Below are 57,671 nucleotides of genomic sequence, written 5' to 3' on the forward strand. Positions count from 1 at the left end.
CTATATGCTGCTGGCAATTTGTGGCTTTGCTTCCGGCTTTATTGCAATCCCGCTGGTGCATAACGTGGTGGTAGTGGTTTTACTCTTTGCCCTGATCAACTGTGCCTACTCCGTCTTCGCCACGGTGCTGAAGGCCTGGTTTGCCGATAATCTGTCTGCCACCAACAAGACTAAAATTTTCTCGCTTAACTATACCGTGCTGAATATTGGCTGGACCGTTGGTCCACCGCTGGGCACTCTACTGGTGATGCAAAGCATTAACCTGCCATTCTGGCTGGCTGCCGCCTGTTCAGCATTGCCACTGGTGTTTATCCAGACCTGGGTAAAACGTTCGACAGCACCATCAGAAGGTTTAAACGCCGCGGTGTGGTCCCCTTCGGTACTCCTGCGCGACCGGGCATTATTTTGGTTTACGTTATCGGCCTTTCTGGCATCGTTTGTTGGCGGTGCTTTTGCGTCCTGTATTTCGCAATACGTTATGGTGGTCGCCGATGGCGATTTTGCCGAGAAAGTGGTAGCAGTCGTCCTGCCCGTTAACGCCGCCATCGTAGTATCACTGCAATACGCACTTGGCCGCAGGCTCACCGCCACGAATATCCGCCCGTTGATGACAGTGGGTACAGTCTTCTTTGTCGTTGGCCTGGTCGGTTTCGCTTTCTCCGGCAACAGTCTGTTGTTATGGGGAATTTCTGCTGCCTTTTTCACTATCGGCGAAGTCATTTACGCGCCGGGTGAATACATGCTTATCGACAACATCGCGCCAGCAGGCATGAAAGCCAGCTATTTTTCCGCCCAGTCGTTGGGCTGGCTTGGCGCAGCGGTTAACCCATTAGTCAGCGGCGTCATTTTAACCACATTGCCGCCATGGTCGCTGTTTGTCGCGCTGATAGTGGCGATCGTTCTTGCCTGGGCGCTCATGATAAAAGGCATGCGCGCCAAGCCCTGGGGGCAGACGGTGGTCTGTTGATGAGTATAGCGACAGAGCCGAAGCCGCTCTGTCGCATACCTCAGATTGCAACCAGTCCCCGAACGCCCTCGGCCTCCATATTTTTACCATCACCGCTTTGAATAATGCTGCCCCGCGACATGAGCAGGTATTTGTCGGCCAGCTGCTGCGCAAAATCGTAGAACTGCTCCACCAGCAAAATAGCCATATCCCCCCGGTGCGCCAGTTGAGAAATCACCTGACCAATCTCTTTAATCACCGACGGCTGGATCCCTTCCGTTGGCTCATCAAGAATCAACAACTGTGGGCGACTTGCCAGCGCTCGTCCAATGGCCAGTTGCTGCTGTTGCCCGCCGGACAAATCTCCGCCACGCCGATGCTTCATCTCCTGTAAAACCGGAAAGAGCGCGTAAATATCATCCGGCACATGCCGGGCCTCCGGTGCTGAAAAACGGGAAAGACCGAGCAGCAGATTCTCTTCGACCGTCAAACGCGGAAAAATATCACGCCCCTGTGGGACATACGCCACACCGGCCCTGACCCGCTGATGCGGCTTCCAGTGAGTGACATTTTTATCCTGCCAGAGCACGCTTCCGCTACGGGCCGGAATAAGTCCCATCAGACACTTTAGTAGTGTTGTTTTCCCCACGCCGTTACGCCCCAGCAGGCATGTCACCTCACCGATACGCGCTTCAAAGCTCACCCCGCGCAGAATATGGCTGCCACCATAATATTGATTCAGTTCTTTCACCTGCAGCATATAAACTCCTTAACGCCCGAGATAGACTTCAATAACCTGCTCGTTGGCCTGCACATCGCGAAGACTCCCCTGAGCGAGGACACGTCCCTGATGTAATACTGTGACGCGATCGGCAATGGTTTCAACAAATCCCATATCGTGCTCAACAACCATCAGAGAGTGCTTTCCGGCAAGCTGGCGAAACAGCTCCGCCGTGTATTCCGTTTCCGCATCCGTCATCCCCGCCGCGGGTTCATCCAGTAGCAGTAAATGCGGCTCCTGCACCAGCAGCATGCCAATTTCGAGAAACTGTTTTTGCCCATGCGAAAGCAGACCGGCGCGGCGGGCCCGCTCATTACCCAGCCGCAACAGCGCCAGTACTTCATCAATACGATCCCGTTGTTCGCCTGAGAGTCGTGCCCGTAGAGCCCCCCAGACAGATTTATCATTTTTCAGCGCCAGCTCCAGGTTCTCTTCCACCGTTAATGCTTCAAATACCGTGGGCTTTTGAAATTTCCGTCCAATCCCCTGACGCGCGATGGCAATGGGATCCAGCGTTGTTAAATCGGTCGACTGATCGTATATCGCACGACCACTTTGCGGTCTGGTTTTACCGGTTATGACATCCATTAACGTCGTCTTCCCGGCGCCGTTGGGGCCAATAATACAGCGCAGCTCCCCGACGCCAATATTGAGCGAGAGATCCGTTAACGCCTGGAATCCGTCGAAATTAACGTTAATTTTTTCCAGTTGGAGTACCGGGTCCGTTTGTTCGCGAAACCGATCGCCCGGCATCTGGCGAGTAAAAAGTCCTTCATCCGGCTGCATTATTTGTCTCCTTTGCGAAACAGGCCAATCACACCACGAGGTAAAAAAAGCGTAACGCCAATAAAGATCAGGCCAAGAAACAGCTGCCAGTATTCCGGCATAATGACGGTAAACAGGCTTTTAGCACCGTTCACCAGTACAGCGCCAAATACCGGGCCGATCAGGGTTCCACGTCCGCCGAGAGCAACCCAAATCGCCGCTTCAATCGAGTTGGTCGGCGACATTTCGCTGGGGTTGATAATCCCTACCTGCGGGACATAAAGCGCCCCGGCCAGGCCGCACAGTACAGCGGAAAGCGTCCACACCAGTAACTTGAAACCTTTCGGATCGTAACCACAGAACATCAAACGGTTCTCGGCATCGCGCACGGCGGTCAGAATACGACCAAACTTACTGCGGCCCAGCGCAAGTCCCAGCCATATTGCCAGCACCAGCAGCATAACCGTCGCCAGAAACAGCGCGATCCTGGTGGACGTCGCGGTCACCGGAAACCCCAGAATGGTGGTAAAACCGGTAAAACCGTTATTTCCACCAAAGCCGGTTTCATTGCGGAAAAATAGCAGCATTCCGGCGAAAGTCAGGGCCTGGGTCATGATGGAGAAATAGACACCTTTGATTTTTGAACGGAAGGCAAACCAACCAAATACCAGCGCCAGCAGGCCTGGCACCAGAACAACCAGCAGCATTGCCCAGAGAAAATGTTGCGTCCCCCACCAAAACCAGGGCAGCTCGCTCCAAGACAGGAACGACATAAAGGCCGGTAATCCTTCGCCGGAAGCCTGGCGCATCAGGTACATTCCCATCGCATATCCCCCCAGCGCGAAGAAGATACCGTGTCCCAGCGAGAGCATTCCGGCATAGCCCCACACCAGATCCAGCGCAACGGCCACAATGGCATAGCAGAGAATTTTCCCGGCCAGCGTCAACGTCCACACCGATATGGCCAGCGGATGCTCCGCAGGTAACAACGCAAGAAACGGCAGAATAATCAACGCCAGCAGTAAGCCCAGACCCAGCACGCGTGTTGTACGCGGCGCTTTACGCGCCAGCGTTATTGTCATTGGCATCGTCATCAATCAATAACCCTCCCTTTCAGCGCGAAAAGTCCCTGAGGTCGTTTCTGAATAAACAGAATGATCAACACCAGGATCATGATTTTGCCGAGAACCGCCCCCACCTGAGGCTCCAGAATTTTATTGAAGATCCCCAGCCCAAATGCCGCAGCCACGCTCCCGGCAAGCTGTCCAACGCCGCCCAGTACCACCACCAAAAACGAATCGATAATGTAGCTTTGCCCCAGCTCCGGTCCTACGTTACCTAGTTGCGAGAGCGCCACGCCTCCCAGTCCGGCAATTCCTGAACCAAGGCCAAAGGCCAGCATATCGACTCGTCCGGTAGGTACGCCGCAGCAGGCCGCCATATTGCGATTTTGCGTCACGGCACGCACGCGCAGCCCGAGGCGCGTTTTATTCAACAGCAGCCAGGTGAAGAACAGCACCAGCATGGCAAAGCCAAGCACCACTATTCGGTTCCACGGCAATATCAGATTGGCATAAACCTGAATGCCGCCGGAAAGCCATGCGGGATTGGCGACTTCCAGGTTTTGCGCGCCGAAAGCCATACGCACCAGTTGGATGAGCATCAGGCTGATACCCCAGGTCGCCAGCAGCGTTTCGAGCGGGCGGCCGTATAAATGGCGTATCACCCCACGCTCCAGAAGCATTCCTACTGCCGCAGTCAGCAAAAAGGCAACAGGGAGAGCAATAACCGGATACCAGGCCAACCATTGCGGAAAAAACTGGCCCATCAGCTGTTGCACCATCCAGGTACAGTACGCCCCGAGCATTAACATTTCGCCATGCGCCATATTGATGACGCCGAGTAATCCATAGGTTATCGCCAGACCCAATGCCGCCAGCAGCAAAATAGAACCCAGTGACAGTCCCATGAAAGCCTGCCCAAGAAGATCCCCAACCTTCATACGATGCGAGATGGAATTCAGGCTTTCGCCAGCGGCAGCACGCACGCGTGCATCAGGTTCATGTTCAGCTCGGGTGAATGGCTGCAGGCGCGCCTGAGTTTCAGGATCATTTGACGCCCCTAATAGTTCGATTGCCTGAAGCCTGACCTCCGGCGAGGTGCTGCTCAGTTGCAGATTTGCCAGTGCAATAGCGAGTGCGGATTTCACATCACCATCTGACTCCTGAGCCAGTCGTTGTTGTAAAAACGGCAGCATGCCCGGCTGCGCCTCACGCTGTAATGTACGAGCTGCCTTTAGCCTTACCGTGACACTGTCACTTAAAAGCTGATGGACAGCCAACGCTCCGGCTACCAGATTACGCAGGCGGTTAGTCAGGCGAATTTTTTTTAGCTCGCCGTTTGGGGCTGTCGCTGTTCCTAACGGCTGTACGTGCGAGCCGTTCATGATGAAGGCATTTTTCGTGTTATCGGTCAGCAGGTTCTCATCTCGTAGCGCACTGAGCAGCGGGATGCGCTGAACGTCGGGATTCACCGCCCATTGTTCAAGCAAGGCGGCCTGCTGAGCACGGTTGGCGGCGGTAAAGGTATCAGCATCTGCGGCATGGGCTATCCACGGCAAAAACCACATCAGCAACAACACACCACGAATAAAGCGCATAGCTTTCATGAGCGTTCTCCAAAGCATTACCCTCCCGCAGGAGGGCGTTAGATCAGTTGCTGGCGGTTTTCACAGGCTGTTCAGATTTTTTATCATTACCAGCGATGTACGGACTCCACGGCTGGGCGCGGACTGGTTGGTCGGTTTGCCACACCACGTTAAACTGGCCGTTGCCTTCAATCTCGCCAATCATGACGGGTTTATGCAGGTGATGGTTGGTCGCATCCATGGTCAGGGTAAAACCTGATGGCGCAGCGAAGGATTGCCCGGCCATAGCAGCACGAACTTTATCCACATCGGTAGTTCCGGCTTTTTCTACCGCCTGCGCCCACATATGCAGGCCAACATATGTGGCTTCCATTGGGTCGTTCGTCACCACCGAATCAGCATTCGGTAATTTGTGCGCTTTGGCATACGCCCGGTAATCAGCGACAAACTTTTTGTTGGCCGCATTATCGACGGACTCAAAGTAGTTCCAGGCGGCAAGGTTGCCCACCAGCGGTTTGGTATCAATACCGCGTAGCTCCTCCTCACCCACGGAAAAAGCCACCACCGGCACATCGGTGGCTTTCAGCCCCTGATTCGCTAACTCTTTATAGAACGGTACGTTAGAATCCCCATTGATGGTTGATACCACCGCCGTTTTTCCCCCTGCGGCGAATTTTTTAATACTGGCGACAATGGTCTGGTAATCGCTGTGTCCGAATGGGGTGTACACCTCTTCGATGTCTTTATCGGCGACCCCTTTTGAGTGCAAAAAGGCGCGTAAAATTTTGTTGGTCGTGCGCGGATAAACATAATCCGTGCCCAGCAGGAAGAAGCGTTTCGCGCTACCGCCGTCCTCACTCATCAGATACTCAACCGCAGGGATCGCCTGCTGATTGGGAGCTGCGCCGGTATAGAAGACGTTAGGCGACATCTCCTCACCTTCATATTGCACCGGGTAAAACAGCAGACCGTTTAACTCTTCAAATACCGGTAGAACCGATTTACGCGACACCGATGTCCAGCAGCCGAAAACTGCCGCCACCTTGTCCTGACTCAGCAGTTGTCTTGCTTTTTCAGCAAATAACGGCCAGTTCGAGGCCGGGTCAACCACCACCGGTTCCAGCTTTTTACCCAACACACCGCCCTGAGCATTTATTTCATCGATGGTCATCAAGGCCACATCTTTTAGCGGCGTTTCGGATATGGCCATCGTGCCGGATAACGAATGCATGATGCCAACCTTAATGGTGTCGGCTGCCTGAACGCTAAAACTCACGCCCATTGCGACAACAGAGGCAGAAAGTGCAAAAGCTTTTAAAAATGTACGACGCTGCATAGTTTCACTCCTGAAATTAGACTTGCTGAAAGCTCCGGTGCAGCCGGGCAGACAAAACGGTGCAAATTAAGGGTGTTCAGAAGTGATAAGGCAAAAACGATGCCAGATATTAAAACCTCATATAAAATCAATAAATTAGCATCTGACGCACATAAATCAGTATTACATTTCCCCGCCCAAAGGATTAATCAAACGAAAAATTGAACCACCATGAGACAACTCTGCATTATAAACGTGCAACAATCTGTATCAGCAGCACACCGTCATAACAGCGTCTCAGGGTTTAAAAACAGGGTTGTTTGTGCGCAGATAAATGTGTCTCGTCACTATTATTTATTTTATTCGACGTGATCATGTCAAAAATTTACTTTTCAGTCGAAATAATCACACAGTTCAGCCTTTGTTTAAGATTGAATTGCTACTATAGTCATAAGCGAGGTGAACTTAAGGTAAGAGAGGAAACTCACAGATAAAGGAGCATTTACTATGCTGGGTAATATGAATATTTTTATGGCTGTTCTGGGAATTATTTTATTTTCCGGTTTCCTGGCCGCGTATTTTAGCCACAGATGGGATGATTGATGAACGGAGATAGTCCTGCACCGACCCGGCCCCTTGTTGCGTAGCTGCACAAGGGGCCATTTTTTTTACCTGAATCGCACTCGCTGTGCCTTTTTCCTGATTTACAGATAAAAAAAACCGCCGGATAAACCAGCGGTAAATGCTTGCATGGATAGATTTGTGTTTTGCTTTTATACGCTATCTGGCAATTCCCTGCGAAGATAACGGATAGTCAGCTAACCTATCATCGACAACCCCAATGAAAGTTAAACGAAACGCAACTACCTCAAAGCGTTTTTCGAAAACTCACGCACTGAGGGGATACGAGGTTCCGTCATTGGTGTCCACCAACGCAATTTGCTCATTTTCATCCATAAACATGCAGCGATTCCTGCCGGTCAGTTTCCCCTGATACATCGCCCTGTCGGCCCGACCAAGCGCGGTATCCAGCGTTTCACCCTGTTGAACCCGGGTTATGCCTGCCGTCACCGTGATACCGATCTCTCCATCAGAGTAGGGAATTTTTTTCTGACCAATCAGACGACAAAGTCGCAAACCCGCCTGGCATGCCTGCTCGTCCGTTTTTGTTCTGATGATGATAATGAACTCTTCTCCACCGTAACGGTACGCCGCCTCATCATATCGCGTCCATGACAATAAATTTGATGCCAGAGCCCGCAATACCACGTCACCCACCAAATGGCCGTAGGTATCGTTAACGTATTTAAAACGATCGATATCTAACAACAATATATAAAGATTAAGCGGTTCGGCGTCGAGCAACTGCCGGTCAAAAGACTCATCAAGCATTCTTCTGCCAGGTAAACCTGTTAATGCGTCGATATTACTGCGGATACTCAATAAATATATTTTGTAGTCCATTACAGATGAGGTAAATGCCAGCAGCGCATCCTGGAAGCTGTCGAAATGCCATGAATGGCTACGATTCTCCACGATAGCCATTAGCAATTTCTTGCCTGATAAATGCATCTTTTCGTGGGTGGCGCTTATCTTGCTTACGTAACTACAATCATCCTCATTGTACCGTGATTGATTATTAAGCCACTGTCCAAATCGACAAACAAAATGCGAGTTTTCACCCATAATATCCGGCTGTGTAACATCTGAAGACACCACGCAGCGGAACATTGTCACTAACCATTTGTAGTGGGCATCAATGGACTTGTTCAACTCAATCAAAATTGCATCTATTTCCTTCGTATTTCTCATCATCACGTTCTCCCTCCCTGTTCGAGCGTTTCTGATGGAATTATCTTAACGATAAAAAAGAAAATTTATGTAAATTTTTTAATAGTAATTAATAAATCATAATTAACAGGATATTACGCTATACCATCTGTTGTGGCATAGCGTTGTCACTAAAGCGGTCAAACCAATAACGGTTCATTCAGCATTTCATTAAGCCCAATCACCTCTAATTGATCGGATGTGTAGGTTTTGTCGCCTCTGGCATATTGATACGCAGAACCATGGGAAAACCCGGATTCACGCGCTTCTTTATACCGTGCGATGATTTCAGCATTTGAGCGTGAAACATGTGGCGTAAACGGAGTGACGCTGGATTGCACAATTGTACTATCTGCACATCCGGACATAACAAGCACAGCTATTAGAACCCCTATTTTCATTAACAATTACCTGAGAAACCTGCCCGTACATGAACGCTAATCTTATCAAACATTCAAAGGCATCATCATTATTAAACCAGCATTCCTGAATATATTTCATCATCATTTGTTGATAACTATTATTGTCAGCTTTCATATAAAACCATAAAAATTGCCATCTTTTAAAATAATAAAAAACCGGGCATCACGCCCGGCTCAATATTCTGGCTAATAATCTCTTAGACGCTCAAACCTCGATGCTCCAGCATCGGCTCCATTCGGGGATCGCGCCCACTCCACTGGCGGTAAAGTTCAGTTAAATCAGTACTGTTACCGCGGGACAAAATAGCTTCACGGAACTTTTGCCCGTTTTCACGAGTTAATCCGCCCTGCTCTACAAACCACTGATAGCCGTCATCGGCCAGCATTTGCGTCCATAAATAGGCGTAATACCCTGCGGCATAGCCGCCGCCGAAGATATGGGCAAAATAGCTGCTGCGATAACGAGGCGGCACGGCCTTGAGATCCAAATCTTCAACCGCCAGCGCCTGCTGTTCAAATTGATCGACCGAAAGAGATAACGCGCTCTTTTCCAGACTGTGCCAACGCATATCCAGCAATGCGGCACTGAGCAGTTCGGTCATGTCGTAACCTTTGTTGAACAGGCTGGCCCGCTGCATCTTATCCCGCAACGCCTGCGGCATTTGCTCCCCGGTATCAACATGACGAGCAAAATGAGCAAAGACCTGCGGATGACTCGCCCAGTGTTCGTTGATCTGCGAAGGAAATTCAACAAAATCACGCGGAGTGTTGGTCCCTGAAAGCGTGGCATAACGCTGAGTGGCGAACAGGCCGTGCAACGTGTGCCCAAACTCATGAAATAACGTAATAACATCATCCCACAATAACAATGCAGGCTGACCCTTTGCCGGTTTTTGATAATTACACACGTTGTAAATAACCGGCCGGGTTTCATTGAGTTGCGATTGCTCAACAAAATTGCCCATCCAGGCACCACCGCTTTTCGATTCCCGGGCAAAGAAATCGCCGTAAAATAACGCCAGCCCTACGCCATCGTGATCGAATATTTCCCATACCCGAACATCCGGGTGATAAACAGGAATGTCGAACCGTTCTATAAATTTTATGCCAAAGAGTTGATTAGCTGTCCAGAAAACGCCCTCGTTCAGCACCGTATCAAGGGCAAAGTAAGGTTTGAGCTGCGCCTCATCAAGAGCATATTTCTCACGACGAACCTGCTCGGCATAAAATGCCCAGTCCCAGGCCTCGACGTTAAATTTCCCCTGTTCGTGATTGATAACATTCTGGATTTCGGCCTGTTCATCCAATGCCCTGGCTCGCGCAGCGGGAACAATAGCCCGCATGAAATTCAGTGCCACTTCTGGTGTTTTTGCCATCTGATCGGCAATTTTCCATGCAGCGTAATTGGCAAAACCGAGTAGTTTCGCCTGCTGCATCCGGATCTCGACCAGTCGCTGAATAATCGCCCGAGTATCGTTAGCGTCATTGTTTTCTGCTCTCGTCCATGCGCGGTTGAACAGATTCTCACGGGTCTGGCGATCGCGTAACGCCGCAAGCGCCGGTTGCTGAGTCGTATTCAAGAGCGGGATAACCCAACGCGCTTCAAGCCCTTTCTCCTTTGCAGCTTCGGCGGCAACAGCAATTTCCTCTGCGCTAAGTCCGTCCAGGTAACGTGCATCATCCACCACCAGAGCACCGGACTTGTTCGCCGCCAGCAGCCGTTGATTAAACTGGCTGGTCAACGTGGCGGACTCTGTATTGAGCGCTTTAAGGTTCGCTTTATCGACCTCATTCAGACGCGCGCCGGCTAATACAAAACGCTGGTGGATGACCTCCAGCAAGCGTAATGATTCGTTATCCAGCCCCAGCGAACCTCGCTGTTGCCAGACCGCTTCAACGCGCGAAAAAAGCGCGCCATTGAGATAAATATCATTGGCAAGGCTCGCCAGTTCAGCGGAAAATTCTTCGTCAAGGCGCTGTAGTTCATCGTTGGTGTGTGCCGCCGTCATCGCGAAGAAAACGCGGGTTACACGTGTGAGCAGCGTGCCGCTTTGTTCAAGCGCCAGCAACGTATTGGCAAAATCAGGGGCCTGCGGGTTTTGCACAATCGCCTCGATCTCTGCACGTTTTTGCCGCACGCCTTCATCGAACGCTGGGCGATAGTGCTGCACCTCTATCTGATCAAACTGCGGTGCCTGGTACGGCAACGTGCTGTGACGTAAAAAAGGATTCGTTAACGACATCTTTCACTCCTGACAACGATTTGTTTACCAGAGTAGACTTCCCAGGAATCAACCGCAATCGCGTTACGCAGGAATAGCTCTGAACGGAAATGACGTGCTATGGTAGTACGACATAAAAAGCGTTGAGGAACAGTGAGATGATCGTTTTAGTAACCGGAGCAACCGCAGGTTTTGGTGAGTGCATTACGCGTCGTTTTATTGAGAATGGGCATAAAGTTATTGCCACCGGACGCCGCCAGGAGCGCCTGCAGGAACTGAAAGAGGAATTGGGTGACCGCCTCTATACCGCGCAGCTGGACGTACGTAATCGTGCATCGATTGAAGAGATGCTGGATGCCCTGCCTGCTGAATGGCGCAGTATTGATGTTCTGGTCAACAACGCGGGTCTGGCGCTGGGGCTTGAGCCTGCTCACAAGGCCAGCATTGAAGACTGGGAAAATATGATCGACACCAACAACAAGGGGCTGGTTTATATGACCCGTGCCGTTCTGCCAGGCATGGTTGAACGCAACCGCGGTCATATTATCAATATCGGTTCTACAGCGGGCAGTTGGCCATACGCTGGAGGTAACGTCTACGGTGCGACCAAAGCGTTTGTTCGCCAGTTTAGCTTGAATTTACGTACTGATTTACACGGCACTGCAATTCGCGTTACCGACATCGAGCCGGGTCTGGTTGGCGGTACGGAGTTCTCTAATGTCCGTTTTAAAGGTGATGACGCCAAAGCTGAAAAAGCCTACGAAAATACCACGGCGCTGACTCCGCAAGATGTTACAGAAGCGGTATGGTGGGTGGCTTCTTTGCCAGCTCATGTCAATATCAACACCCTTGAAATGATGCCTGTCACACAGTCTTTTGCCGGGCTGAGTATCCACCGGAGCTAATTTCTCTGCCCGGCCTTGCGCCGGGTATAGATAGCCTGAAAGAAGTGATAAAATATCCGGGTTAACTCTCTAAAAAGTAAGAATGAATGACCGTAGAAACGCAGCTCAACCCTACACAGCCAGTAAATCAACAGATTTACCGTATTCTTCGCCGTGATATCGTGCATTGTCTGATTGCACCCGGTACACCGCTGTCGGAGAAAGAGGTTTCCGTACGTTTTAATGTGTCACGCCAGCCGGTACGAGAAGCATTCATCAAACTGGCCGAGAACGGTCTGATTCAGATCCGCCCGCAGCGTGGCAGCTACGTGAATAAAATTTCGCTGTCGCAGGTGCAAAACGGCTGTTTTGTTCGCCAGGCAATTGAATGTGCCGTGGTACGCCGTGCCGCATCGCTGATCAACGATCAACAGTGCTATCAGCTTGAACAGAATTTGCATCAGCAGCGCATCGCAATTGACCGAAAACAGATTAATGATTTCTTCCAGCTTGATGATGAGTTTCATCAGAAACTGGCTTTAATCGCCGAGTGCCAACTCGCCTGGGATACCGTTGAGAATATAAAGGCTACAATTGACCGCGTTCGTTATATGAGCCTGGATCATATTTCCCCGCCTGAAATGCTGCTACGCCAGCATCACGATATCTTTGCCGCCCTTGAGAAGCATGATGGCGATGCGGTCGAGCGCGCAATGATGCTCCATCTTCAGGAAATTGGTGAGTCCGTTCAGCTTATTCGTCAGGAAAATAGCGACTGGTTCAGCGAAGATTAACACTACGCTCACCTCACTCCGGGGTGAGTTTCTCCTGCGTTTTCCCCTCTCCCGCATAACTGCATAAAAAAAGCTGTGATTTTGATCGAAAACAAAAAAAATCATTAACGAGAAGCGTATTTATATTGCGCCCGTTACGTGGGACTAAAAGCCCACGGGCTTTGACGGTAAGTTGGAAAGGAGAAAACACCATGAAAACATACGATCGTAACCGTAACGCAATCACCACTGGCAGCCGCGTCATGATCAGCGACACCGGACTCACAGGCCGCATTACAGCAATAGATACCGATGGTCTGACCGCTGAGCAGATTCGCCGCGGGAAAACAGTGGAAATCGAAGGATGTGAAGGCAAATACGCCCCCCTCGAGCTGATTCGTTTAGGCATGAACTAATTGGTGTGAATGCCAGAAAACACAGCGCCATCTGGCCGTTGCAAGCCAGATGGCGACATAAAGCATAATCTTCGTTACTTCAGTTTTGCTGCATACTTCGCAACCGTCGCCTTCGCCCCTTCAGCCAGTAAAGTAAGATACGCTTGTGTGACCTGACGGTTGAACAGTTCAACCTGTGGCAGTTCACGGCCAAAAATAGCATCGATTGCCAGCAGCGCCTGAACGCGCTCTTCGCCCTCGTTGCTGCTACGCACCGCATTCTGGATCACCGGCAACAGTGGATCGCTAATTTCAATCGCTTGGCCCTGTTCATCCACACCACCGACGTAACGCATCCAACCAGCGACACCCAGTGCCAGCAGCGCAAAGTCACTACCGTGCACAATGTGCCAACGAATGGAATCAAGCATACGCTGCGGCAGTTTTTGACTACCGTCCATGGCGATCTGCCAGGTACGATGACGCAGCGCCGGATTGCTGTAGCGTTCAATTAACAGATCGGCGTAACGCTGTAGGTCAACACCTTTTACTTTCAGCGTAGGTGCTTGTTCCTGCAACATCAGCGCACGTGCAGCAAGACGATAGTTTTCATCGCCCATGCAATCGTTAATGTGTTGATATCCCGCCAGATACCCAAGATACGCAAGGAAAGAGTGGCTGCCGTTGAGCATACGCAGTTTCATCTCTTCAAACGGAATGACATCAGCCACCAGTTCCGCCCCGGCCTTTTCCCATTCAGGACGGCCGGCAACAAAGTTATCTTCAATTACCCACTGGCGGAACGGTTCGCATGCCACGCCTGCCGGGTCGCGTACACCGGTGATATGTTCAATTTTGTCTAGTGTCTCCTGCGTAACCGCCGGGACAATGCGGTCAACCATTGTTGATGGGAAGGTCACATGTTGTTCGATCCACGCGGCCAGTTCCATATCCACCGCTCGGGCATATGCAGTGACAACATTGCGCATCACATGACCGTTTTCTGGCATGTTATCGCAGGACATCACGGTAAAGGCGGCTAAACCCGCAGCTTTGCGACGCGCCAGGGCTTCAACCACCACGCCCGGCGCAGTTTTTGGTTGTTTAGGGTTTTGCAGATCGGCTGCAATCATCGGGTTGTCTAACATCAGTTGGCCGGTCGCCGGAGAATGGCAGTATCCTTTCTCGGTAATGGTCAGGGAAACGATCGCGACCTGCGGTTCACACATCGCTGCCAGTACGCTTTCCAGACCATCAACCTGCGCATGCAATGCATTTTTCACCACGCCCACGACTCTCGCAGTCCAGGCATCAGCAGACATCTCTGCAACGGTATACAGATTATCTTGCTGTTTCAGATCGAAAATCTGCTGCTCGCCGCCAATCAGGTTCACTTCGCAGTAGCCCCAGTCACTGCCGTGATCGGCGGCCAGAATGTCAGCGTAAACACCCTGATGTGCGCGGTGAAACGCGCCAAATCCCAGATGAACAATACGCGGAACCAGTTTTGTACGATCGTAGTCAGGAAGTGCAGCCTTTGCCGCTAACAGCTTGTTTTGCATGGTATGGCCTACTTATAAATGAAATCAGGACTGTTCCAGAGTAACGCCTGTATGGTTGTATGTTTTGATTTGCATTAAGCTTTTTATGATTGGTATGACATCATGTAAAGCTGTGTAATAGCATGGGCAGCGTACGAGTACATCCGCCCATGCTACTGTCTGGTATCAGCTTGTCTGAGTCACCGAGCAACGAACCTTCTCGGCTTTATTCACCTCGGCAGCATCCTCAAGTACGCTCAGGTCGCGATCTTTCACTTCTGGCATCAGCAACGCGGAAATCAGACCAATCAGTGAGTAAGCGATGACCATCACCAGAATTGGCCACCAGGAATTAGTCATGTTGCAGAAAATACCCGCCAGAACCGGACCAAAACCAACAGCAACCAACCCGCCCGCTTCTTTTGAAATCGCCATTCGCGTAAACCGGTTACGCGCACCGAACATTTCCGCCATGGTAATATTTTCGAGAGCAAATAACCCCAATACAGCAAAATTATGAATAACAATCAGTGCCGTCATGATGACACCCGGGCTATACGTTTTATCCACTACAATTGACAGCATCGGGTAAGCCAAAATAATTGCCGAGATATTCAGGATAATATAAGGCAAACGACGACCAAACTTATCAGACAACCAGCCAAGCAACGGTATTGTAATAAAGCCCAACACCGAACTGATCATTAAGGCATCAGTGGGTATAGATTTATCAAATAACAGCGTCTGCACTAAATAACCGGCAAGGAAGGTTTGGATTAATCCTGAATTACCCGCCTGTCCAAAACGTAGGCCGGTTGCCAGCCAGAAAGATTTACTGGTAAACATCGCCCCCAGCGTATTTTCTGACGAATTATTTAATGCCGGAGCGTTTTCTTCATCATTCACTTTCTCAAATACCGGGCTTTCTTTGAGATTCATACGCAACCAGATGGCAAAGATCATCACCACGACACTCGCCAGGAACGGAATGCGCCAACCCCAGGCTAATAACTCCTCACGGTCGAGCGCAAAGAACATCACCGCCCAGATGGCCGTTGCGCTAAGGGTTCCACAGTTGGTCCCCATGGCAACAAGTGAGGAAATAATGCCACGTTTACCTTTTGGCGCGTACTCGGCAAGCATCGTGCCCGCACCCGAAATTTCAGCCCCCGCACCAAGCCCTTGCACGATACGCAGCGTCACCAGCAGCACAGGCGCAAAGATACCAATTTGTGCATATGTTGGCAGCACGCCAATTAAGGTCGTACAAATTCCCATCATCGTAATGGTAATAAACAGTACTTTTTTACGGCCGATGCTGTCTCCCATTTTGCCAAATATAAATGCCCCAACAATACGAGCAATATATCCTGCACCGTATGTACCCATCGCTAAAATAAGCGCCATGGCGGCTGACTGTTCCGGGAAAAATATTTCATGGAATACCAGTGCGGCACCCAAAGAATATAACTGAAAATCCATAAATTCGAGCGCAGTACCCAACCATCCGGATACGGCAGCTCTAACCAGATCTTTCGTGGATCTTTCGTGTTTTTCTTGATTCATATTGGCTATCTCTAAGAGGTAAGATGCGTACCACTTACTCGCAGTTATTTATATTATTCACTGAATGTAAGTAAGACTTTGCAGCAGTGCTGCTGATCTTTCTCAAACAATTCAATTGCGTCGGTAACGTGGTGATAGTCAAAAGTGTGAGTAATAAGTTGATTAGGATCGATAAGTCCGTTGACCAACCAATCAATCACAATCGGGAATTTGTTCGCATTTAATCTTGAGGAATAAATGGACAGTTCTTTCCCGGTAATGCCTTGTTGAATAATCTGACAAGGATCGCTGGAGAAGCCCATCAGAACAATTCGCGCGGCCGGCGATGCCAGCGTGATTGCCTCCTGTAAAATGGATGGATGGCAAGCTGCATCCACGATAATGGTCGGTTTTAGTCCGTTTTCCGCAAGGAACTCTTGCAACGAGTGCTGACTATTATTGATTGCCCAGTCTGCACCGCACTGCTTCGCCATGGCCAGGCGCTCATCGATTCTGTCAGCAATCACTACAGTTTTGACCTTATAGACACGCTTAAGCGCCTGTACAGTGGTCAATCCCATAGGCCCTGCGCCATAAATTAGCGCAATATCGTTTTCTGTTGGTTTAATTTGCCCGGTCACGTTTGCGGCGATAGTGAAAGGTTCCACCATAACGGCATGCTCATCAGGCACTGTATCGGGGATCGTCCAGGCATTTTTCGCTGGCACAACAGCGTACTCGCTGAAACCGCCATCGCGATGCACGCCCAGCACCACCAGCGATGTACAAACGTTAGGTTTACCAATTGAACAGGGATAACAATGTCCGCAGCTGATGACCGGATCAACGGACACCCGTTCACCTATTCTCGAATGGTCAACACCGTCACCTACCGCCTCGATCACGCCATAAAACTCATGGCCAATCACGCGCGGGTATTGTGCAAATGGATTATGACCGCGATAAATATGACTGTCGGAACCACAAATCCCCGCAAGTTTCACTTTTACCCTCACCTCACCTGCTAAGGGTTCTGGCACCGGTCGTTCGGCGATAACCAGCGTATTCGGTTTTTCAATCACGATACTTTTCATAGCAAATCACTCCTTACCAGTTCCACAGCGTGCCATCTTCCAGGCGAGCAACGGGCAGATATGCAGGGTCATACGGATATTTCGCCGCCAGTTTTTCGTCAAACTCGATCCCAAGACCAGGTTTGTCTCCTGGATGCATATAGCCGTTATCAAAGGTCCAGTTATGTGGGAACACTTCCAGCATTTGCTCGGAATAGCCCATATATTCCTGTACGCCGAAGTTCGGCACCCACAGATCAAAATGCAGCGCGGCGGCCATGCACACAGGCGACAGATCGGAAGGTCCATGTGAACCGGTACGAACCTGATACAGCGACGCGAAATCAGCAATCCGGCGCATACCGGTGATACCACCCGCATGGGTGATGGTGGTGCGGATATAGTCGATCAGTTGTTCTTCAATAAGCTGTTTACAGTCCCAGATGCTGTTGAACACTTCCCCTACCGCAATCGGCGTGACGGTATGCTGGCGGATCAGGCGGAAGCACTCCTGGTTTTCAGCTGGTGTTGGATCTTCCATCCAGAACAAACGGTACTGTTCAATGCTTTTGCCAAAACGGGCTGCTTCAATTGGCGTCAGACGGTGGTGCATATCGTGTAAAAGGTGTTCGTTGAAACCAAACTTGTCACGCACGGCGGCAAACAGTTTTGGCGTGAAATCCAGGTATTTCTCCGTTGACCACAACTGTTCTTCCGGCCATTGCCCTTTGGTGGCGGGTTCGTAGGCCAGTCCTTTGCCCTTAGACATACCGTAAGTGGTTTTCATGCCTGGCACGCCGCACTGCACGCGAATCGCTTTAAAGCCCATCTCTTTATGACGCGCATAATCTTCGAGTACATCATCAACGGTATGGCCTGTGGTGTGGCAGTAGACCATAACCCCTTCACGAGAAGCACCGCCGAGCAACTGGTACAACGGCATATTCGCCGCTTTCGCTTTGATGTCCCAGAGAGCCATATCCACGGCGGAAATCGCCGACATGGTGACCGGCCCACGACGCCAGTACGCGCCTTTGTAAAAAAACTGCCAGATGTCCTCAATACGATGCGCATCGCGACCAATAAGCTGCGGACACACGTGATCTTTCAGATAGGACGCCACGGACAGCTCGCGTCCATTTAACGTGGCATCTCCCAGCCCGGTGATCCCATCTTCTGTCGTAATTTTCAACGTTACAAAATTACGCCCAGGACAGGTGACAAACACTTCAGCCCCAACAATCTTCATTTCTTATTCCCTACATCTGTTCTTGTGATGCAGGAAATTTACTCAACTGAACTACTACCATACAAGTATAAAGATCAAAAAAACGCTGTTTGATCACAAAAAAGGCGCTATGCGCGCCCCCATCCAGCCACAATGATCAGCATGCCGCACAACGCCACCAGCGCGCCAGACCAGTCATATAAACTGAGTTTTACACCATCGACAATACGTAGCCATAGCAGCGCGGTCACCACGTAAACACCGCCATAGGCTGCGTATACACGCCCGCTGGCTGCCGGATGCAGTGTCAGCAACCAGACGAATAAAGCCAGTGACACCCCGGCGGGTATCAGCAACCAGGCTGTAGCTCCTCGCTTAAGCCAAAGCCAGGGTAAAAAGCAGCCAATAATTTCGCATAACGCGGTGATGAAAAAAAGAAATGTGGTCTTAAGCATTGATGTTATTCAGTTACCTTCGGTTTAACCATGATACGACAGAATCTCGTTAGCGTATCCATATCCACCGGGTGGGTATGCCCGCAAACTGGAATAGTGTAGAATTTAACCCTGTTTTATCGTTTTTACCCTTTCCCATAAAAGGAATTCACCATGAAAATTACACTGACCAAACGCCTGTGCCTGACAGCTATGCTGACGCTGGCTGCGGCTGTGTACACCTCTTCCGCATTTGCTGAAACCAGTAAACTGGTCATTGAATCCGGAGACAGTGCGCAAAGTCGTCAACAAGCCGCAATGGAAAAGGAACAATGGAACGATACGCGTCAGCTTCGCCAGAAAGTCAATAAACGTGCAGAGAAAGAGTGGGACAAAGCCGATACGGCCTTTGATAGCCGTGATAAGTGCGAGCAGAGCGCTAATATTAATGCGTACTGGGAACCTAACACCTTGCGCTGCCTCGACCGCCGTACTGGCCGCACCGTTGCCCCATAATCATTGCACTTTGAAGGATATTGAAAGGATACGATATGACTAGCGCCCTCAGTGTTAAGTTGCGCCCGCTGGAGCGTGAAGATTTACGATTCGTCCATCAGCTTGATAATAATGCCAGCGTAATGCGCTACTGGTTCGAAGAGCCTTACGAAGCGTTTGTTGAGCTGTCAGACCTGTATGACAAACACATCCACGACCAAAGCGAACGCCGCTTCGTGGTGGAGTGCGACGGTGAAAAAGCCGGGCTGGTGGAATTGGTTGAAATTAACCATGTACACCGCCGGGCCGAGTTCCAGATTATTATTTCGCCGGAATATCAGGGGAAGGGTCTGGCCTCACGGGCAGCAAAGCTGGCAATGGACTATGGCTTTACCGTGCTCAACCTCTATAAGCTGTATCTGATCGTCGATAAAGAGAACGAAAAGGCTATCCACATTTACCGTAAACTCGGTTTTATGGTGGAAGGCGAGCTGATCCATGAGTTCTTTATCAACGGTCAATACCGCAACACGATTCGTATGTGTATCTTCCAGCAGCAGTATCTGGCAGAGCACAAAACGGCAGGCCCTAATCTGCTGCCGCCTACCGCTCAGTAAACACGACTAGTAGTAGTCGATCGTGTTTTCAATCGAGTAATGATGTTCAACTGCCGGCTTCACGCTCTCATCAACGATAACAAGCTGGCAGTTGATCGGATTTGCGTATTCATCGTATTTGCACGTTTGTTTGACATTGCCTAACGGATGATTGTTGAGCATGCTCACCGCGGTGTAATCTAACTTCTTCAATGGGTCAACCGACGGTTTAGCATCAACTTGCAAAGTGCTGTCCTTACTGACGGTTGTTTTGCCCAGCGGGTAGCCTTCGGCATCATATCGATACTGCACCTTCATCTCTTTCCCCGTGGCGGAAACGACAAAGCCGTTATCGTCGGTATCCCACACCACACCGGCAGCAGGCAGTTCCGCTAGCTGGCATTTACCTTGTAAGCGGATCTTTTTTTCCAGCGTTTCGGCATCCCGATAGTAGTTAGCATCCAGGACCAGCGCCATACCGGTATTGTTTTCGATATCGTGCAGTTCAAGTGTATCGAAACACCCTTCCTGTGACAGGGTACCAGCAACGCGCTTAGTGACCTCACCTTTGTCGTTGAGCAGCGTCTGACTGAAATCTTTCACCGGCCCGCGCAGCGGATCGAAATCAAATTCATTGGAAAAACTGGCCATTTCCGGCGTAAAGGAAACCAGCCCTTTGGCGTTATCACACCCAACCAGCACGACACACAGGAAACCTAACAGGGTCTGTTTCTTCACATTTTTCACCGGGATAAGAAGATAATTCTCAATCATATTAGCAAATACAGTTATTTACACCAGAAATGCTAATCTTAGTCTATGTCGATCATAAAGGAGCTGATGATGAAATACGTAACAGGAATTGCCGCGATCTTACTGGCAGTTGCATCCCCACAGGTTCTGGCCGCACCTGCGTCATGTGAACGCGTGAAAAGCGATATCGAGCAGCGCATCATCAATAATGGCGTCGCAGAGTCCAGTTTTACGCTGAACATTGTCCCCAACGATCAGGCCGAACAACCTGATTCACTGGTGGTAGGACATTGTGCAAACGATACGCACAAAATTCTCTACACCCGGACTAACAGTGGAAACGCCCCTGCCAACAGCTCGCCTGCACAGGACGGGCACGTCGCCGAACCGCAATAAATCATACCCTCCGTACGCGGAGGGTTACTCCAGTTTGATATGCATTAAGATGCCATACTCATAAATGGGTAAACCCACTCTATTATTAGCATGCTATTAATTTCGCTGTAGAGATTAGTATATAGCGATAACTATAATGGAGTGAGTTATGTCTGATACTGAGCAATATGGAGGCATTAGCCGCAGGATGTTAGTGAAATCCTCGGCTATAGGTTCGTTGGCGCTTGCCGCTGGCGGGTTATCGTTACCTTTTGGGATGCGCACCGCAACTGCTGCGGTACAACAGGCAATGCAACCGGCTGAAGAGAAAGTGGTTTGGGGCGCTTGTTCCGTGAACTGCGGCAGTCGTTGTGCCCTGCAACTCCACGTCAAAGATGACGAGGTCGTATGGGTGGAGTCTGATACGACCGGAGACGATATTTATGGTCAGCACCAGGTGCGTGCCTGTTTGCGTGGACGCTCAATCCGTCGACGGATCAATCATCCGGACCGCCTCAATTATCCTATGAAGCGCGTGGGTAAACGCGGTGAGGGCAAATTCGAACGCATAACCTGGCAGGAAGCGCTGGATACCATCAGCACCAGTTTAAAAAATACCGTACAGAAATACGGTAATGAGGCCGTGTATATCAACTACACCTCTGGCATTGTCGGCGGCAATATTACTCGCTCCTCCCCTTATGCCTCGCTGGTCGCTCGATTGATGAACTGCTATGGCGGATTCCTGAGCCATTACGGCACATACAGTACCGCACAAATCGCGGCGGCAATGCCTTACACCTACGGCTCAAATGACGGCAACAGTACCTCCGACATTGAAAACACGAAGCTGGTGGTGATGTTCGGCAATAACCCTGCCGAAACGCGCATGAGCGGCGGTGGCATAACATACTTCCTTGAGCAGGCCCGGGAGCGTTCTAACGCCCGCATGATCGTCATCGACCCGCGTTATACCGATACCGCTGCGGGTCGTGAAGATGAGTGGATCCCTATCCGTCCGGGAACCGATGCCGCACTGGTGGCGGGAATCGCCTGGGTCCTGATTAACGAAGATCTGGTCGACCAGGCGTTCCTCGACACATATTGCGTCGGTTATGACGAGAAAACCCTACCCGCTGACGCCCCCGCTAACGGACATTACAAGGCCTATATACTTGGCAATGGCGATGACAGTGTCGCTAAAACGCCCCAATGGGCCTCGCATGTCACAGGGATCCCGGCCGAGCGCATCATTAAACTGGCACGGGAAATCGGTAGTACAAAACCGGCGTATATTTGTCAGGGTTGGGGTCCACAACGTCAAGCTAACGGCGAACTGACTTCGCGCGCGATCGCGATGCTGCCAATCCTGACCGGCAACGTTGGCATCAACGGCGGCAATAGCGGTGCACGAGAATCAACCTACACCATCACGATTGAACGCATGCCGCTGCCGGATAATCCCATCAAGACCCAGATATCCTGCTTTAGCTGGACCGACGCCATCGCCCGGGGTCCGGAAATGACCGCAACCCGCGATGGCGTGCGCGGTAAAGATAAGCTCGATGTACCGATTAAATTTATCTGGAACTACGCGGGCAACACCATTACTAATCAGCACTCAGATATCAATAAAACGCATGAGATCCTTCAGGATGATACGAAATGCGAAATGATAGTGGTCATCGAAAACTTCATGACCTCCTCAGCGAAATATGCCGATATCCTGCTGCCGGACCTAATGACCGTCGAACAGGAAGACATCATTCCTAACGACTATGCGGGCAACATGGGATACCTCATTTTTATTCAACCCGCGACGTCACCGAAGTTCGAACGCAAACCGATCTACTGGATAATGAGCGAAGTCGCCAAACGCCTTGGCAATGATATCTATCAACGGTTTACGGAAGGCCGTACTCAGGAACAGTGGCTCCAGTATCTGTATGCAAAAATGCTGGCCAAGGACCCCGCGCTCCCTTCTTATGACGAGCTGAAAAAAATGGGGATCTATAAACGCAAAGATCCTAACGGGCATTTTGTCGCTTATAAAAAATTCCGCGACGATCCGCAGGCCAATCCACTCAAAACACCGTCTGGAAAGATTGAAATTTACTCCAGCCGGCTGGCGAAAATTGCCAACACCTGGGAGTTGCAGAAGGATGAAGTAATTAGTCCACTTCCCGTCTACGCCTCCACGTTTGAAGGGTGGGACGATCCTAAACGCAGCGCATTTCCGCTGCAGTTGTTTGGCTTTCATTACAAATCCCGTACGCACTCCAGCTACGGCAATATTGATGTTCTGCAGGCGTCCTGTCGTCAGGAAGTGTGGATCAACCCCGTCGATGCCCAAAAGCGTGGTATTGCAAATGGCGATATGGTGCGGGTCTTTAACGACCGCGGGGAAGTACGTATTCCGGCCAAAGTGACGCCACGGATCCTGCCTGGCGTCAGCGCAATGGGCCAGGGTGCATGGCACGATGCCGATATGGCCGGCGACAAAATTGACCATGGCGCCTGCGTCAATACGCTGACAACACAGCGCCCTTCACCGCTGGCAAAAGGCAACCCACAGCACACTAATCTGGTCGAGATCGAGAAGGTTTAAGGACTAACCCATGACAACTCAGTATGGATTTTTTATTGATTCCAGTCGTTGCACCGGGTGCAAAACCTGCGAACTGGCCTGCAAAGACTACAAAGACCTCACTCCTGACGTCAGTTTCCGGCGGATTTACGAATATGCAGGTGGTGACTGGCAGGAAGACAACGGCGTCTGGCACCAGAACGTTTTTGCCTACTATCTCTCCATCTCCTGTAACCACTGCGAGGATCCGGCCTGCACCAAGGTTTGTCCAAGTGGTGCGATGCATAAGCGTGAGGATGGTTTTGTGGTGGTCGATGAAGACGTATGCATTGGCTGTCGCTACTGTCATATGGCCTGCCCGTACGGTGCGCCACAGTACAATGCTGCGAAAGGACATATGACCAAGTGTGATGGCTGCCATGATCGCGTGGCAGACGGCAAAAAGCCCATCTGCGTCGAGTCCTGTCCGCTGCGTGCGCTGGATTTTGGCCCCATCGACGAACTGCGCAAAAAACATGGTGAACTGGCTGCCGTCGCCCCGCTGCCGGGTGCGCACTTCACCAAACCAAATATTGTGATCAAACCAAACGCCAATTGCCGCCCGACCGGGGATACCACGGGTTTTCTGGCTAATCCAAAGGAGGTGTAATATGGGAAATGGATGGCATGAATGGCCGCTGGTACTGTTTACGGTGCTGGGCCAGTGCGTAGCCGGGGCGCTGATCGTCAGTGGTTGCGGCTGGCTGACAGCTAAAGACGAGCTGGCAAAACAACGTATCGTTCGCAGTATGTTTTTTCTCTGGCTGGTAATGGGCATCGCCTTTCTCGCCTCGGTTATGCATTTAGGTTCGCCGCTGCGCGCGTTTAACTCGCTGAACAAAATTGGCGCATCGGCGCTAAGTAACGAAATCGCCAGCGGTTCGCTGTTTTTCGCCGTCGGTGGCCTGTGGTGGCTGGTGGCGTTTCTCGGTAAAATGCCCGCAGCGTTAGGTAAAATCTGGCTGCTGTTGAGCATGTTGCTGGGCCTGGTATTTGTCTTTGCGATGACCAACGTCTACCAGATAGACACCGTCCCAACCTGGTATAACGGCTATACTACACTGGCGTTTTTCATGACGATGCTGCTCAGTGGACCGCTATTTGCCGCTCTGCTGCTGCGTGCTGCAGGTGTTTCTTTTAACGTCGTCAGATTCGCCGGTATCAGCGTATTGGCTCTGCTGGTTACGGTGGCCGTTATTGTGCTGCAGGGACTGTCACTCGGCGAGATCCACAGTTCGGTACAATCCGCCAGCGCGCTGGTTCCCGACTACGGCAGTTTACAGGTCTGGCGTGTGCTGCTGTTGGCTGCGGGTCTGGGTTGCTGGATATGTCCGTTGATCCGTCGCAAACGACCGTCCGTTGGCGGGTTGGCGCTCGGGTTAATTCTGGTGCTTGTCGGTGAAATCATTGGCCGCGGATTGTTTTACGGTTTACATATGACAGTCGGAATGGCTGTTGCAGGTTAACTTTCGGGTGCGGGGCAACCCGCACTGTTCAGGATTGTTTGCATGACCCATTTTTCACAACGAGACAACTTTTCTACTGCAGCGCGTGTGCTCGGCGCGCTGTTTTATTATGCCCCAGACAGTGCGGAAGCTTCGGCACTGGTCAGTGCATTAAGAACCGAAGGCTGGCAGTCGCAGTGGCCGCTTGAAAAGACAACGCTTTCGCCGTTAGTCGATCAGTTTCAGGCTGATGCCGATGAGTCTCTCCCGCAGGCCTGGCAACGTCTGTTTGTTGGGCCTTATGCGCTCCCTTCTCCGCCATGGGGATCCGTCTGGCTGGATCGTGAAAACGTGTTGTTTGGCGACTCCACGCTGGCATTACGCCAGTGGATGCGGGACAACGGCATCCAGTTTGCCATGCAGCAAAATGAGCCAGAAGATCACTTTGGTTCGCTGCTGTTGCTGACGGCCTGGCTTGCCGAGAACGAACGCCACACCGAGTGCGAGCAACTGCTGGCCTGGCATCTGTTCCCATGGTCATCGCGCTTCCTTAATGTGTTTATCGAAAAAGCCGACCATCCGTTCTACCAGGCGCTGGGTGAGCTGGCGCGTCTGACGCTGGCACAGTGGCAATCACAGTTACTGATCCCGGTAGCCGATAAGCCTTTGTTCCGTTAGTTTCGTCACAGGTAGGATGCGTCCTGCCTGTGGTGCATCCTGTTGCGCACGCTGAGCTTTTGCTTCTGTTACCTAATAGCCGCAAAATAGAGCGTCTGAATTTTCCAGTCTGGCCACTCATGCATCATTTACATGCTTACCCTGACCTGCGTGCCATGTTCCGCCGCCTGCTGATCGCCGCGTTGATTGGCGTCCTTGCTGCGCTGGCCGTCGCAGGATTTCGTCATGCCATGCTACTTCTCGAATGGTTGTTTCTGAGCAACAACACAGGGAGTCTGGTCAACGCAGCGACAAACCTTTCGCCCTTAAGGCGTATGCTGACACCTGCACTCGGCGGTCTGGCGGCTGGATTACTACTGTGGGGCTGGCAAAAATTTAACCGTTTACGTCCGCAGGCTCCCACTGATTATATGGAAGCCCTGCAAACCGACGGACAATTTGACGTCAGTGCAAGCCTGGTGAAATCGCTGGCATCGTTACTGGTGGTTGCCAGCGGGAGCGCCATCGGACGTGAAGGTGCCATGATTTTACTGGCGGCCCTGGCAGCCTCCTGCTTTGCTCAACGCTTTACCCCGCGTACAGAATGGAAGTTATGGATTGCCTGCGGCGCCGCTGCAGGTATGGCTGGAGCCTATCATGCCCCGCTGGCGGGCAGTTTATTTATTGCCGAAGTATTGTTTGGCACACTGATCCTCGCCTCACTGGGGCCGGTAGTGGTGTCCGCCGTAGTCGCATTACTCACCACCAATCTGCTTAGCGGCAGCAATGCGCTGCTGTATACCGTGCACCTGTCGCGGGAATTACATGCTCTGGAATACGTTATGATTGTCAGCACCGGTCTGGCTGCTGGCATCTGCGGACCGCTCTTCATGTGGTTGATGACCGCCAGCCATAATGTATTTTTGCGCTTAAAACTCTCGCCACCGTGGCAACTGGCGCTTGGCGGGTTGATCGTTGGCCTGCTTTCATTGCTCACGCCTACGGTCTGGGGTAATGGCTACAGCGTGGTGCAGTCATATTTACTTTCACCACCGCTGCTGGCCGTGGTTGGCGGGATTTTTATCTGCAAATTACTGGCGGTGCTTGCCAGCAGTGGATCCGGTGCTCCGGGTGGCGTGTTTACGCCAACGCTGTTTGTCGGCTTGTCGGTGGGCATGTTGCTGGGTCAGGTATGGGGATTATGGCTTCCGGGCTCGGATGAAATTGCCATTTTGCTGGGATTAACGGGGATGGCCACGCTGCTGGCGGCTACCACGCATGCACCAATAATGTCGACGTTGATGGTTTGTGAAATGACCGGGGAGTATCGCCTGCTCCCCGGATTACTGATCGCCTGTGTCCTGGCGTCGGTACTGTCGCGTACGTTACGCCACGACTCTATCTACCGACAGCACGCTGCCGAGCATTGAAAGGCGGATGTACTGCGACAACTCACGTTGCTCTGCACGAGGCAGATAAGGCAGTTCACCGATCAGCGGTGCAGGTAATTTTTTACCCAGCACATCAATGATTTCCGCATAATGCGCCAGCCCAGGGTTAATGCGATTCGCAACCCAGCCAATCAACGGCAGTCCGTCGCTGGCTATCGCCTGCGCGGTGAGGATCGCATGATTAATACAGCCTTCCTGGATACCCACTACCATCAGCACCGGCAGTTGTTCCTGCACCACCCACTCCGATAACGGACGCAGATCGTTCATCAAGCTCCGCCAGCCTCCGGTGCCTTCCACGACAACGTGATCGACTTTTTCGCTGAGGCTTGCGAGACCGTTGGATAACAGGGTGTAATTGACCGGACCACTATGCGCCACGCTACTTTCATCTTCGCTCAACGCAATTGGGTTAATCGCCTCATAAGGCAGCTCGATAGATGACACACTTTGCAGTACCAGTGCATCTTTGTTGCGCAGACCTTCGGGCGTCTCTTTGCTGCCTTTGGCTACAGGTTTGTAACCCGCAACGCTTTTACCCCCTGACGCTAACGCTTGTAGTAATGCGCGGGAAACCACGGTCTTCCCAACAGAAGTGTCTGTACCTGTAATAAAGAAACGCTTCAGCATCACTAACTCCACCGTTATGCTTTGAAAATATAAGTCAGGAAAATAAAACAGTGGAGAAAGTCTAAGGTATGACGACCAGGATCAGCTTGAGATAGCGCAATTTTTCGTACAACAGTTAAAAAATGTTAACCCTGTAATAGACGAATCAACAAAGAACCGTTATACATCGCGTCCTTCACGAGCGCCGCCCCCGCCATCGTCCCCTGATTGGTAAACTGGGTGCTTTCAACGACTATATGCTGACTGTAAGCCGGAAGCGCCTGCTGACGAATGCTGTCCGCAATGGTAGGGAACAAGATATCTGCCGCTTTGCTGAGCGGAGAGCCAATCAATATCTTTTGCGGGTTGAACAAATTCACCATGATGGCAAGAATTCGACCGACGTGGGTCCCAACGCCGCTAATGATATCTTTCGCCAATAAATCACCCTGCATGGCCGCCAGACACAGCGCGTCTACCGTTAACGGTTGCCCATGTAGAGAAGAACTCATTGACTGCTTCAGGCGCACCTGCGCCAATTCGAGCACGCTGTCGACGCTGGCGATTGTTTCCAGACAACCATGGTTGCCGCAATAGCAGCGTTTACCGTAGGGATCGACCTGCGTATGGCCAATCTCCACCAGGCTACTGCTGCCTGCATGCAGCAAATGGCCGTCAGTGATCACCCCGGCACCCACGTTATGATCGATCACCACCTGAATGACGTCACGCGCACCGCGCGATGCGCCAAAAAGCGCCTCGGCCATCGTCCAGGCGCTGATATCGTGCTGAATATACACCGGCACGCCGGTATGGTTCTCAAGCGCTTCGCCCAACGGCATCTCTTTGACATCTTCGTAAAATGGCATGCGATGAACGATACCGTTTTCAGTATCAATAATGCCGGGTAAGGTGATGGCGATGGAGGTTAAGCGCTCCAGCTTTTGCTGGTGGCGGATGAAAAACTGATCGACCTGGGTTATCACGCGATCCAGCAACGGCGTTTCACTGACCAGTGGCATGTCCAGGCAATCTTCAACCACCAGCTTGCTGCTCAGATCGCGTAGCGCCAGAAAAATCTCGCCACGACTGATACGAATGGATAAGTAGTGCCAGGCCTCCGTTTCGACAACCAGCCCAACGGCCGGACGACCACGGCTACCCGCTTCCTTGATTTCCAGCTCTTGCACCAAATGCGCTTCGAGCATTTCGCGGACAATTTTGGTAATACTGGCAGGCGCCAATTGTGCCAGGCGGGAGAGATCAATACGCGATACCGGACCCAGCTGATCAATCAGGCGATAAACCGCACCCGCATTGGTCTGCTTAATTTGATCGATATGCCCAGGCTGACTATCAGCAACCACCACTTACTCCCTTTATTTTCGCGCTCCGAAATAATCTGCGGGCTATGGTGAAGCACTTCAATGGCTTCCGTCAACTTTTTACTTAGCCTTGTGATTTACTGCACATTTTCACCCATTTTTAAACTAAATTAACCGCTCTGAACGGCCACCAGAAGCTGCTCGCGAAAGCGTTGCGCGGCATGACTTTGCTCATGATGCTTTGGCCACACTAACCACATTTCCGAGACAGCATCTTCTTCCGCTATCGGGATCCAACACATTTCATACAGTTGTACCCGTTTAAAAGAAGCAGGAAGTATAGAAACCCCTAATCCTGCGGCCACCAGCCCAATGATAGTCATCGCCTCGCCAACCTCCTGCGCAATCGTCGGCTTCAGTCCATAGCGACGCATCAGGCCCAGAATATCGTCATACAACCCTGTCCCCACATGGGGGTCAAAAAAGACAAATGGCTCATTCGCCAGTTCGGCCAACGTGACCACGGGTTTTTGCGCCAACGGATGCGCACGTGGGATCATTGCCATCAGTGGTTCATGCAGAATGATTTCACGCTCCAGCGTTTCCGGAAGCTGCGTATTGCGCAGAAGCCCCAAATCCAGCGTTCCTTCATTGAGCGGAGCAATTTGCTCACGCGTGTTCATTTCGCGGGTTTGCATATGCACTGCCGGGTAGCTTTGGCGAAACAGAGATAACGTATCTGAAACCGCTTTGATAAACGGCGCGGACGACGTAAAGCCGATACGCAATTCCCCTGCTTCTCCCAGATGCAAACGCTCAGCCCTGGCGGCGGCTTCATTAACCAGCCCGAGGATCTGCCGACTGTCCGCCAGAAACTGCTTTCCGGCAGAGGTCAGTGCCACGCTACGGTTAGTTCGGGCAAGTAACCGGGCGCCAACCTGCTGTTCAAGGATCTGGATCTGCTGACTTAGCGGCGGTTGCGAAATGTTTAACCGCGCCGCCGCCCGACCAAAATGCAACTCTTCGGCAACGGCCACAAAGTAACGTAAATGACGCAGTTCGATATTCATATTTTTAAAATATTATTTGAGATTATTAATATATTAGACAGAATATTGTGATTTTCATACTCTTAAGGCTGGTCCTGTAGACGTAATTGAATGAGCAAGGATTTCAAGTGAGCCGTACAACAACTGTCGATACCGCGCCAACAAGCGATGTTGATGAACAGATAGTTACCCCGCCGGATGGATTTATCAAACGCGGAACATCCCCATTTATGCGCGTCACGCTGGCGCTGTTTTCCGCCGGACTGGCGACTTTTGCCCTCCTCTATTGCGTACAACCCATACTACCAGTGCTCTCGCACGAGTTTGGGGTCTCTCCCGCAAGCAGCAGTATCTCGCTTTCCATCTCGACGGCGATGCTGGCGATAGGGTTACTGTTTACCGGCCCACTTTCAGATGCTATTGGCCGCAAGCCGGTGATGGTTACCGCGCTGCTGCTCGCCTCTTGTTGTACGCTGCTTTCAACGATGATGACCAGCTGGCACGGTATTTTAATCATGCGTGCTCTGATAGGACTTTCACTGAGCGGCGTCGCGGCGGTAGGGATGACCTATCTGAGTGAAGAAATTCATCCCAGTTTCGTCGCCTTCTCAATGGGCTTGTATATCAGCGGTAACTCGATTGGCGGTATGAGTGGTCGCTTGATCAGCGGTGTGTTTACCGACTTTTTTAACTGGCGTATCGCGCTGGCGGCGATCGGCTGTTTTGCCCTTGCCTCTGCACTGATGTTCTGGAAAATCTTACCGGAATCCCGTCATTTCAGACCTACGTCGCTGCGCCCGAAAACGTTGTTTATCAACTTCCGCTTGCACTGGCGCGACAAAGGTTTGCCGCTGCTGTTTGCGGAAGGTTTTTTACTGATGGGATCGTTTGTCACGCTGTTTAATTACATCGGCTACCGCCTGATGCTCTCCCCGTGGGAGCTCAGCCAGGCGGTTGTAGGTTTGTTATCTGTGGCGTATCTGACCGGGACCTGGAGTTCGCCAAAGGCGGGTTCTATGACCACTCGTTATGGCCGTGGCCCGGTAATGCTCTTTTCAACAGGCGTGATGTTGGTTGGACTTTTGATGACTCTGTTCACATCGCTATGGCTGATCTTCGCCGGGATGCTGCTCTTTTCAGCCGGGTTCTTTGCCGCGCACTCCGTAGCAAGCAGTTGGATTGGACCACGAGCAAAACGCGCTAAAGGCCAGGCTTCTTCTCTGTATCTGTTCAGCTATTATCTGGGATCCAGTATTGCCGGTACGCTGGGCGGTGTGTTCTGGCACAGCTATGGCTGGAACGGCGTGGGCGGATTTATCGCCCTGATGCTGGTGTTGGCGTTGCTGGTCGGTGCGCGTTTGCACCATCGACTGCACGTATAATCCACGATGCCCGGGTTCCGGGCATCACCTTCATCACCCTGGCTGTAACGTCTGAGCCGCCATCTGCAGAGCAATAACCGTCCCGTTCATCACTATATGCAGCAAAATTGGCATCAACAGACCGTTGCTTTTCAGTCTGGCCAGGATCAACACCTGCGACACAAGAAACAACATCAGCAACGTACGTAGATCCACATACTGCGTATGCATGATGGCAAAAATGACCGATACCACCACTGACGACAGCCAGGTTTTATTATTGAACCAGTACTGGAACGCGTTGAATAAACAGCCTCTGAAAACAATTTCTTCATAAACTGGCGCGATAAATATCAGGGTCAACGTAGATAACCACAACGCATAACTACTTAAGGATATTTGGCTGGTCACCCACGCTTCGGTTTGTCTGAGACCCAAAATCAATGGCAGGATAAGCTGAATAAACAGCAGCGCCGCGAACAAAATGGCAAACCACCTGGCGTTGAAAATGCCTTTGCCCAGTCCCTCTCTTTTTCTAAAGAAGAAATAATACAGCGGAACCAGCACAATAAATTCCAGCGCAAACAGCAGCGGAAAAAGTAACCCTTTGGCAAGCAGGTCCTGACTCGCGGGGAAAAACAACGGGGTAAACGTGAGGCCAAACATCAGTAAAAACATTGAAAAGCAGCCAGCAACTGCTTTAGTCCTGGCGATATACAGGTTGTCGGCATCCTGTGACATACGATCTCCTTGCGCTCATCGAAGATAAGTTGATGAATTACCTATGCATGATAAAAATTCTCATTATCACTGACAACCTACCAACTTTTACGCAATGCCCATGAGTACAATACCAAAACCCTCTTTACTCCGGAACTTCACCGTCAACTACACAGAGGAGAATCCGCCAGCGGCAACGAGAAACGGAAGCAGGCCCCTGCGGTTGAGCTAACCAGATGTATATCTCCTCCATGCAGTTCGAGCATTCTACGCACGATCAGTAAGCCCAGACCGCCGCGCTCGGCCCGCTGCTCACGGGGAATTAACGCGGTCGGGCGCTGAAACAATACTTCTCGCACAGCTTCTTCTACCCCTGGCCCGCTGTCCTGCACTTCGGCTAACAAACGGTCTTCATCACGCCAGACTTTTAGCCGCACTTCGCCTCCGTCAGGCGTATGACGGATAGCGTTATCCAGCAAATTCGTCACGACTCTTTCTATCATCGATAAATCGGCATTCACCAGCGGTAACGGCCCCGTTACGTCAAGGTGCAACTGCAAATGACGTGTGGCAACAGGGAGATCAAATTTCTGTGCCACGTCCTGGATCAATTCACCAATAGCAAAACGTTCACGCTGCGGTTTTATACCGCCATGCTCCAGCCTTGCCAGCTCAAACAGCTGTTGTGACAGATGGCGAACTTTATGCCCCTGGCGCAGCGCGATGCTAAGATAATGCCGGTTTTCCTCAGGCGTCATCGTATCGGCTTTCAGCGACAGCATTTCCAGATACCCCAACAGCGAAGTCAACGGCGTGCGTAGGTCGTGCGAAATATTGGCAATAAACTCTCTGCGCTGACGATCGCTGTCTGCTAATAAATCCCACTGCTGGGCAATTTTCTGCGCCAACTCGATAAACGCATTGTTCAGCAGCGCTATTTCATTCTCCGGTGCCGGTTCGGGATTTTTTTGTGCCAATTGTTTGATGACGGCAATGCTGTCCTTCTCCAGTTTTACCACCTGTTCGGTTAGCCTTTTTACTGGATTAGTCACCCATCGCCACACCAGAAAACCTGCAATTCCACCGGCTAATAAAACCAGTATTAACGTCCAGGCAACGGTATTCCAGAGCGTTTTTTGCCAGGCGGTATTCGCCAGCATATTCAGATCTTCGCCCTGCAGAATAATGTACAAATAGCCATGTAGCTCACCGTTATATAAAACTGGCGCGGCGCTGAATACCTTTTGCTGGCTGCTACGCGGATCGTTGCCATAGACGGGCAACGCAGCTGAGTTAAGGAAATCCTGTATCGGCTGTACGCTAATTTTCTGCCGCTGGATATGCCCCGGCGGTGCGGCATCAGCAAGTATTTCACCTGACGGTGAAATCAGATACAGCTCCACGCTGGGGTTGAGCGTCATCAGGTGATTAAACAATCCTTTTAAGGTCTGGCGATTAATCTGCCCGCTGGTATCAATAAGCGACTCACTTTTGACAATCTTGCTCGCCAGCTCCAGCGAGAGCCTTTGCACCATGGCGTCGCCATACTGTTTACTGCTGCGGATCTGGACAACACTGACGGTAACCGCACAAATCAGCATAATGGCGGTAAAGACGAGGGTCAGACGCTGGCTCAGCGACAGGCGATAAATCATGGCTGATGCTCCGCGTTAACCGCAGCAAGCTTATAGCCTCGTCCCCAAACCGTGAGAATAATTTCCGGCTCCGCAGCATCCTTTTCAATTTTGGTCCGCAGGCGATTAATATGACTGTTCACCGTATGCTCATACCCTTCATGCTGGTAGCCCCACACCTGATCTAACAGCGCCTGACGCGAAAAGACCTCGCCTGGATGACGGGCGAAAAAATAGAGTAGATCGAATTCGCGCGGCGTTAAATCGAGGGATTTACCATGCAACCGGACTTCCCGGGCTAATGGGTCAATCTCTACGCCATGAACGGTGATAATCCCCGCCTCCATACGTAGGTTCTGACTCATCGCTTCCTGACGACGAAACAATGCCTTTACCCGGGCCATCAACTCCAGCACCGAGAAAGGTTTGGCCAGATAATCATCGGCACCCATTTCCAGCCCCAATACACGGTGCGTTTCGCTGGTGCGGGCGCTGATGATAATGACGGGCAAATAAAAACTCATTTGGCGAATGCGACGACAAATCTCCAGCCCGTCGACACCCGGCAGCATCAGATCGAGGATAACGGCATCCCAAACGTGTTTCTCCAGTTGTTCAAGCGCACGAGCTCCATCTGCCTCATGAACAATCTCGTAACCCTCATCCTTTAGGCTAAGCTGCAAAAGTGAGGCAATATCGCTGTCATCTTCAACCAAAAATATCTTTTTCGCGCCTGCCATCAGTGTCATCCCCCTCTCGTCGTGCTGAAAGCTTACCTCAGGCAAGGGGCGGAAGTTATCACAAAATTTTTAACTTTTCGTGAGGATCCAGGGATACGCATGCGAGCAGTATGTCGTTACAGACACGTCAGACATCAACAGGGAAACGTCGCTTTGTTTTCCTTAACATGAAAATAAGAAGGAAAAGTCATGCTAAAAAAACGTCCACTTCGGGAAGCAGATGTTACAGCCGAGTCAGTATTTTTTATGCAACGACGACAGATCCTCAAAGCACTTGGGATAGGTGCTGCTGCGGCCACGCTGTCCTCCCCTACACAGGCTAATTTGCTGGATTGGTTTAAAGGCAACGATCGTCCACCCGCACCCGCAGGCAAAGCGCTTGAGTTCACAAAGCCCGAACGCTGGCAAAACAGCCTGTCACTGACGCCAGAAGACAAGGTGACGGGCTACAACAATTTCTACGAATTTGGTCTGGATAAAGCCGATCCTTCCGCCAATGCCGGTAGCCTGAAAACCGATCCTTGGACGTTAACCATCAGCGGTGAGGTCAACAAACCTTTAACCTTGGATCATGATGCGCTGACCACACGCTTTCCATTAGAAGAACGTATTTATCGGATGCGTTGCGTTGAGGCCTGGTCGATGGTTGTGCCGTGGGTGGGTTTTCCGTTGCATAAATTACTGGCGCTGGTTGAGCCAACTAGTCACGCCAGATACGTCGCTTTTGAAACACGCTACGCCCCTGATGAAATGCCGGGTCAGAAAGACCGCTTTATTGGCGGTGGGTTGAAATATCCCTATGTCGAAGGTCTTCGTTTGGATGAGGCTATGCACCCGCTCACACTTCTCACCGTAGGCGTATATGGCAAAGCATTGCCGCCGCAAAACGGGGCGCCGATACGCCTGACCGTGCCCTGGAAATACGGCTTCAAGGGCATTAAATCGATAGTCAGTATCAAGCTGACGCGCGAGCAGCCGCCGACGACCTGGAATATGTCAGCACCGAATGAATACGGATTTTACGCCAACGTAAATCCGCAGGTTGATCACCCTCGCTGGTCTCAGGCTACTGAGCGTTTTATCGGTTCGGGTGGCATTCTCGATGTACAGCGACAGCCCACGTTACCTTTTAATGGTTATGCCGATGAGGTGGCATCGTTATATCAGGGCATGGATCTTCGGGAGTATTTTTAAGTGAGGTTGACTGCAAAACAGATAACCGGCCTGAAAGTGCTGCTGCATCTCGCCGGTTTTTTACCCCTGCTATGGCTCTTCTGGGCCGCGCAGCATGGCGGGTTGGGTGCCGACCCGGGAAAAGATATCCAGCACTTTACGGGCATTACCGCGCTGAAGTTTTTGCTGGCTACCCTGCTGGTATCGCCGCTTGCGCGCTATGCAAAGCAGCCTTTGTTGCTTCGTACCCGGCGGTTGTTAGGTTTATGGTGCTTTGCATGGGCCACACTGCATATAACCAGCTATGCTCTGCTGGAACTGGGTATACAAAACCTGGGATTGTTGGGTCGTGAACTGGTTTCACGCCCATGGCTAATGCTGGGTATGGCCGGTTGGATTATCTTATTCCTGTTGACGTTGACCTCGACACAAGCCGCTCAGCGTAAAATGGGCAAACGCTGGCAAACATTGCACAACTACGTCTACCTGGCCGCCATTTTGCTACCGCTGCATTATCTGTGGTCGGTAAAAGTGTTATCACCGCTCCCTATTATCTACGCCATCTGTTTTGTGGTTCTGCTGGCTTTTCGCTATAAAAAGCTGTTACGGAAAACCGGGTACAAAGGTGTGTTTATGAAAAGTGAGTGAATCACGGTAAACTTCTTAACCACACCTAAACAGAACGAGAACAAAAAATGAGTAACAATGATAATTACCATCAGCTCACCCGCACGTTCCAGCGGCTCTCTCGCTTCTCCCACCTCTCGGCAATCGCCAGTTGGGACATGTTTACCATTATTTAAACTTTATACTTTTCAATGTGCTAATCAATTTAGTGCATGAATCGTGTATGTAGAACTTAGATGATTTTACATTTTAAAACTATCAAATCCAGCTAGAAAATCAGTATGTACCCTTCTTGTTGGGGTTCACGCTGTAGTTCTTCAAAGCACCACCTGTACCAGCATTACCAAGTGTCTTTGTAGCTCCAGCATTAGTGGAGTCTGTGAAGGTGCTTTCACCAGCTTTTACCGTAACGTTACTAGTTTCTTGGTCAATTAATACTGTCATTAGATAATCCATTTTCAAATCCTCTAAAAACAGCTCTCAGACCTCTTAAAATAGCCATTTTGAGGCCAGTACTCATACGGGATACTTACAGCATCTCTGGGTTTTGCTGTCTTGATTGTGCTTCTGGGGTATAACTTGCTTAGAATGGTTATTGCTAAAAGCACAAGGTTTAGCTTAAGTATTAAATTTCTGAAATATGAGTTTACTATTACGATTGGTGATGGTGGAAAATGATTAATTGCTGGTGGTTTGTCACCAGCGTTTTTCAATAATATTGGTTGCTTTTAAATTATAGGGGTCACCATTCTTAAGTTTAAGTTGTTTCGTAACCCACAAATCATAATGATGCAATACAGCGAACTTCAAAGCATCAACCTTCAAACCTGTCACACCATCATAAAAGAAATAATCCTTCCCTTTCTTTTTCGGTCGAATCTGGTAAACCTCTCCGCGAGTATCTTTCATCAAGTAACCTTCACGAGAAATGCTATAACGCTTTAGCAGATAATCCTTGTATCGTTTTTCACCGTGATATTCTTTCATTAGTGCATACCTCCAGCATAAACGCGTCTGACTTTAACTATTTTTTTCTTTGGTTCGATGTGGACTTTCTTTCTTGGAATAAAAGTAAAATCATCGTCACTATCATCAAAATCACCCAGTTCATTAATCTTGTTCTTTTGTTTTGCAAGTTCGAATTTCTTTTTCTTCTCCGCTTTATATTGTTCACATCTTAATGTTTCTTCAGGACTCTCTTCATCAAGGTCAACATCCGGTAATTCATCGTCAGTTGATTCTGTGCAGGGGCAAGTGACCTGCTCCCCGTTGTTTAGTAGTCTCTTCAGGACTTACTTCAAGGTCACCTAAGTCAGATTGTTTAATAGCCTCTTCAATACCAAGAGAATCACATTCATGTGAATCACAGAGCGAAGCTCCCATCTTAATAGACTCTTCTTCAAAGCTCGCTTTTAGTCTTTCTTCTTTAGTCTTTATATTTTTGTCTTTATACTTAGTCTTACATGTAACCAATTTCTGGTTAGGTAGGCAACCAAATTCTGGTTGGGTAGGTAACCAATTTTGGGGTGGGTTACAGTCAATTCCTGGTTGACCTGATAATTTAGCTCTACGACGCTCATCAAGGGTAGGCTCTGATAAGACTTCTGGACGCACATCCAACGTGAATACTTTAAAAATACTTTGCAGCCCTTTGATATTGGTCTTCTCAATAAGCCTGTGTGATTCTAGTCTTTTCAGAGAATCAATAACCGTATTGCGTGTAGCGCCAGACATAACCATCAGATAGTCAATGCTGGGGGCATATCTACCGAACTTGGATTCATAATAATCAGCACCATCAAGCATAGTGAAGTATACCAAACGGTCAATTGGTTTTAGTGTTTTAGGAAATTGTGCAACTCGTTTATCTACCATAATAAAAGCATTAGTTTCTTTTTTCATTCATAAAACCTCATACGTGAAAAGGCCAACCGGATAAAACCGATTAGCCTGATGTAATTAAAATATCTGGGGGATTGATGGATTGATAAAGAAGCCCATGCCTGAAACAGTGCGATGATTATGACGCTGAGGTAATTACCCTGAATGAGAGGTCTTGTTGACGTCAACCATCTGACACTCCCCCAAGTGTTACCACTTCAAGACATGAACTTTTTTATCAGCTCACATTGATACTATAATGAATGTGATTATTAATTGCAACAATTATTTCACAAGGCAACCACTATTTGCCTGCAAATTAACCAACTAAACTAAAGGGTATTGACAAAGGTCTTGACAAGGTTTTACCCTCTTGAAAGATACTTAGAAGACTCTGTTAAAAAGACTCATCTTTCTGGGGTTCTTCTCTCTTCTTAAAAGCCTTTTAAGAGTTCTTAAACGGATACTATTAAATCATCGTTAATACTTAGAACAAATTCAAAATGAGAAAAGTATTTCTTCCACTCTTTTTTACACTCTTTGCGCTTCCTTCTTTTGGGAAAGATTTTATTAAACCCAGCATCAATCTTCAGGGACTGGATATGGCTGGGTGCTTAATCCTGAACGAGGAAACAGCAAAAGCGGGCGAAAACTATTACAGAATTTCCCCCGATACATTCCAGAAAGCGACGGACAGAGTTACCGATAAGCTTTATAGAGTTGAGGCTGAATATTTCGAGAAGGTCGCCAATGAAATGGATAAACAAGGATTCAAGACTCTTTCAACTACAGAGGGTGGCTATTTGGATATAAAAATTAAAGCAATAAAGCGGCTATATTATGGCTTGGGGTTTTACCGTGGACGTGGTGATTGTAGTCCTTTAAGTCAAAAATAAAATTACAACACCTCCTCTCTTAATTCCATCCTTACCGGAAGCTTCAAAAATATCTCCTAGTGGATTTGGTAGAATCTACCTCATAGATGTATAGCTGCTAAGTACCCGTCACTACGCCTAAGCAGCCTCCTTTGCAAAATTTTAAAATATCATTGACTTTCTCTTTGAGCTGCTATAAAGACACCCTCACCTCTTAAGCATACCGATATAGCATACTAAAAAGGTATAGCTAGACCTCTGTAAAACCCATACCGATTAGCCTCGTAAAAAACTTTATCGGTACGATATACTCAATCCATCAAATGAGTAAGGTAAATGAGTGCGCTATGGCTAACATTGGTTATATCCGAGTTTCATCATTACAGCAGGTTACAGACCGTCAACTTGAAGGGGTCACACTGGATAAGGTATTCACTGACAAGGCATCTGGAAAGAATACAGACCGTCCACAACTAAAAGCTATGCTCGATTATGTTCGTGAAGGCGACACTATCCATGTACACGACCTGTCACGTCTGGGACGTTCTACCGTGGATGTACTAACGCTGGTGGATAAACTCTCGCAGAGAGGTATCAAAGTTCACTTTCACAAAGAGGGTCTGATAACTGGTGACGATAACCCCACGTCCAAGATGATTCTCACAATCTTTTCAGCAGTGGCTGAAGCTGAACGTAAAATGATGCTTGAGCGTCAAAGAGAAGGTTATGAAGCTGCTAAAGCTGCTGGTCGTGTAGTTGGAAGGGGTAACGGTAAAGCGGTTGACAGAGAAGGTATTAAAGCTGCTCTTGCTGCTGGTGGCTCAATTGCTAAGGTTGCTGCACAATTCAACGTTGCCAAGTCAACTGTGCAGCGTATTAAATCTGAAGCATAACTATTTGTTTTCAAGGCTTGATGCTTTACCCATTTCATCAAGAAACTTTTGTGCTTGATAAGTGCTTCTGGCTTCATCAAGAAGACTTTTGTTCACTGATTCTTTGACCAATGACCTAAAATCTTCGTCTGTATACTTGCCGGAATCCACCCCTTTAACAATGTCCTCAATTTGGACAATTAACTGAAGAGATGCTTCTATCTGACTTTGAATCTGTGAACGTTCTGATTTCAATTGAGCAACCTCTACTTCAATGCTCATCACCTCCTCCCGTAAAGATTCCGCTCTTTCTTCCATATCTTTAGTAATTATTTTTTCCCTCTCCTTCTCTTGCACAATTCTCTCAATTTCCAGATTCTGCGTTGCTAACTCCATCTCTTCCAGCTTATCAGCCTTAACTTTTCTCTTTATCTTCATTTCAAGCGCTTTTGACTGAAGCCACACAGAGGCTTGATTAATGTACGGGAAGATAGACGACAACACGAATCCAACCAAGCATGGGAGAATTAAGTACCTAATGTAGAAAAAATCAGATGCGGTAATCTGGTGAATACGGACTTCCACCGGAGCCTTGCTAAGGCACATCACTGCAATGTGTTTCCAGTTAAACCCTATCCACGAAAGTATGATATATCCCCATAATGGGCTTGACAGCCTCTCTTTCAGTCCCTGTATGGTTGAATCCACAACACTATCTTCACTCATCTAATCACCACTTAAAGTTTTGAAATCGGGATTAATGTTATAGTGAACAGCTTAATTTAGGGAGTGAAATTTATGGCAGCAAGAGTCATATAGACCTGTATATAGCGATTTTCTAGGAGTCGAGAGAGGGACGACTGATACGACACAGTTTTCCCTAAACAGAAGCTGTACGGGTTATTCATATATTTCAATAAGTTACATGAAAAAGAGACTGTACTGATACTGCATAGAATCTGTGTGTTACTGCATAAATGCTTGGAAAAATACCGTTAAATTGAATAGGAAGTCACCTGATAACACCTGTAAATAACAGGTAATTAAAAGCCAGCCATTTCTTAATACGTTGCAGATTTTGTATTTTTAGAATTGGATGTACAGTAGGCTCATAAACAAAATGGAGGAAAAATCATAATGGGTCACATGAGTAGCTACACAAAAGCACAATTACGACTCCAGCCTTCTGGATGTGGTGTTCCTGTCCGTGGTTCTACGGTTAAATGCGGAGCACTTCAGCCCGATATGGAACGGTGGCTATGTGATAAATGCCACGCTGAATGGATGAAGCTTTTAAAAGATATGGAGTTCACTAAATGAATCATGATGCTGAGATAATTGCAAATGCAATTGCCGCATTGAAACCAACCCCTGATTACCTCAAGGATTACTTTTTCCCAATTTTTACGATGTTTTGCTCTGCCTTACTTGGCGGGCTTGTTGCTATACGCATAAGCAGAGCACAAGAACTTCAGCGTATAGCAAAAGATAACTTTGCAACATCAAACCAAGCGTTCATCCTTGCTCACGAATGCTTAAATAATCTTATAGCCATTAAATCAAACTACGCTGGAAAAATCACATGGGGTGAACCACTTTATAGAGCAATTGCATATCCAACAATGCTAGCTAAGCTTGAAGAGGTTACTTTCACAGCAACAGGTTTTTATTTCATCAGAGCTGAACCTACCGCAAACAAATCACTATTTGGAAAGTCATACTGGTGGTTAAAGTATCAACTATTTAGAAAACAAGTTAATACACCCGATTCAGATGCAATTTCTTTAACATGGCGTAATACCGTCAGAATAAGTTCTATGTTCGGGAACTACAATCAGGTAATGATGTACCTACGCGTAAGAAATGAGATTAGTGAATGCGTAAAAGAACCACTCTCGCGAATGGATTTCAGCGATAAGAAAAGCTTTCTAGAATTAAGCAATATTATTGGTGTCGCAACAACAGCCAAGTATGTGAGTATAACCGAACTCATCATTGCGTTAACCGACCATGTAATCAAAGAGTTACATTCTTTTTTAATTAACTTCCCAGATATAGCTGAAAGCAATATTGAGATGAAAAGAATAAAAGAATGGGGGAAGTTGCCAAGGTACAAAAATAATAAACCGTTGTTCATAGAGTGTCTGAAACCAACCCCTGCACCAGATTTCAAAATGTTAGCCAAATATACAGGCTTATCTGAGGAAGAGGCTAAAGCAAGACATACTTTTAGAGATTGGGGCTAACAGCCCCTTATACTTGACTGGTTCTAGCTCATTACAGCGGCCTTGTTCAAAGCCAAAAGCATCTGTTTTAGTGGCTGTCTGGTCTTGTAAACACGGTCAGTGGTCGTTTTATGAGCATGACCAAGAATGCTATATCGTACCGAATCAGCTACATCACAGTCTCTGAGTCTGTTTGACAGGCTATACCGGAAATCATGTGAACTATGCTCAATACCAATTTGCTTAAACGCAAATGCTATACGGCTTCCTGCTGCATTGTTTTTAGTCCATCCTAATCTTGGTTTGGTATCCCATATCCCCATCTGAAGAAGTGCTTCACTTATTGGTATGTCTCGAATAGAGGTTTCATTTTTAACCTGCTTCCCATCTTCTGTGTTGATGCTGATACATTTGATACCATCAACAATACGGAAATCTTCGGGACGTAATTGGATGGCCTCCCCTATTCTCATTCCTGTATTCCATAGTATGGCTAAAAGCCACTTTAGGTCTTCATAACCTTTCACATAATCAGTATTCATCACCTTCTCATATTCTGAAGGAGTTATCTCCGTCTTATGCTTAATGCTTGTGACCTTAGAGTAAGTCATCCCCTTAACAGGATTTGCTGTTAAGCAATCCCTCTTATCAATGCAGAAATTGAACAACGCCTGTAGTTTTATCAGGGCATCCTGTCGACTTCTTGGTGCTTGGTAGCGTTCATCAAGAAATCGCTTAAAATCTGCTATGTGCTGCTTAGTAACATCTTCAACATTTTTTATTGAATGTCTTTTAGCCCATTCGATGAATAAGTTAACGCTTCGTCGATTTAGCTTCTCTGTCCGTAACTTCCAATCAGCACGATTATCTTCACACCATTCTTCCAGAACCTCACTGACAGGATGCACAGCTTTCTCGTATACGGTGGTTATCGGCATCGTAGACATATCTGAACCACCTTCCAAGACCATCAACAAAGCATCATCAACCAAACGGTCACGATATGACTTAAGGACGTTTCTTAAGCTCTCAAATGGAAGAGAAAGCTCTTTGATTCTTACATACTGAATGGTCAATTTTTGTGCTCTAAATTTTGCAATCTCTGGTAGTCGAGTCCTAAGACTTACCGACAATGTTCGATTGTTAAGTTTTTTCCTCCAGAGGTAGCCATCTTTCTGAGAGTGGCTAAGATGGGTGCATGAAAAGTGCATGAATCGTGTATGAATCACGGTAAACTCCTTGAAACATACCCAACTAACGAGAAGAAGAACTATGCAGAAAAACCTTTCTTATCAGGCACTCACCCGCACGTTCCAGCGGCTCTCTCGCTTCTCCCACCTCTCGGCAATCGCTAGTTGGGACATGTTTACCATGATGCCGCCAGGAGGCAGTAAAGCCCGAGGCGAAGCGTTGGCCGAGCTGAGCGTGCTTGAGCACCAACTGTTAACTGACCCGAAAGTGGCAACGTGTATTGCCGCAGCGCAACAGGAAGATCTCAACGATGTAGAACAGGCGAACCTGCGCGAAATGTCTCGATTGCATCACCAGGCATCCTTGTTGCCCGAATCGTTGGTAGAAGCAAAATCACTTGCGGGAAGCCGCTGTGAGCATGCCTGGCGTAGCCAGCGACCAGCTAATGACTGGGAAGGATTTTCCGAAAACCTGAAAGAGGTTGTGAAGTATAGCCGCGAAGAAGCCCGACTGCGCGCAGAAGCAAAAGGTTGTTCGCCGTATGACGCGCTACTGGACATCTTTGAACCAGGAATGACCAGCGCTCAGTTGGATGTCCTTTTCGCAGACGTTAAAAGTTGGCTGCCCGATCTGCTAAACAAGGTGGTGGCAAAGCAGTCTCAACAGTCGCTCATCGCCCCGGTAGGTCCCTTCCCAACAGCTGTACAGCGAGAGCTGGGTCTTGAAACAATGGCACAGCTAGGTTTCGACTTTACCGCTGGTCGGCTGGATATCAGTGCACATCCTTTCTGTGGCGGCGTACCAGAAGATGTTCGCATTACCACCCGCTATGATGAAAACGAATTACTCAGCGCACTGTTTGGCGTGATCCATGAAACCGGTCATGCGCGCTATGAGCAAAACCTGCCACGCAGCTGGTCTGGGCAACCTATTGCTCTGGCACGCTCAACCGCCATTCATGAGTCCCAGAGTCTGTTCTTTGAGATGCAGCTGGGACGCAGTAAAGCCTTTCTGATGCGGTTAATTCCGGCTGTAACGCGCCACTTTGGCAATCAGGCAGCGTTTGAAGAAAGCAATTTCATCGCCTGGAACCAGCAGGTTAAACCCGGGTTTATCCGTGTTGATGCTGACGAGGTAAGCTATCCCGCTCACGTGATCCTGCGTTATGAAATCGAACGTGCGCTTATTAATGGCGATATTGAAGTGGATGATATCCCTGCATTGTGGAACGAGAAAATGCAGGCCTGGTTGGGGCTGTCAACGATCGGAAACTACCGTAACGGTTGTATGCAGGATATTCACTGGACTGACGGCGGCTTTGGCTACTTCCCTTCCTATACATTAGGCGCCATGTATGCAGCGCAGTTGTTCAGTGCCGCTAACCGCGCATTGCCTGATTTGAATCAGTCTATTGCCCAAGGTGAGTTCGGTGCTCTGTTTGAGTGGTTACGTCAGAACATCTGGCAGCATGGCAGCCGCTTTACTACTGAACAGCTTATTACCCAGGCGACCGGGGAGCCCCTCAGCAGCCGTTATTTCCGTTCTCATCTGGAAGCCCGCTATTTGTAATCTCATACCGTGAGTCATTGTACATATCGTTACACGCCGAAACCAATGACTCACGGAAGCCCTGTGTTTACAGCGATATAGTTATTTCAACGGCCCCGCAGTGGGGTTGAATGAAAAACCAAATCGAGGGTATGAGAATGAAAAAAGTATTAGCTCTGGTTGTTGCCGCTGCTATGGGTCTGTCTTCTGCTGCTTTTGCTGCTGAAACAACTGCTACTACCGCTCCGACTGCTGCTGCAACCACCAAAGCAGCGCCGGCAAAAACCACGCATCATAAAAAACAGCACAAAGCAGCGCCGCAGAAAGCGCAGGCTGCCAAGAAACACGCTAAAAAATCCACCACTAAACCGGCTGTAGAACAAAAAGCGCCAGAGCAGAAAGCTCAGGCTGCTAAAAAACACACCAAAAAAGCAGCAACCAAGCCAGCAGCAGAACAAAAAGCACCAGAGCAGAAAGCTCAGGCCGCTAAAAAACACACCAAAAAAGCCGTAAAACACGACACCGCTAAACCAGCAGCTCAACCTGCAGCATAACGCATTTGTAGTTACTATGGCGTCCCCCACGCCATAGCATACGGCGCTAGATCGACCTGATGTAGCGCCGCCTTTCGGAGGGTAAAATGGTGTCACATTACCGCTTTGAGTTCATTCTTATTACTCTGATAATTTGCGCCCTCATTGCCATGCATTTTTATCTTTCCTGAGTGTAGTTATCTGATTTTACTCCCACTTTCTCGCCGTCCCGTCTATAGTATTAACTGAGGGTTTGCTGTTTATAATCATAATTCCCCACCAGAGTGTGATATGCATAAAACCATTGCTGTATTACTGGGCTCAATTTGTTTTTTTCCTGTTGTTGCGCATGCGGATCAGCCAGCAACGACCACCGCTGAAGCAGAAAACATAAAAACGCTGTTTTTTGGTCATGACGATCGCACGAAAGTAACGGACCCAACGCAATCACCGTGGGACGCTATCGGACAACTGGAAACCGCCAGTGGTAATCTGTGTACCGCCACGCTCATTTCACCGCATCTGGCCCTGACTGCCGGACACTGCTTGCTCGCTCCACCGAAAGGCAAACCGGATAAAGCCGTCGCGTTACGCTTTGTGTCGAAAAAGGGTGTCTGGCGCTATGAAATCCATGGAATCGAAGGACGGGTTGATCCCTCACTCGGTAAGCGTTTGAAAGCCGATGGCGATGGCTGGATTGTGCCGCCATCAGCAGCCCCGTGGGATTTTGGTCTGGTGGTGCTGCGTTACCCGCCTTCCGGAATCACGCCCCTACCATTATTTGAAGGTGATAAAGCGGCGTTAACCGCGGCGTTGAAAACCGCCGATCGTAAAGTCACACAGTCGGGCTATCCGGAAGATCATCTGGACGATTTGTACACCCATCAGGATTGCGTGGTGACCGGCTGGGCGCAGAATACCGTCTTGTCGCACCAGTGCGACACGCTACCGGGCGACAGCGGTTCACCATTGATGCTTAAGACAGATTCAGGCTGGCAGTTGATTGGCGTACAAAGCTCCGCTCCGGCGGCAAAAGATCGCTGGCGAGCCGATAATCGCGCCATATCCGTGACCGGTTTTCGCGATAAGCTGGAAGAGTTGGCGCAGGAGTAACATATGCTGCCCGCATTAACGGGCAGCACGGATATCAGGCAAGTTTAATCATCACCATTCCGGCCAGCAGCAGCGCCACGCCAATCCAGCCTTTATTATTCAGGCGCTGACCAAACAACACCCAACCAGCCGCTAACGTCGCGGCAATCCCAAACCCGCCCCACAAGGCGTAGGCAACAGAAAGGTCAATACCTTTTACCGCCTGCGACAGCGCACTAAAGGCCGCTAACACGGCAGCCAGCGACAGCACGCCATAAATCTTGCGGCGAAATCCATCAGAAAACTTCAAAAAGACGTTAGCGACAATTTCCAGCACGATGGCCATGCCAAGCCAGGCACCATGAACCCACTCAAACTGCTGCATGGGTCACCTCTTTGCTCGTTTTGGCAGGTTTTCGAGTACCAGACTTGATCAGCACAATGCCTAATACCAGCGAGACCAGTCCAGCCACTTTCATCGTGGACAAGGTTTCGTCAAATAACAACACACTAAACAGCGTAATAAATAAAATACCGATACCTTCCCACAAGGCATAGGCCACACCAAGGGCAATTTTTTTAACAGCAAAACTAAGAAAAATATATGATAAGGCGATCATTACCAGCATTAAAATAAAGCCTGAATTACCATGGCCAACGCTTGCCCATTTCATTGACAGCGTACCAGTAATTTCAGCCGCGATGGCCAGACCTAATAATATCCAGTAAAACATGATACTTCTCCTGCTTGAGAATATAGTCCTTTAGGCCTACTGCATGCAGTAAACCAAAAAATAAAATTAGTTAGCTCAGCGCACAGCGCCAGCTCAGGCAGAAGAAGGGACTAAAGCGCGTTGCGCCAGTGTTGCTCACCCGCAAGCAATAAAGTGGAGGAGGTACGAAGAAGTGTAGGTAAACGCAAAAACATCCTGAACATATTGTCCATAATATTACAATTATCCGCAGTGTTGCTTCTCATCATCGCGGATGATAATTGTCCTCGGTAGTTAAACACAGATGATTTGTATCATAGCTTCAAGACGAACTCAAAGTCTTTTCACTTCTTTACCTGCCCCGTTTGATTTTTGTTATAACGGCTCGACGCAAATCACATTATTATGCAGATTCAAAAATGAAAAATGCGGGAATACACATGGCGAAACCGATCATCACGCTTAACGGTCTAAAAATAGTCATTATGCTGGGCATGCTGGTTATCATCCTGAGCGGTATTCGCTTTGCCGCAGATATCATCGTCCCCTTTATTCTGGCGTTATTTATAGCCGTTGTGCTCAATCCCGTGGTGCAGCGGATGGTCAAGCTTCGCATACCGCGCGTAATTGCGGTGTCATTGCTTATCGTTATTATTGTAATGTTAATGGTGCTGCTGTTGGCGTATTTAGGTACATCCTTAAATGAACTTGCGCGAACGCTACCGCAATATCGCTCTTCACTGGTTATCCCACTGAAAAATCTTGAACCATGGTTACAACGCGCAGGGATCGGCGTTTCCGTGGACGAGCTCGTCAAATATATCGATCCGAACGCAGCAATGACGCTGGTGACCAATTTACTGGCGCAGCTTTCAAATGCTATGTCATCGATATTTTTACTGCTACTGACGGTAGTTTTTATGCTGCTGGAAGTACCGCAACTGCCCAACAAACTCAAACAAATGATGAGTCGCCCCATTGAAGGTATGGCGGCGATTCAACGTGCCATCGACAGCGTCTCCCACTATCTGGTGCTTAAAACGGCAATCAGCATTGTGACCGGGTTGGTCGCCTGGGGCATGCTTGCTGCATTGGATGTGCGCTTTGCCTTTGTCTGGGGATTACTGGCCTTCGCCCTGAACTACATCCCTAATATCGGTTCTGTATTGGCGGCCATTCCCCCTATTGCTCAGGTGCTGGCATTCAGCGGTCTTTACGATGCGCTGGTGGTTCTGGCAGGCTATCTGGTCATCAACCTGGTATTCGGGAATATCCTCGAGCCGCGGATCATGGGCCGCGGGCTGGGGCTGTCCACGCTGGTAGTATTTCTGTCGTTAATCTTCTGGGGCTGGTTGCTCGGTCCCGTGGGGATGCTGCTTTCTGTGCCGCTGACCATCATCGTGAAAATCGCGCTTGAGCAAACCAACGGCGGTCAAAGTATTGCCGTACTGCTTAGCGATCTGAACAAAGAATGAGTTTTCGCCCCGCCATTACGGAGCATTTCCTTTATCGTTTCACGCGGAAAGCCAAAACGGCGCTTAACAGCGTAAATAGCGCTATTATCCACGCCATGGTCCAGGGCGTACCATCACTGAAGGCGGCCAGCAGCAACGATGAGATAATACCGCTGCCGTATTGCAACGCGCCAATCAGCGCCGAAGCTGAACCCGCAATGTTCGGTACCGCGTCCAACGCCGCGGCAGTCGACGTCGCGGCAATAATGCCATTCATCGAGAACAGCAGAAAAATGGAAACGATAATGGCAACAATTCCGCCTGACTCCAGCTTAACCAGCAGTGCGAGCGCCACTGCGGCCAGCGCCGCCAGCATCGTCGCATATTTCAGCAGTTGTTCCAGAGCATGTCGTTGAACCAGACGACGGTTAACCACGCTCATCGCCATAACACCGATAATGTTTAGCGCAAACAACCAGCCGTAATGCTGTGGATCAACATGGTAATAGCTAATATAAACAAACGGTGACCCGGTAATAAACGCGTACGCACCGACGTAATAAAACGTCAGGCTCAGGGTATAGCGCATAAAACGCCCATTCGTTAACAACGAGCGGTAATTACGAAATGCGCCAGCCAAAGAGGCTTTCACCCGTTTATCTTCCGGCAATGTTTCGGGCAGCCAGTTTAGGGAGATAAACATCAGCGCACCAATCACCACCAGCAGCCAAAAAATTGAGTGCCAGGTGCTCAGGCGAATAATTTGCCCGCCAATCAACGGTCCGGCGATTGGCGCAATCGCCATAACCAACACCAGGGTCGAGAGCATTTGCGCCGCACGAGTACGTGCAAAGAGATCGCGGATCATCGCTCGCGCCAGCATAGGTCCGGTACAGGCTCCAAGCGCCTGAAATATCCGCCAGAAAACAATTTGCGTGATACTTGTAGACAGCGCACACCCTGCGGAACCAATGATAAATAGCACCATGCCGATAAACAGCGGCTTACGCCGCCCCATATGATCGCTAATCGGCCCCCAAATCAACTGTGCGATAGTAAAACCAATTAAGAAACCAGTAATCGTCAGCTCAACATTGCCATGTAAATCCTTGGCCATCGTCGGCATTGCTGGAAGATAAATATCGGTAGAAAGCGATGTAAAGGCCATCAGGCCACTGAGGATCAGAATAAAAGTAAGACCGGTCTGGCTTGCGGTAGTTACCGGTGAGGCATGTTCACATGTACGCATAGTGCCCTGTCATGTTCTAAAAAGTCAGGTCGCAGTATATAGACAACGTATTGCCGTGATTAGACGGTTAAAACCGCATGAGTTTATGAACTGAGATCATGAATGGTGAAATCATATGCGTCATATTTTGTGACTGAGTTCCAACAATTACCTTTCAGAAATGAATTCTACTCATAGGTCCATGCGAATTTCACAGACTAATCGTATCAACACAGATTTGCTAATCTGCAGCCAATGCAACGAAGATGCTCAGGAGAACCCAATGAATACAACAGTTCTGAATAACGGTGTTGAGATGCCCCTGCTCGGATTTGGCGTTTATCAAATGACTGATGCCAGCGAATGTGAGCAAGCCGTACGGGATGCCATTGATACAGGATATCGCCTGATTGATACCGCTGCCTCCTACCAGAATGAAACTCAGGTCGGCAATGCTCTTAAGCAAAGCGGAGTCCCCCGCGAGGCGCTTTTTGTGACTACCAAACTGTGGTTACAGGATACCAACTATGCAGGCGCAAAGGCGCAATTCGCACGTTCTCTGCAACGGCTTCAACTGGATTATATTGACCTTTATTTGATTCATCAGCCCTATGGCGATGTACACGGTGCCTGGCGCGCGATGGAAGAATTATATGAAGAAGGGAAAATCCGCGCGATTGGCGTGAGTAACTTTCATCCGGATCGTCTGGCGGATTTAATCGCTTTCAATCGCATTATTCCAGCCGTTAACCAGATTGAGGTGAATCCTTTTCATCAGCAGCCGCATGCCGTGGCCTGGATGCAGAGCCGGAATATTCAACCGCAAGCCTGGGCACCGTTCGCTGAAGGACGCAATGACCTGTTTCAGAACCCAGTCTTAGCGGCTATTGGTGAAAAATATGGCAAAAGCGTTGGTCAAGTCGTGCTGCGTTGGATTTATCAACGTGGGATTATTTCGCTGGCGAAAACCGTGCGTAAAACGCGGATGGCCGAGAATATTCAGGTGCTGGACTTTGCCCTAACGGCGGAAGAGATGACACAAATTGCCGCGATGGACAGCGGAACCAGCGCGTTCTTCTCGCATCGCGATCCGGCTCGTGTGGAATGGATCACCCAGCGTAAACTGGATGTTTAAAAAACGGCCTCCGCAGAGGCCGTCTTACTTTTACTGGCAATTACAGCGCTTTCAGGATCGCATCCACGCTGGCTTTGGCATCGCCAAACAGCATATGGGTGTTATCTTTAAAGAACAGCGGGTTCTGCACACCTGCATAGCCGGTGTTCATTGAACGTTTGAACACAATTACGTTCTGCGCTTTCCACACTTCCAACACCGGCATGCCGGCGATCGGGCTGCGCGGGTCATCCTGCGCTGCCGGGTTTACCGTGTCGTTGGCACCAATGACCAGCACGGTATCGGTATCGGCGAAATCATCGTTGATCTCATCCATTTCCAGCACGATGTCATAAGGGACTTTGGCTTCCGCCAGCAGCACGTTCATATGACCTGGCAAGCGCCCTGCTACCGGGTGAATACCAAAACGCACTTTGATGCCGCGCGCGCGAAGTTTCTCAGTAATTTCCGCGACCGGATACTGTGCCTGAGCCACTGCCATGCCGTAGCCCGGGGTGATGATCACGGAGTGCGAGTTCTTCAGCATTTCTGCTGTGTCTTCCGCAGTAATCTCACGATGTTCGCCAACTTCTTCATCAGACCCGGTAGAAGAACCGTCAGAACCAAAGCCACCCGCAATAACGCTGAAAAATGAACGGTTCATCGCCTTACACATAATGTAAGACAGGATCGCACCAGAAGAACCGACCAGCGCACCGGTAACGATCAGCAGATCGTTGCTCAGCATAAAGCCCGCCGCCGCAGCCGCCCAACCTGAATAGGAGTTGAGCATTGAAACGACTACCGGCATGTCTGCCCCACCGATGGACGCCACCAGATGCCAGCCAAAGGCCAGCGCGATGATGGTCATCACCAGCAGCGCCAGAACCTGCAGGCCCACGCTTTCGGTACGAACAAACACCACCAGCAGCAGGAAAGAAACAACCAGCGCCGCCAGGTTCATTTTGTGACGATTCGGCAGCATCAGCGGTTTAGAGGAGATCTTGCCGCGCAGTTTGCCAAAAGCCACCACAGAACCGGTAAAGGTCACCGCACCGATGAAGATACCCAGGAACACTTCCGTCAGGTGAATGTTCACCAGAATCGGTTCCAGGCCCGTATCGTGATACAGGTAGCTGTTGAAACCCACCAGTACCGCAGCCAGACCGACGAAGCTGTGCAGAATCGCCACCAGCTCCGGCATCTCGGTCATTTCGACTTTCTTCGCCAGACGAATACCAATCGCGCCGCCGATGATCATCGCTACCAGGATCCACGCAACGTTGCCGGTATCCGGACCAAAAATCGTAGCAATCAGCGCAATCGCCATCCCGGCGATGCCGTAGTTGTTACCCTGCTGAGAGGTTTCGTGTTTCGAAAGCCCCGCCAGACTAAAAATAAACAGGATCGCGGCAACAATGTATGCAGCTGTAACTAATCCTCCAGACATATGTTACCCCTTAGTTTTTCCGGAACATTTTCAGCATGCGCTGAGTCACGGTGAAGCCACCGAAAATATTAATGCTGGCAATAAGCACCGCGATAAAGCTCAGGAAACTCACCCAGCCACCCTGGCCAATTTGCAATAACGCCCCAACCACGATAATCCCCGAGATGGCGTTAGTCACAGACATCAGCGGAGTATGCAACGCATGTGACACATTCCAGACCACGTAGTAACCCACCACGCAGGAAAGCGCGAACACCGTAAAGTGACCAAGGAACTCTTTCGGCGCGACGTCGGCGAGCCAGCCAAACAAAATCACTACCAGCGCCATCAGCGCATATTTGCGCCACGGAGAGACAGGCTTTTTCTCTTCTTTCGGCGCAGGTGCAGCTTTTGGCGCAGCCTGCGGCTGAGCAGAAACCTGGATCGGCGGCGCAGGCCAGGTGATTTCACCCTCGCGAACCACCGTGACACCACGCACAACCACGTCGTCAAAATCGACAGTGATATTGCCGTCTTTCTCTTTGCACAACAGTTTGAGCAGGTTGACGAGGTTCGTGCCGTACAGCTGGGAAGATTGCGTTGGCAAACGGCCAGGCAGATCGGTATAGCCGATAACCTTCACCCCGTTCTCGGTGGTGGTCACCTGATTAGGCACGGTATATTCGCAGTTTCCGCCGTTTTGCGCGGCAAGATCGACAATTACGCTGCCCGCTTTCATCGAATCGACCATTTCACGGGTGATCAGTTTCGGGGCCGGTTTGCCCGGAATCAGCGCTGTGGTAACGATAATGTCGACGTCTTTCGCCTGCGCAGCGAAGAGTTCCATTTCGGCTTTGATGAACGCTTCGGACATCACTTTGGCATAGCCATCGCCGCTGCCCGCTTCTTCTTTAAAGTCCAGTTCAAGGAACTCTGCGCCCATACTCTGCACTTGTTCCTTCACTTCCGGACGGGTATCAAAAGCGCGCACAATAGCACCCAGGCTGTTTGCCGCACCGATCGCCGCAAGACCTGCCACACCCGCACCAATCACCATGACCTTGGCAGGTGGAACCTTGCCTGCGGCGGTGATCTGGCCGGTGAAGAAGCGACCGAATTCATGTGCAGCTTCAACAATAGCGCGATACCCGGCGATGTTCGCCATCGAGCTTAAGGCATCCAGCGACTGTGCGCGCGAAATACGCGGCACGGAGTCCATCGCCATAACGGTCACGTTACGCTCTGCAAGTTTTTGCAGCAGCTCAGGGTTTTGCGCGGGCCAAAGAAAACTCACCAGCGTCGTGCCCGGATTGAGTAACGGAATTTCCGCCTCTTCCGGCGCATTGACCTTCAGAATAATCTCTGACTGCCAGACATCATTCCCGTCCACAATTTCTGCGCCTGCTTGTACAAACGCCTTATCGTCAAAACTCGCCAGTTGACCTGCGCCGCTTTCAACCGCGACGCTAAAACCCAGCTTCAGCAGCTGCTCAACCGTCTTCGGCGTGGCTGCAACGCGGGTTTCATTGGTTAACCGTTCTCTTGGTATGCCAATTCGCATAATGTTCCCTTCCATCTGTAATTATGATGATGGTTTATCAATGTTCGCACGAGGCATGCGCGCACTCTCGAGAGAGGTCAGTGTTACCTCAATAAAATAAAACAGTAACAAACTCTGTATAACCTACTGAAAATGACGCCTGTGATCTAGCGCCAAAAAACAGTATTTATTATGAAATTCGCAAAATAGAGATGAATCGAACCTCAGACAGATAAAATGCCCTAAAAATAACCCGCAAAGGCTGATAATTCGCTCAAGCGAAGCGGCAAAACATGATTACCTACCTGTCAAAAACAATTGATTAACATTAAATTAACTTATGAAATTCAACTGCTTTATCAGTTTTGGTCACCAAACGCCGAAATTTTCGGCATATCACAAAATGTTATCGCTGTTGTTACCTAACGTGACACGATGAGTGAAAAATGACGCAGACACTGACACAATTTAAATGCAATAATCAGCGACGTTTCTAGTCAATAACAATACCAGTACCTGGTTTGCGCAAGGCGAAGGATTATTTTTATGAAGCTTAAGAACACTCTCCTGGCGTCCGCACTAATTTCTGCGACTGCTTTTTCTGTAAATGCAGCGACAGAATTGACGCCGGAGCAAGCGGCTGCCCTGAAACCCTATGACCGCATTGTGGTCACCGGTCGTTTTAATGCTATCGGTGATGCGGTTGCTGCCGTTTCGCGCCGTGCAGATAAAGACGGTGCAGCCTCCTTTTATGTTGTTGATACCTCAGATTTTGGCAGCGGCGGTAACTGGCGCGTTGTTGCCGACGTCTATAAAGCCGACGCTGAAAAAGCGGAAGCGTCAAAAAACCGTGTCATTAACGGCGTTATGGAATTGCCAAAAGATCAGGCCGTTCTGATAGAACCTTACGACACCGTTACAGTGCAAGGTTTCTACCGTAGCCAGCCTGAAGTAAACGATGCCATCACCAAAGCAGCGAAAGAGAAAGGTGCTTACTCCTTCTATATCGTGCGTCAGGTCGATGCCAACCAGGGCGGCAACCAGCGTATTACTGCATTCATCTATAAAGCTGATGCGAAAAAACGCATTGTACAAAGCCCTGATGCGATCCCAGCAGATTCAGATGCTGGTCGTGCCGCATTAGCAGCAGGTGGCGAAGCCGCGAAGAAAGTTGAGATCCCGGGCGTAGCAACTACCGCTTCTCCGAGTGCTGAAGTTGGCCGCTTCTTCGAAACGCAATCCACCAAAGGCGGACGTTACACTGTCACGTTGCCGGACGGAACCAAAGTTGAAGAGCTGAACAAAGCGACCGCCGCCATGATGGTACCGTTCGACAGCATCAAGTTCACCGGTAACTACGGCAACATGACGGAAGTCTCTTATCAGGTAGCAAAACGCGCAGCGAAGAAAGGCGCGAAGTACTATCACATTACCCGCCAGTGGTCAGAACGTGGTAACAACGTGACAATCAGCGCCGATCTGTATAAGTAATACCCAATGCCTTATCAGGTCTACAGTCCTTGTAGACCTGATAATTTCGCGCAGTTCTGTTTCCAGACAAAACAAAAACAGCAGTATTAAGACAACTTTTCACACTATTAGTCACAAATCTCTCTATCCCCATTGCATGCGTTCTCTTCTCTCCGTAAAATCCCGCGCCTTAGTGGCTTTCACCATTTTTATGCGGTTTGCCAAAATAATTATTCTCTCACTCTCGTTTTTGTAACTGGATACAAATGGAAAAGAAATTGGGTCTGAGCGCACTGACCGCGCTGGTTTTAAGCTCAATGCTCGGCGCTGGCGTTTTCAGCCTGCCACAAAATATGGCGGCAGTAGCCAGCCCGGCTGCATTACTGATTGGTTGGGCGATTACCGGTGCGGGTATTCTTTTGCTCGCCTTTGCCATGCTGATCCTGACGCGTATCCGTCCTGAACTGGACGGCGGTATCTTCACCTATGCACGTGAAGGTTTCGGCGAGTTGATTGGCTTCTGCTCTGCGTGGGGATACTGGCTGTGCGCTGTTATCGCTAACGTTTCGTATCTGGTCATCGTCTTCTCTGCGCTCAGTTTCTTTACCGACACACCGGAATTACGTCTGTTCGGCGACGGTAATACCTGGCAGTCGATTGTCGGCGCATCGGTACTGTTATGGATAGTCCATTTTCTGGTGCTGCGGGGAGTACAAACCGCGGCTAGCATTAACCTGGTCGCTACTCTGGCAAAACTACTGCCGCTAGGCCTCTTTATCGTGCTAGCGTTCATGCTGTTTAAGCTCGACACCTTTACTCTCGATTTTACCGGCGTCGCGTTGGGTGTGCCTGTCTGGGAGCAGGTCAAAAACACCATGCTCATAACCCTGTGGGTTTTCATTGGTGTGGAAGGCGCGGTGGTGGTTTCTGCCCGCGCCAGAAATAAACGCGATGTTGGTCGCGCCACGCTGTTAGCTGTACTCGCCGCACTGGGCGTTTACCTGTTAGTCACCCTGCTATCCCTCGGCGTTGTCGCGCGGCCAGAACTGGCAGAGATCCGCAATCCATCAATGGCCGGTCTGATGGTTAAAATGATGGGGCCATGGGGCGAAATTATTATTGCCGCGGGTCTGATTGTTTCCGTGTGCGGTGCCTATTTAAGCTGGACGATTATGGCGGCGGAAGTGCCGTTCCTCGCCTCCACGCACAAAGCGTTTCCGCGTATTTTTGCACGACAGAATGCACAGGGTGCGCCATCGGCATCGCTGTGGCTAACCAACATCTGTGTACAAATCTGCCTTGTACTAATCTGGCTCACAGGCTCCGACTACAATACGTTACTGACAATCGCCTCAGAGATGATTCTGGTGCCCTATTTGCTGGTCGGCGCATTTCTGTTAAAAATTGCCACCCGTCCGATTCATAAGGCTGTCGGTATCGGCGCGAGTATTTATGGCATCTGGTTATTGTATGCGTCAGGTCCGATGCATCTGCTGCTGTCTGTAGTGTTGTATGCGCCAGGGCTGCTGGTTTTCCTTTATGCCCGTAAAACGCACACGCATGAAAACGTATTAAAACGCCAGGAGATGGCGCTGATCGGCCTGTTGCTTGTTGCTGCTGTGCCAGCTACCTGGATGCTGATAGGCTAACGTTATACCCATCGCTGGCTTCGGAAAATATCAGACTATGAATATCCTGATAAAGGATTATCGGGATATCATGGTTAACGCTGATTAATCGAAAATAATCGCTCTCGCTCTCCCTTCATGCTTGCCCCCACACTATTTGTTGTTGCGTGTGAAGCGCTTATCACGGCTCTCCAGATGATGATTCATCACAAGGTGTGATCCCCCCTATTGAGTTCGAGTTATTCTTTCTACACTTCACAATCGCAAACTGCTTTACGGCGCAACAGTCAGTCACAATCACCTGCTTTATCTTCTTATGAATCACAACATAACATACAGAAACACATCATAACCTTCTCAATTTTTTGTTCACTTTTCATATTGATAAAAGATAAAAAAGAAATACCTCACAAACACACATACATCATAATACATGGACAA

The 57,671-nt window shown here is 49.5% G+C and carries 57 protein-coding genes (1 of these 57 cut by a window edge); 26 read left to right on the top strand and 31 right to left on the bottom strand.

The window, feature by feature from the left end; genetic code table 11:
• Positions 1-967 carry the 3' portion of an efflux MFS transporter YdeE gene (gene ydeE, locus SK35_RS12875; protein ID WP_032943415.1) on the top strand. It extends 221 nt beyond the left edge of the window, so the window shows 967 of its 1,188 coding nt (coding positions 222-1,188); the start codon falls outside the window, past its left edge; its stop codon occupies positions 965-967.
• A gap of 40 nt (positions 968-1,007) precedes the next feature.
• Here the strand turns inward: ydeE and urtE are convergent, their stop codons facing one another.
• From urtE to urtA, 5 genes are read right to left on the bottom strand one after another with little or no spacing between them, the layout of a single operon-like run.
• A complete protein-coding gene (gene urtE / locus SK35_RS12880; RefSeq protein WP_048214207.1) occupies positions 1,008-1,706 on the bottom strand; it encodes an urea ABC transporter ATP-binding subunit UrtE in 699 nt (232 codons plus the stop codon).
• Positions 1,707-1,715: 9 nt separating this feature from the next.
• Positions 1,716-2,513, bottom strand: a complete 798-nt coding sequence (gene urtD, locus SK35_RS12885) for an urea ABC transporter ATP-binding protein UrtD (protein WP_008784743.1) — start codon at positions 2,511-2,513, stop codon at positions 1,716-1,718.
• The gene (urtC, locus tag SK35_RS12890; RefSeq protein WP_048214208.1) at positions 2,513-3,586 is read right to left on the bottom strand and encodes an urea ABC transporter permease subunit UrtC; all 1,074 of its coding nucleotides are present in this window, start codon (positions 3,584-3,586) and stop codon (positions 2,513-2,515) included. The genes urtD and urtC overlap by 1 nt, the downstream gene beginning before the upstream one ends.
• Positions 3,586-5,160 carry an urea ABC transporter permease subunit UrtB gene (gene urtB, locus SK35_RS12895; protein WP_048214209.1) on the bottom strand — a complete coding sequence of 525 codons (1,575 nt, stop codon included), beginning with the start codon at positions 5,158-5,160 and terminating at the stop codon, positions 3,586-3,588. The genes urtC and urtB overlap by 1 nt, the downstream gene beginning before the upstream one ends.
• A 43-nt stretch (positions 5,161-5,203) precedes the next feature.
• Entirely contained in the window at positions 5,204-6,475 is a 1,272-nt protein-coding gene (gene urtA / locus SK35_RS12900; RefSeq protein ID WP_048214210.1) for an urea ABC transporter substrate-binding protein, read from the bottom strand.
• Between the two features lie 486 nt (positions 6,476-6,961).
• Between urtA and mgtS the strand changes: the two genes are divergently transcribed.
• Positions 6,962-7,057, top strand: a complete 96-nt coding sequence (gene mgtS, locus SK35_RS12905) for a protein MgtS (protein WP_003032406.1) — start codon at positions 6,962-6,964, stop codon at positions 7,055-7,057.
• Positions 7,058-7,342: 285 nt separating this feature from the next.
• On the opposite strand, the gene SK35_RS12910 is transcribed toward mgtS, so the two are convergent.
• From SK35_RS12910 to dcp, 3 genes are all read right to left on the bottom strand, one after another.
• Positions 7,343-8,269: a diguanylate cyclase gene (locus SK35_RS12910; protein WP_048214211.1), complete on the bottom strand. Its 927-nt coding sequence runs from the start codon at positions 8,267-8,269 to the stop codon at positions 7,343-7,345.
• A 155-nt stretch (positions 8,270-8,424) separates the two neighbouring features.
• On the bottom strand, positions 8,425-8,685 hold the full coding sequence (locus tag SK35_RS12915) for a hypothetical protein (protein ID WP_020996405.1): 261 nt from the start codon (positions 8,683-8,685) through the stop codon (positions 8,425-8,427).
• Positions 8,686-8,903: 218 nt separating this feature from the next.
• Positions 8,904-10,949: a peptidyl-dipeptidase Dcp gene (gene dcp / locus SK35_RS12920; protein WP_048214213.1), complete on the bottom strand. Its 2,046-nt coding sequence runs from the start codon at positions 10,947-10,949 to the stop codon at positions 8,904-8,906.
• 137 nt (positions 10,950-11,086) lie between these two features.
• Between dcp and ydfG the strand changes: the two genes are divergently transcribed.
• From ydfG to ydfZ, 3 genes are all read left to right on the top strand, one after another.
• Positions 11,087-11,833, top strand: a complete 747-nt coding sequence (ydfG, locus tag SK35_RS12925) for a bifunctional NADP-dependent 3-hydroxy acid dehydrogenase/3-hydroxypropionate dehydrogenase YdfG (protein ID WP_048214214.1) — start codon at positions 11,087-11,089, stop codon at positions 11,831-11,833.
• A gap of 86 nt (positions 11,834-11,919) precedes the next feature.
• Positions 11,920-12,606 carry a GntR family transcriptional regulator gene (locus tag SK35_RS12930; protein ID WP_003032396.1) on the top strand — a complete coding sequence of 229 codons (687 nt, stop codon included), beginning with the start codon at positions 11,920-11,922 and terminating at the stop codon, positions 12,604-12,606.
• Positions 12,607-12,797: 191 nt separating this feature from the next.
• Complete coding sequence (gene ydfZ / locus SK35_RS12935) at positions 12,798-13,001, top strand: putative selenium delivery protein YdfZ (protein ID WP_003032393.1); 204 nt, start codon at positions 12,798-12,800, stop codon at positions 12,999-13,001.
• 74 nt (positions 13,002-13,075) lie between these two features.
• On the opposite strand, the gene SK35_RS12940 is transcribed toward ydfZ, so the two are convergent.
• The 5 genes from SK35_RS12940 to SK35_RS12960 form a co-directional block, all read right to left on the bottom strand.
• Positions 13,076-14,542 (bottom strand): mannitol dehydrogenase family protein, encoded by a 1,467-nt coding sequence (locus tag SK35_RS12940; protein WP_032943399.1) that lies wholly within the window; start codon positions 14,540-14,542, stop codon positions 13,076-13,078.
• Between the two features lie 165 nt (positions 14,543-14,707).
• Positions 14,708-16,087 carry an MFS transporter gene (locus tag SK35_RS12945; protein WP_048214215.1) on the bottom strand — a complete coding sequence of 460 codons (1,380 nt, stop codon included), beginning with the start codon at positions 16,085-16,087 and terminating at the stop codon, positions 14,708-14,710.
• A gap of 53 nt (positions 16,088-16,140) precedes the next feature.
• A complete protein-coding gene (locus SK35_RS12950; protein ID WP_048214216.1) occupies positions 16,141-17,160 on the bottom strand; it encodes a Zn-dependent oxidoreductase in 1,020 nt (339 codons plus the stop codon).
• 13 nt (positions 17,161-17,173) lie between these two features.
• Entirely contained in the window at positions 17,174-18,388 is a 1,215-nt protein-coding gene (gene rspA / locus SK35_RS12955; RefSeq protein WP_003832907.1) for a starvation-sensing protein RspA, read from the bottom strand.
• Positions 18,389-18,495: 107 nt separating this feature from the next.
• The gene (locus tag SK35_RS12960) at positions 18,496-18,822 is read right to left on the bottom strand and encodes a YnfA family protein (protein ID WP_008784733.1); all 327 of its coding nucleotides are present in this window, start codon (positions 18,820-18,822) and stop codon (positions 18,496-18,498) included.
• Between the two features lie 153 nt (positions 18,823-18,975).
• On the opposite strand from SK35_RS12960, the gene SK35_RS12965 reads away from it, so the two are divergent.
• Both SK35_RS12965 and speG read left to right on the top strand, forming a co-directional pair.
• On the top strand, positions 18,976-19,317 hold the full coding sequence (locus SK35_RS12965) for a DUF1283 family protein (RefSeq protein WP_003032382.1): 342 nt from the start codon (positions 18,976-18,978) through the stop codon (positions 19,315-19,317).
• Positions 19,318-19,352: 35 nt separating this feature from the next.
• Complete coding sequence (gene speG, locus SK35_RS12970; protein ID WP_008784731.1) at positions 19,353-19,913, top strand: spermidine N1-acetyltransferase; 561 nt, start codon at positions 19,353-19,355, stop codon at positions 19,911-19,913.
• Between the two features lie 6 nt (positions 19,914-19,919).
• On the opposite strand, the gene SK35_RS12975 is transcribed toward speG, so the two are convergent.
• The gene (locus tag SK35_RS12975) at positions 19,920-20,630 is read right to left on the bottom strand and encodes a YnfC family lipoprotein (RefSeq protein ID WP_081365290.1); all 711 of its coding nucleotides are present in this window, start codon (positions 20,628-20,630) and stop codon (positions 19,920-19,922) included.
• Positions 20,631-20,732: 102 nt separating this feature from the next.
• Here SK35_RS12975 and SK35_RS12980 point away from each other — a divergent pair, with 102 nt between their 5' ends.
• The 6 genes from SK35_RS12980 to clcB all read left to right on the top strand — a co-directional run bounded on the left by SK35_RS12980 (position 20,733) and on the right by clcB (position 27,178).
• Positions 20,733-21,041, top strand: coding sequence for a DUF1161 domain-containing protein (locus tag SK35_RS12980; protein ID WP_156174755.1), 309 nt, complete (start codon positions 20,733-20,735; stop codon positions 21,039-21,041).
• 148 nt (positions 21,042-21,189) lie between these two features.
• Positions 21,190-23,628 (top strand): selenate/tellurate reductase subunit YnfE, encoded by a 2,439-nt coding sequence (gene ynfE / locus SK35_RS12985; protein ID WP_048214219.1) that lies wholly within the window; start codon positions 21,190-21,192, stop codon positions 23,626-23,628.
• 10 nt (positions 23,629-23,638) lie between these two features.
• The gene (gene dmsB / locus SK35_RS12990; RefSeq protein WP_008784727.1) at positions 23,639-24,256 is read left to right on the top strand and encodes a dimethylsulfoxide reductase iron-sulfur subunit DmsB; all 618 of its coding nucleotides are present in this window, start codon (positions 23,639-23,641) and stop codon (positions 24,254-24,256) included.
• Between the two features lies 1 nt (position 24,257).
• A complete protein-coding gene (locus tag SK35_RS12995; protein ID WP_048214220.1) occupies positions 24,258-25,112 on the top strand; it encodes a dimethyl sulfoxide reductase anchor subunit family protein in 855 nt (284 codons plus the stop codon).
• Positions 25,113-25,154: 42 nt separating this feature from the next.
• Positions 25,155-25,769 carry a Tat proofreading chaperone DmsD gene (dmsD, locus tag SK35_RS13000; protein WP_048214221.1) on the top strand — a complete coding sequence of 205 codons (615 nt, stop codon included), beginning with the start codon at positions 25,155-25,157 and terminating at the stop codon, positions 25,767-25,769.
• Positions 25,770-25,888: 119 nt separating this feature from the next.
• Complete coding sequence (gene clcB, locus SK35_RS13005) at positions 25,889-27,178, top strand: voltage-gated ClC-type chloride channel ClcB (protein WP_048216317.1); 1,290 nt, start codon at positions 25,889-25,891, stop codon at positions 27,176-27,178.
• Here clcB and bioD read toward each other — a convergent pair.
• The 3 genes from bioD to SK35_RS13020 all read right to left on the bottom strand — a co-directional run bounded on the left by bioD (position 27,134) and on the right by SK35_RS13020 (position 30,203).
• Positions 27,134-27,829, bottom strand: a complete 696-nt coding sequence (gene bioD, locus SK35_RS13010; protein WP_020996409.1) for a dethiobiotin synthase — start codon at positions 27,827-27,829, stop codon at positions 27,134-27,136. The genes clcB and bioD overlap by 45 nt on opposite strands.
• A 125-nt stretch (positions 27,830-27,954) precedes the next feature.
• A complete protein-coding gene (mlc, locus tag SK35_RS13015) occupies positions 27,955-29,175 on the bottom strand; it encodes a sugar metabolism global transcriptional regulator Mlc (RefSeq protein ID WP_048214222.1) in 1,221 nt (406 codons plus the stop codon).
• A gap of 128 nt (positions 29,176-29,303) precedes the next feature.
• Positions 29,304-30,203, bottom strand: coding sequence for a LysR family transcriptional regulator (locus SK35_RS13020; protein WP_048214223.1), 900 nt, complete (start codon positions 30,201-30,203; stop codon positions 29,304-29,306).
• A 107-nt stretch (positions 30,204-30,310) separates the two neighbouring features.
• Here SK35_RS13020 and SK35_RS13025 point away from each other — a divergent pair, with 107 nt between their 5' ends.
• Positions 30,311-31,564, top strand: a complete 1,254-nt coding sequence (locus SK35_RS13025) for an MFS transporter (RefSeq protein WP_003832886.1) — start codon at positions 30,311-30,313, stop codon at positions 31,562-31,564.
• A gap of 33 nt (positions 31,565-31,597) precedes the next feature.
• Here the strand turns inward: SK35_RS13025 and SK35_RS13030 are convergent, their stop codons facing one another.
• The 3 genes from SK35_RS13030 to SK35_RS13040 form a co-directional block, all read right to left on the bottom strand.
• The gene (locus SK35_RS13030) at positions 31,598-32,284 is read right to left on the bottom strand and encodes a CPBP family intramembrane glutamic endopeptidase (RefSeq protein ID WP_048214224.1); all 687 of its coding nucleotides are present in this window, start codon (positions 32,282-32,284) and stop codon (positions 31,598-31,600) included.
• A 143-nt stretch (positions 32,285-32,427) separates the two neighbouring features.
• A complete protein-coding gene (locus SK35_RS13035; protein WP_048214225.1) occupies positions 32,428-33,918 on the bottom strand; it encodes a sensor histidine kinase in 1,491 nt (496 codons plus the stop codon).
• A complete protein-coding gene (locus SK35_RS13040; RefSeq protein ID WP_008784719.1) occupies positions 33,915-34,637 on the bottom strand; it encodes a response regulator transcription factor in 723 nt (240 codons plus the stop codon). The genes SK35_RS13035 and SK35_RS13040 overlap by 4 nt, the downstream gene beginning before the upstream one ends.
• A gap of 189 nt (positions 34,638-34,826) precedes the next feature.
• Here SK35_RS13040 and msrP point away from each other — a divergent pair, with 189 nt between their 5' ends.
• Together msrP and msrQ are read left to right on the top strand one after the other, a co-directional pair.
• On the top strand, positions 34,827-35,831 hold the full coding sequence (gene msrP, locus SK35_RS13045) for a protein-methionine-sulfoxide reductase catalytic subunit MsrP (RefSeq protein ID WP_048214226.1): 1,005 nt from the start codon (positions 34,827-34,829) through the stop codon (positions 35,829-35,831).
• On the top strand, positions 35,832-36,458 hold the full coding sequence (gene msrQ, locus SK35_RS13050; protein WP_048214227.1) for a protein-methionine-sulfoxide reductase heme-binding subunit MsrQ: 627 nt from the start codon (positions 35,832-35,834) through the stop codon (positions 36,456-36,458).
• 255 nt (positions 36,459-36,713) lie between these two features.
• On the opposite strand, the gene SK35_RS13055 is transcribed toward msrQ, so the two are convergent.
• From SK35_RS13055 to SK35_RS13065, 3 genes are all read right to left on the bottom strand, one after another.
• Positions 36,714-36,893, bottom strand: a complete 180-nt coding sequence (locus SK35_RS13055) for a hypothetical protein (protein ID WP_048214228.1) — start codon at positions 36,891-36,893, stop codon at positions 36,714-36,716.
• 240 nt (positions 36,894-37,133) lie between these two features.
• Positions 37,134-37,424, bottom strand: a complete 291-nt coding sequence (locus SK35_RS13060) for a hypothetical protein (RefSeq protein ID WP_048214229.1) — start codon at positions 37,422-37,424, stop codon at positions 37,134-37,136.
• Between the two features lie 243 nt (positions 37,425-37,667).
• A complete protein-coding gene (locus SK35_RS13065; RefSeq protein WP_326929071.1) occupies positions 37,668-38,339 on the bottom strand; it encodes a hypothetical protein in 672 nt (223 codons plus the stop codon).
• A 482-nt stretch (positions 38,340-38,821) separates the two neighbouring features.
• Here SK35_RS13065 and SK35_RS13070 point away from each other — a divergent pair, with 482 nt between their 5' ends.
• Together SK35_RS13070 and SK35_RS13075 are read left to right on the top strand one after the other, a co-directional pair.
• On the top strand, positions 38,822-39,214 hold the full coding sequence (locus tag SK35_RS13070; protein WP_231593806.1) for a hypothetical protein: 393 nt from the start codon (positions 38,822-38,824) through the stop codon (positions 39,212-39,214).
• Positions 39,215-39,540: 326 nt separating this feature from the next.
• Entirely contained in the window at positions 39,541-40,086 is a 546-nt protein-coding gene (locus SK35_RS13075; protein WP_048214231.1) for a recombinase family protein, read from the top strand.
• Here SK35_RS13075 and SK35_RS13080 read toward each other — a convergent pair whose 3' ends face one another.
• On the bottom strand, positions 40,087-40,791 hold the full coding sequence (locus tag SK35_RS13080) for a hypothetical protein (protein WP_048214232.1): 705 nt from the start codon (positions 40,789-40,791) through the stop codon (positions 40,087-40,089).
• Between the two features lie 590 nt (positions 40,792-41,381).
• On the opposite strand from SK35_RS13080, the gene SK35_RS13085 reads away from it, so the two are divergent.
• Entirely contained in the window at positions 41,382-42,311 is a 930-nt protein-coding gene (locus tag SK35_RS13085) for a hypothetical protein (RefSeq protein ID WP_048214233.1), read from the top strand.
• 23 nt (positions 42,312-42,334) lie between these two features.
• On the opposite strand, the gene SK35_RS13090 is transcribed toward SK35_RS13085, so the two are convergent.
• Complete coding sequence (locus SK35_RS13090) at positions 42,335-43,519, bottom strand: tyrosine-type recombinase/integrase (protein ID WP_156174758.1); 1,185 nt, start codon at positions 43,517-43,519, stop codon at positions 42,335-42,337.
• Positions 43,520-43,562: 43 nt separating this feature from the next.
• Between SK35_RS13090 and SK35_RS13095 the strand changes: the two genes are divergently transcribed.
• From SK35_RS13095 to SK35_RS13105, 3 genes are all read left to right on the top strand, one after another.
• On the top strand, positions 43,563-45,050 hold the full coding sequence (locus tag SK35_RS13095) for a carboxypeptidase M32 (protein ID WP_048214235.1): 1,488 nt from the start codon (positions 43,563-43,565) through the stop codon (positions 45,048-45,050).
• 137 nt (positions 45,051-45,187) lie between these two features.
• Positions 45,188-45,583, top strand: coding sequence for an acid resistance repetitive basic protein Asr (gene asr, locus SK35_RS13100; protein WP_048214236.1), 396 nt, complete (start codon positions 45,188-45,190; stop codon positions 45,581-45,583).
• A gap of 270 nt (positions 45,584-45,853) precedes the next feature.
• Entirely contained in the window at positions 45,854-46,675 is an 822-nt protein-coding gene (locus SK35_RS13105; protein ID WP_048214237.1) for a trypsin-like serine peptidase, read from the top strand.
• Between the two features lie 34 nt (positions 46,676-46,709).
• Here the strand turns inward: SK35_RS13105 and mdtI are convergent, their stop codons facing one another.
• The 3 genes from mdtI to SK35_RS27145 form a co-directional block, all read right to left on the bottom strand.
• On the bottom strand, positions 46,710-47,039 hold the full coding sequence (mdtI, locus tag SK35_RS13110) for a multidrug/spermidine efflux SMR transporter subunit MdtI (RefSeq protein WP_003832870.1): 330 nt from the start codon (positions 47,037-47,039) through the stop codon (positions 46,710-46,712).
• Entirely contained in the window at positions 47,026-47,391 is a 366-nt protein-coding gene (mdtJ, locus tag SK35_RS13115) for a multidrug/spermidine efflux SMR transporter subunit MdtJ (RefSeq protein WP_162623449.1), read from the bottom strand. Before mdtJ ends, mdtI begins: the two co-directional genes overlap by 14 nt.
• A 107-nt stretch (positions 47,392-47,498) precedes the next feature.
• Positions 47,499-47,669, bottom strand: a complete 171-nt coding sequence (locus SK35_RS27145) for a protein YdgV (protein ID WP_103014904.1) — start codon at positions 47,667-47,669, stop codon at positions 47,499-47,501.
• Between the two features lie 138 nt (positions 47,670-47,807).
• Here SK35_RS27145 and SK35_RS13120 point away from each other — a divergent pair, with 138 nt between their 5' ends.
• The gene (locus SK35_RS13120) at positions 47,808-48,842 is read left to right on the top strand and encodes an AI-2E family transporter (protein ID WP_003832866.1); all 1,035 of its coding nucleotides are present in this window, start codon (positions 47,808-47,810) and stop codon (positions 48,840-48,842) included.
• 31 nt (positions 48,843-48,873) lie between these two features.
• Here the strand turns inward: SK35_RS13120 and SK35_RS13125 are convergent, their stop codons facing one another.
• The gene (locus tag SK35_RS13125; RefSeq protein ID WP_048214238.1) at positions 48,874-50,070 is read right to left on the bottom strand and encodes a multidrug effflux MFS transporter; all 1,197 of its coding nucleotides are present in this window, start codon (positions 50,068-50,070) and stop codon (positions 48,874-48,876) included.
• Between the two features lie 262 nt (positions 50,071-50,332).
• Between SK35_RS13125 and SK35_RS13130 the strand changes: the two genes are divergently transcribed.
• The gene (locus SK35_RS13130) at positions 50,333-51,184 is read left to right on the top strand and encodes an aldo/keto reductase (RefSeq protein WP_032943372.1); all 852 of its coding nucleotides are present in this window, start codon (positions 50,333-50,335) and stop codon (positions 51,182-51,184) included.
• Positions 51,185-51,224: 40 nt separating this feature from the next.
• On the opposite strand, the gene pntB is transcribed toward SK35_RS13130, so the two are convergent.
• Both pntB and pntA read right to left on the bottom strand, forming a co-directional pair.
• The gene (pntB, locus tag SK35_RS13135) at positions 51,225-52,613 is read right to left on the bottom strand and encodes a Re/Si-specific NAD(P)(+) transhydrogenase subunit beta (protein ID WP_003832859.1); all 1,389 of its coding nucleotides are present in this window, start codon (positions 52,611-52,613) and stop codon (positions 51,225-51,227) included.
• Between the two features lie 10 nt (positions 52,614-52,623).
• A complete protein-coding gene (pntA, locus tag SK35_RS13140; RefSeq protein WP_048214239.1) occupies positions 52,624-54,153 on the bottom strand; it encodes a Re/Si-specific NAD(P)(+) transhydrogenase subunit alpha in 1,530 nt (509 codons plus the stop codon).
• 525 nt (positions 54,154-54,678) lie between these two features.
• Here pntA and ydgH point away from each other — a divergent pair.
• Together ydgH and SK35_RS13150 are read left to right on the top strand one after the other, a co-directional pair.
• The gene (ydgH, locus tag SK35_RS13145; RefSeq protein ID WP_003832856.1) at positions 54,679-55,623 is read left to right on the top strand and encodes a DUF1471 family protein YdgH; all 945 of its coding nucleotides are present in this window, start codon (positions 54,679-54,681) and stop codon (positions 55,621-55,623) included.
• A 245-nt stretch (positions 55,624-55,868) separates the two neighbouring features.
• Positions 55,869-57,251, top strand: coding sequence for an amino acid permease (locus SK35_RS13150; RefSeq protein WP_048214240.1), 1,383 nt, complete (start codon positions 55,869-55,871; stop codon positions 57,249-57,251).
• The last annotated feature ends 420 nt before the right edge of the window (positions 57,252-57,671 follow it).

This window comes from Citrobacter sp. MGH105 (assembly GCF_001037485.2).
Taxonomy (GTDB): Bacteria; Pseudomonadota; Gammaproteobacteria; order Enterobacterales; family Enterobacteriaceae; genus Citrobacter; species Citrobacter portucalensis.

Excerpts from the sequence above, each read along its gene's own strand:
- rspA (WP_003832907.1), bottom strand. The coding sequence starts at position 18,388 with ATGAAGATTGTTGGGGCTGAAGTGTTTGTCACCTGTCCTGGGCGTAAT.
- mgtS (WP_003032406.1), top strand. The coding sequence starts at position 6,962 with ATGCTGGGTAATATGAATATTTTTATGGCTGTTCTGGGAATTATTTTA.
- SK35_RS13035 (WP_048214225.1), bottom strand. The coding sequence starts at position 33,918 with ATGATTTATCGCCTGTCGCTGAGCCAGCGTCTGACCCTCGTCTTTACC.
- urtE (WP_048214207.1), bottom strand. The coding sequence starts at position 1,706 with ATGCTGCAGGTGAAAGAACTGAATCAATATTATGGTGGCAGCCATATT.
- SK35_RS13150 (WP_048214240.1), top strand. The coding sequence starts at position 55,869 with ATGGAAAAGAAATTGGGTCTGAGCGCACTGACCGCGCTGGTTTTAAGC.
- SK35_RS13055 (WP_048214228.1), bottom strand. The coding sequence starts at position 36,893 with ATGGATTATCTAATGACAGTATTAATTGACCAAGAAACTAGTAACGTT.
- SK35_RS13020 (WP_048214223.1), bottom strand. The coding sequence starts at position 30,203 with ATGAATATCGAACTGCGTCATTTACGTTACTTTGTGGCCGTTGCCGAA.
- ydfZ (WP_003032393.1), top strand. The coding sequence starts at position 12,798 with ATGAAAACATACGATCGTAACCGTAACGCAATCACCACTGGCAGCCGC.
- speG (WP_008784731.1), top strand. The coding sequence starts at position 19,353 with ATGACTAGCGCCCTCAGTGTTAAGTTGCGCCCGCTGGAGCGTGAAGAT.
- SK35_RS12950 (WP_048214216.1), bottom strand. The coding sequence starts at position 17,160 with ATGAAAAGTATCGTGATTGAAAAACCGAATACGCTGGTTATCGCCGAA.
- SK35_RS12940 (WP_032943399.1), bottom strand. The coding sequence starts at position 14,542 with ATGCAAAACAAGCTGTTAGCGGCAAAGGCTGCACTTCCTGACTACGAT.
- SK35_RS12965 (WP_003032382.1), top strand. The coding sequence starts at position 18,976 with ATGAAAATTACACTGACCAAACGCCTGTGCCTGACAGCTATGCTGACG.
- SK35_RS12945 (WP_048214215.1), bottom strand. The coding sequence starts at position 16,087 with ATGAATCAAGAAAAACACGAAAGATCCACGAAAGATCTGGTTAGAGCT.
- bioD (WP_020996409.1), bottom strand. The coding sequence starts at position 27,829 with ATGCTGAAGCGTTTCTTTATTACAGGTACAGACACTTCTGTTGGGAAG.
- SK35_RS12930 (WP_003032396.1), top strand. The coding sequence starts at position 11,920 with ATGACCGTAGAAACGCAGCTCAACCCTACACAGCCAGTAAATCAACAG.
- SK35_RS13040 (WP_008784719.1), bottom strand. The coding sequence starts at position 34,637 with ATGGCAGGCGCGAAAAAGATATTTTTGGTTGAAGATGACAGCGATATT.
- SK35_RS13060 (WP_048214229.1), bottom strand. The coding sequence starts at position 37,424 with ATGAAAGAATATCACGGTGAAAAACGATACAAGGATTATCTGCTAAAG.
- urtC (WP_048214208.1), bottom strand. The coding sequence starts at position 3,586 with ATGACGATGCCAATGACAATAACGCTGGCGCGTAAAGCGCCGCGTACA.
- urtA (WP_048214210.1), bottom strand. The coding sequence starts at position 6,475 with ATGCAGCGTCGTACATTTTTAAAAGCTTTTGCACTTTCTGCCTCTGTT.
- clcB (WP_048216317.1), top strand. The coding sequence starts at position 25,889 with ATGCATCATTTACATGCTTACCCTGACCTGCGTGCCATGTTCCGCCGC.
- dmsD (WP_048214221.1), top strand. The coding sequence starts at position 25,155 with ATGACCCATTTTTCACAACGAGACAACTTTTCTACTGCAGCGCGTGTG.
- ydfG (WP_048214214.1), top strand. The coding sequence starts at position 11,087 with ATGATCGTTTTAGTAACCGGAGCAACCGCAGGTTTTGGTGAGTGCATT.
- pntA (WP_048214239.1), bottom strand. The coding sequence starts at position 54,153 with ATGCGAATTGGCATACCAAGAGAACGGTTAACCAATGAAACCCGCGTT.
- SK35_RS12910 (WP_048214211.1), bottom strand. The coding sequence starts at position 8,269 with ATGATGAGAAATACGAAGGAAATAGATGCAATTTTGATTGAGTTGAAC.
- urtD (WP_008784743.1), bottom strand. The coding sequence starts at position 2,513 with ATGCAGCCGGATGAAGGACTTTTTACTCGCCAGATGCCGGGCGATCGG.
- SK35_RS13075 (WP_048214231.1), top strand. The coding sequence starts at position 39,541 with ATGGCTAACATTGGTTATATCCGAGTTTCATCATTACAGCAGGTTACA.
- SK35_RS13070 (WP_231593806.1), top strand. The coding sequence starts at position 38,822 with ATGAGAAAAGTATTTCTTCCACTCTTTTTTACACTCTTTGCGCTTCCT.
- SK35_RS12980 (WP_156174755.1), top strand. The coding sequence starts at position 20,733 with ATGATGAAATACGTAACAGGAATTGCCGCGATCTTACTGGCAGTTGCA.
- SK35_RS13080 (WP_048214232.1), bottom strand. The coding sequence starts at position 40,791 with ATGAGTGAAGATAGTGTTGTGGATTCAACCATACAGGGACTGAAAGAG.
- SK35_RS12915 (WP_020996405.1), bottom strand. The coding sequence starts at position 8,685 with ATGAAAATAGGGGTTCTAATAGCTGTGCTTGTTATGTCCGGATGTGCA.
- SK35_RS13125 (WP_048214238.1), bottom strand. The coding sequence starts at position 50,070 with ATGCGTACATGTGAACATGCCTCACCGGTAACTACCGCAAGCCAGACC.
- ynfE (WP_048214219.1), top strand. The coding sequence starts at position 21,190 with ATGTCTGATACTGAGCAATATGGAGGCATTAGCCGCAGGATGTTAGTG.
- SK35_RS13030 (WP_048214224.1), bottom strand. The coding sequence starts at position 32,284 with ATGTCACAGGATGCCGACAACCTGTATATCGCCAGGACTAAAGCAGTT.
- pntB (WP_003832859.1), bottom strand. The coding sequence starts at position 52,613 with ATGTCTGGAGGATTAGTTACAGCTGCATACATTGTTGCCGCGATCCTG.
- urtB (WP_048214209.1), bottom strand. The coding sequence starts at position 5,160 with ATGAAAGCTATGCGCTTTATTCGTGGTGTGTTGTTGCTGATGTGGTTT.
- SK35_RS13085 (WP_048214233.1), top strand. The coding sequence starts at position 41,382 with ATGAATCATGATGCTGAGATAATTGCAAATGCAATTGCCGCATTGAAA.
- msrP (WP_048214226.1), top strand. The coding sequence starts at position 34,827 with ATGCTAAAAAAACGTCCACTTCGGGAAGCAGATGTTACAGCCGAGTCA.
- asr (WP_048214236.1), top strand. The coding sequence starts at position 45,188 with ATGAAAAAAGTATTAGCTCTGGTTGTTGCCGCTGCTATGGGTCTGTCT.
- dmsB (WP_008784727.1), top strand. The coding sequence starts at position 23,639 with ATGACAACTCAGTATGGATTTTTTATTGATTCCAGTCGTTGCACCGGG.
- SK35_RS13130 (WP_032943372.1), top strand. The coding sequence starts at position 50,333 with ATGAATACAACAGTTCTGAATAACGGTGTTGAGATGCCCCTGCTCGGA.
- SK35_RS12995 (WP_048214220.1), top strand. The coding sequence starts at position 24,258 with ATGGGAAATGGATGGCATGAATGGCCGCTGGTACTGTTTACGGTGCTG.
- SK35_RS13065 (WP_326929071.1), bottom strand. The coding sequence starts at position 38,339 with ATGAAAAAAGAAACTAATGCTTTTATTATGGTAGATAAACGAGTTGCA.
- SK35_RS13120 (WP_003832866.1), top strand. The coding sequence starts at position 47,808 with ATGGCGAAACCGATCATCACGCTTAACGGTCTAAAAATAGTCATTATG.
- SK35_RS13105 (WP_048214237.1), top strand. The coding sequence starts at position 45,854 with ATGCATAAAACCATTGCTGTATTACTGGGCTCAATTTGTTTTTTTCCT.
- mdtI (WP_003832870.1), bottom strand. The coding sequence starts at position 47,039 with ATGCAGCAGTTTGAGTGGGTTCATGGTGCCTGGCTTGGCATGGCCATC.
- SK35_RS12960 (WP_008784733.1), bottom strand. The coding sequence starts at position 18,822 with ATGCTTAAGACCACATTTCTTTTTTTCATCACCGCGTTATGCGAAATT.
- SK35_RS13095 (WP_048214235.1), top strand. The coding sequence starts at position 43,563 with ATGCAGAAAAACCTTTCTTATCAGGCACTCACCCGCACGTTCCAGCGG.
- dcp (WP_048214213.1), bottom strand. The coding sequence starts at position 10,949 with ATGTCGTTAACGAATCCTTTTTTACGTCACAGCACGTTGCCGTACCAG.
- ydgH (WP_003832856.1), top strand. The coding sequence starts at position 54,679 with ATGAAGCTTAAGAACACTCTCCTGGCGTCCGCACTAATTTCTGCGACT.